The following is a 57199-nucleotide window of genomic DNA, read 5'->3' on the forward strand; positions in this document are numbered from 1 at the left end:
ACCGACGCCAACCGCCTCACCTCATGGGGCAAGGCCATCTATAAACGACGAAAAGAGACGGTCGAGCGGTCCTTCGCCGATGCCAAGCAACTCCTCGGACACCGCTACGCACGCTTCCGAGGCTTAACCGGCGTCACCTGCCAATGCCTGCTCGCCGCCACCGCACAAAATATCAAAAAAATCGCCATGGCACTCACCAAAGCACCAACGCCAAGCCCGGCCTGAAAGGGAAACCCCCTCACAAACAGAACAATTACAAGCCAAACAATAAATAAAACAAAACCCCGCCAAAAATGACGGGGTTTGTCAGCGGTCTGGAAGGGCGCTTGGGCGCCCTTTTTTATTACTCGGCCATCATCTCGCCAGAGCCGCCAAGCTCGGCGGGGAAGTCTTTGAGCTTCGGCAGGCCATCCTTTATTGGCAGGACCGTTTCAGCGTAATTCACATGTACACCGGGCTTGAACTCCAATTCCGGCAGAGTGGCGGCATATACATCCATCAAGCCGAAGCCGGGATGCATGGTCATCAAATGTCCGCCGCACTGACGGCAATATTTACGCGCGCTGGCCGGGGTTTTGGCGTACGTGGCAATCTCTCCCTCGCCTTGCGTCACTTTCACCGCCTCCGGCTTCCAGAGCGTGAAGGCATTCACTGGCCCCGCCGACCAAGACCGGCAGGAACGGCAATGGCAATACCCCATGCCATCGGGTTCGCCGGTTGCTTCCAGCGTCACCGCCCCGCAGAAACAAGCACCTTTATAGGTCTTTGACATTCGTTTCCTCACTTATTTGAGCTTGAAGAACTCAGGATGGTAACGTGCGGCGAGGCAAGTCAAACACTGTCCCGGAATGGATCAGGGCAGCCAGCAAAAGCTTTCACAAAAACTTCGAATAAACTAATGCGAACGGGGAATTTTGCGGCCAAAGAACAAAAATCGAACAATTTATTAACAAGAATGTTGCCTTTTTGTTCTTGTCGTGTCAGGTTGAATTTCAAGGATTCTCACTGACATCTGAAAGAAAACACGCTATGGTTGCATCTACCGCAAGCAAGAAGACGCGTTTGACAGAAATCGAGTCGATGTTGGACGCTCAGGAAGCACCTTTAATGGCAACAGTGACACAGATGGCGAAACCAGACCTCGAAAAAAACAAAGCCCTAGACGCCGCGATGGCGCAGATTGAGCGCGCTTTCGGCAAGGGCTCTATTATGCGCATGGGCGCCAAAGGCGGTAATGAGGCGATTGAGGTTATTCCCTCGGGCTCGTTGGGACTGGATCTGGCGCTGGGTATTGGCGGCCTGCCGCGCGGGCGTGTGGTCGAAGTTTACGGCCCTGAAAGCTCCGGCAAAACTACCCTCGCCCTGCATGCCGTGGCCGAGGCGCAGAAGCGCGGCGGTGTGTGCGCCTTTATCGACGCCGAACATGCGCTGGACCCGGTTTATGCCCGCAAGCTGGGCGTAGATGTTGATAACCTCTTGATTTCTCAGCCAGACACAGGCGAACAAGGGCTAGAGATCGCGGATACGCTGGTGCGGTCCGGCTCCATTGACGTACTGGTGATTGACTCCGTGGCGGCCCTAGTACCCCGCGCAGAGTTGGAAGGCGAGATGGGAGACTCCCATGTCGGCCTGCATGCCCGTTTGATGAGCCAAGCGCTGCGTAAGATCACCGGCTCCGTCGCACGCTCCAACACCATGCTAATCTTCCTGAATCAGATCCGTTTGAAGATCGGCGTGATGTTCGGCAACCCGGAAACCACAACCGGTGGCAACGCCCTGAAGTTCTACTCCTCCATCCGCATGGAGATTCGCCGCACTGGCTCCATCAAGGAGCGTGATGAGGTCACCGGCAACCACGTTCGCGTTAAGGTTGTCAAAAACAAACTGGCCCCGCCCTTTCGGCAGGTTGAGTTTGACATCATGTTCGGTGAGGGCATTTCCAAGGCGGGTGAATTGATCGACCTTGGCGTGAAAGCCGGCGTAGTTGAAAAATCTGGCGCTTGGTTCTCTTATGACAGCCAGCGGATTGGCCAGGGGCGCGAGAATGCCAAGCAGTTCCTGCGCGACAACCCGAAGGCGGCAGAATCGATCGAAAAAAGGATCCGTGAAGAAGCCGGTGCTATCGCGGACGTGCTGATGGCTGAAGATAACGGCGAAGACAGCGACGATTAAATAAAGCCGCTTCTGGCGCTACCTTTACGCGTCTAGAGATATGTTCAGGGGCCTCACAGCCGCTAAAGCTTGTATTTACAAAAGCCGTTAAACCAGAAAAGATATTTCCTGGTTTAACGGCTTTTGTTTTTAGCCGTCCTGGCGGTAGTTTGGCGCCTCGCGCGTGATCGCGACATCATGCACATGGCTCTCGCGCAGCCCCGCCCCGGTAATGCGACGGAACTTGGTATTCGTCTGGAGAGACTGGATATCTGCGCTGCCGGTATAGCCCATGCCAGCACGCAACCCGCCGACCAGTTGATGCACTACAGCGGCCATCGGCCCCTTATAGCCAACCCGACCCTCGATACCTTCCGGCACCAGCTTCAGGCTGTCTTTGATCTCCTGCTGGAAATAGCGGTCGGCTGACCCCCGCGCCATGGCGCCAAGCGAGCCCATGCCGCGATAAGATTTATAAGAGCGGCCCTGATACAGAAACACTTCACCAGGCGCCTCATCAGTTCCCGCCAGCATCGACCCAACCATTACGGCATCCGCCCCTGCGGCCAGCGCCTTTACCATGTCACCAGATGCGCGAATGCCACCATCAGCAATAGCAGGCACACCAGCCGCACGGCAGGCCGCGGCAGTTTCCATCACAGCGGTGAATTGCGGTACACCGACTCCCGCCACCACACGGGTGGTGCAAATCGAGCCCGGGCCAATGCCGATCTTTACCGCGTCCGCACCGGCATCCACCAGTGCCTGTGCGCCCTCGGGCGTTGCCACATTGCCCGCAATAATCTGCACCGCGTTGGAGAGGTGCTTAATCTTGGTAACAGCTTTTAGCACGCCGTCCGAGTGGCCGTGGGCGGTGTCCACCACCACCACATCAACTCCGGCCTCGATCAGCGCTTCCGCGCGTTCAAAACCGTCTTTGCCAACCCCCGTAGCGGCGGCAACGCGCAGACGGCCCATCTCGTCTTTATTGGCTAACGGGTAGGCCTCGGCCTTATCCATGTCCTTCACGGTCATCAGCCCGACACAGTGGAACCTCTCGTCCACCACCAGAAGCTTTTCCAGGCGCCGTTTATGTAGCAAGGCTCGCGCCTCCTCAGACGACACACCCGCCGTCACCACGGCAAGATTCTCGCGCGTCATCAACTCAGAGACCTTGATATTCGGGTCCGTGGCAAAGCGCATGTCACGATGGGTGAGAATGCCCAACAGCTTGCCGCCACGTTCAACAACCGGGAAGCCGGAAATATTATTCTGCGCCATCAACGCCCGGGCATCGGCCAGCGTCTGATCCGGGAAGATAGTCAGCGGGTCCACCACCATGCCGCTTTCAAACTTTTTAACGCGGCGAACCTGGGCAGCCTGTTCCTCGATTATGAAATTCTTATGAATCACGCCAATCCCGCCCTGCTGCGCCATGGCAATGGCCATTTGCGCCTCGGTCACGGTATCCATAGCCGCTGAAACCAGGGGGATGTTCAAAGAGATGGTTTTGGTCAGCCGTGTCGTGGTTTTCACGCTTCCCGGTAGAACCTGGGAATAACCAGGCACCATTAACACATCGTCAAAAGCCAATGCTTCTGAGATGCGGCTTGATACATCAGGTTTGTTTGAAACATCGAATGCCATGGCCGTACCCATCTTTTAAGACCTTGGCGGCTCCCAATAACCGCCATACCCACACGGCGCAAGTCAGGGGGGCCATGCGTTTTAGACGGGGCTAGCATTGGTACTCAAAAGCTCGACGACAGAGCTTTCACAGCATCATGGGATCTGGAAAAGCTACCGCGCAACCCATCCGCCAAGGCTACCATGGCGACACGCCAAAACAAAGCAGGCTTATCGTAAAGCCAGATTGGCCACAGAAATTTAATGATCAGCAAAGGCAGTATGAAATAGAAATACCCGCCCGCAAAAGCCCGGAAAAAAGGCAGGTCGTTACGAATGATGTAATAGGCTTTCCAAAGCGGAACATACACTCGGCGGCCGGAGGAAGGCATCGAACAATCATGCACAAACCGCACGCTTGGCGCGAACAGCAATTTATGGCCACTTTGCGTCAGGGCCAGGGTATAAAGCGAATCGTCCCTGTAAACGAACAGTTCAGCTTTTGGCAGACCCAACTGGTGGCGCACAAGGTCACAGCGCACGAAAAATCCGACAAAGGAGGAAAAGCAAACCTCCACAGGCGCTTGGCTGTTATATACCTCATCATTAAGTCCGACGGAACCGAAACGCTGCAACACAGCGCGCAAAAAAACTGCAGGAGATTTAAAAATATCCATTCCTGGTCGGTTCATGGGGCAAATTCGGCCATCGGGGAAATAAACCGCCGCGGCAACGCCACCAACCTCTGGCCCTGGCACGAGGTCAGCGAATTCCGTGAGCGTGTCGGCGGCTGGGTAAGCGTCATCGTCGAAGCATGCCAGCCACTCCACGCCTGTATCACGCACGGCGATCTCAAACCCGCGCGCAAACCCCCCGGCGCCTCCCAGATTTTCTGGCTCGTGCACGATACATAAACGAGGGTCGTCAATACCGCGCAGATACGCGTCTGTTCCGTCTGTAGAGGCGTTGTCGATCACAACAACCCGAGAGAAAGGTTGCGCCAGCGTTTTTTCTAAGGTCAGGCGCAGTTTCTCAAGGCGATTATACGTTACAATCACCGCAGCTACACAGGGTAGATTATGCGGTGCTGCATTCATGCCAAAGGATCGACGCAAAAAGCCGGCACCGCTTCATCCAGCTCACGCGCATTCACGAAACGTTCTGCGGCCTCAAGCGCTTCTCCAATGGTTATGTGCATATCGAGATATCGATAGGTTCCAAGACGGCCGACAAACGTAACGTGCGGTTCCGTTATTGCCATAGTTACGTAACGCTCCAGCCTCGCCTTATCATTTACAAGTCGAATCGGATAGTAAGGCGTATCCGCCTCTCCGCACAAGCGGCTATGTTCACGATAAAGCACTGTTTTTTCGTGTTCTTCCCACGGAGTAAAGTGTTTATGCTCGGCAACGCGCGTCCAGGGCACATTCTCATCGCAATAATTAATCACGGGGTTGCCCTGATAATCCCCGTCGCCACGCAACACCTCAAAATCCAGCGTGCGGTAGCCTAGCCGCCCTTCGGAAAACCCGAACCAGGCATCAATCGGCCCACTATAAAAGACATGCGCATAGTCTTTTGCCTGCGCCCGTGTAAAGCTGGTGGAAAGATGCAGCTCGATGTTTGCATGGTCGAGAATGCGTTCAACGATATAGCTGTAGCCATGCTCCGGAATGCCCTGGAATTTACTGGCATAATAATTATCGTCATAATTGAAGCGCACGGGCAAACGCTTCAGAATACTGGCTGGCAGATCAGACGGTTCCATGCCCCATTGCTTTCGCGTGTAGCCACGGAAGAATGTTTCATAAATCTCCCGCCCCACAAAGCGTAGTGCCTGTTCCTCGAAACTGCGCGGCTCGACAATGCGCTGATCGGCTTGTTCGGCAAGAAAGGAGCGCGCCTGCTCTGGAGAAAACTGCTTCCCGAATAGCTGATTGATAGTCATCAGATTGATCGGCAAGGAGAAAACCTTGCCCCGCGCATGAGCTTTCACTCGGTTGATAAAAGGCATGAACCTGTCAAACCGGCGCACATAATCCCACACGCGCTCATTGCTTGTATGGAATATATGCGGACCATAAACATGCAGCATCACGCCGCTTTTGGCATCCCGGTCCGTATGACAATTTCCGGCAACATGGGGACGCGTATCGAAGATATCGACCTGATAACCGCGCTCAGCCAGTTCCCGCGCAATGACACTGCCCGAGAAGCCCGCGCCGACGATACCGATTTTTTCCATCTTATTCGCTCTTCTCTTGGTAAAGTTTCTGCCAGAACTGTCCGCTAGTCATTTCCGGCAGAGCCACTTGATAGGAACGCCCGATATCGGACGACTTGGACAAAAAGTCCTTCATGATCAATGAAAACTGGAGCAATATCGCTGAAAACCGTCCACGATCATACTTAGCTACATAGCCAGGCGCCAGCGCTTCATAGAAGTAAAGAACCTGTTTATATCGAAATATATTGCGGTAAGAAGCGCGAAACGATTTGATTTCATATACCGTTGAATCACGCATGAGAAAGCCTGGCAACAAAAAGCCATTCAACGTGATCAGACGGATGCAGCGGTGCAACAACCTTTCTTGATCCCCCCGATACCGCAGCTTGAAATCTGCAAGGCACACGGATTGCATTTTCTCTTCGGCATTCAGCGGTGCTAATTTCGCGCGAACATTTGCCGTGTCGAGGTTGTCTTTCCTAAACACAGGCCCTCCAGACACACCCCGTATGGTTTTTAAAATTGCGCCTGCACTGACGTAATTATGCGAAAATAAGCTCGTGACTAACCATCCTAAAACAATACGTAATGTGTAAAAGCTTCCAGCTTGCGCGGTTTGCAATAATATTGCCAAAGTACCACGCATTCCGAGACAACGTGTGGCGGGATTTTCCTTCAGTTGAAAGTCTTCTCCCCAACAGGAGACTCCGCTTACCGTTTCCACATCAAAATTGTTTACTATGCTAATGAGCGCATCGTCTCCGCGGCCAAAGAATGGAATAGGAAACAGCGTGGCGCCGATGGCCTCATCCTCGGTCATATTCCGCGAGTTATTAACAACAATAGGCTCAATTTTGCCATTAACGCTCGGCGGCGTCAGCAGCCCTTCACGCATGCGGGCGATGGCGGGCACAACAAATGCCTTGCGGTTAAAGCGTGCGCGCCCCCCCCCCAGCTTCACTTCCTGCGCCGGAACGGTGGCGGTCAAAAAACGCCCGCCTGTTAGTTCGCCTTGTTCCAGAGCCTCAGCGAGGACATCTAGCATGCCGCCCTCAAGCTCAGCCCATGGCACGGCTAACGACGCAGTCAGAAGCAATGTTACCTCTTGTTCGCACAGGCAACTCTGGAAGTTCCCCAAACGACGCAAGCCTACCCGCAAAGTAAAGCGGCCTTCTCCTTCAAGGGTCAGATACAGCGTATCTATAGTATCTATAATTGTAACGTGCTTGAGCGTCTCAACCGAAACAGCATTGAAATTAGTGTCAAAAGAAGATGCGCCCCCAATTTTGTATCGCATCGAGCGGGCCATAAAATTAGCTGATGCAAGGTCGTTCAACCTCACATACATGCTCTCCGGTGCGGAAAACTCTAGCCCAGGCAGGAGTAGTCCCTGCGACATAAAAAAGTTCTGTTCCATGAGGCCTAAAGATCAACCGCCTAAATGAGATATAAATAAGTTTATACACAGCGGTTATCTCGATTTTTCAAGCCCGCATGAAACTCAGCCTTAACGATTTGGACATATTTTAAATTTCCGTCAAAAAGCCATCAACAATACACGTTTCAGAGCAATCTTCTTCTGAAAAAATTCTATAATTCCAGCACATTAACAACTGAATGTTATAAAGTTTTTAACATACAAATTCCGTTTTGATTTCTTAAAATCGACAAAATTCAGTCTGGTCTGAATCCTGTCGCCACCACATACATCTCCTTCGATTCTTTCCGGCTGGCCGGGGGCTTGGCGTGTTTTACATTGCTAAAACGCCGCTTCAGCGTCATCAGCATTTCTTTCTCAGCTCCGCCCTGGAACAACTTGGCCACAAACCCGCCGCCAGGCGCGAGAACATCGCAAGCAAAAGCCAGCGCAGCTTCCGCCAGAGCCATAATCCGCAGATGATCGGTCGCCACGTGGCCGGACGTATTCGGTGCCATATCGGACAACACAAGGTCGGCCTTGCCCCCTAGCATCTCCGTCAGCCTGGCTTCCATACCTTCCTCCAGAAAATCGCCCTTAATGAAATCCGCCCCTGAAACAGGTTGAATCTCAAGCAGGTCAATCCCCACCAGCTTGGAGGCGCCACGGGCCAAAGCCACTTGGCTCCACCCCCCCGGCGCCGCGCCCAGATCCAACACCCTCGGGTTTTTGCCGATGAGTTTATATTTCTCGTCCAACTCAATGAGCTTGAAGGCCGCGCGTGAGCGCCATCCGTGGACCTTGGCGGCGGTCACATAAGGATCGTTAAGCTGCCTTTGCAGCCAACGCTGCGATGAGGTTGAAAGCTTGCGCGCGTTTTTAAGCCGCACCGCCTCGCGGCGCGGTGGCAGTTTGGAGCTGTTGTCGGTCATGCGTTGTAACGGTGCTTATGGGTCGGCATGTCGCGCATCAGCCTCATTAACATACCTTCGCGCAAGCCCCTATCGGCCACCATCAGCCGCGGAGCCTGCCATAATTCATGGATCGCCGCAAAAATGGCACAGCCCGGCAGCACGAATTCCACCCGATCCATCCCGATGCACGGATGGCGGGACAGGCCATCCCGACCCAGCGCGCAGGCTTCCGCCAGAGCATCATCTACCGCCCGGCGGGTGAGGGAAACCCCATCCACCAGCCCACGGCGGTAACGATCCAGCTTCAACGAGACGCCGGCTAGGGTGGTGACTGTACCAGATGTACCAACCATGACCACGCCCCCCCGGCGGATTTCCTCACCAATCCTGTGGACTGACTCAAACGGGCGCAGCATGGTGATGATATCTTCCACCAAGCTGAAAAATCCCTCGCTCTGATAACAGGCCCCCGCGCAGCGTTCAGATAGTGTTACTACGCCCACCGGCAGGGAAAGATACCCGATCAGTTCCGGCCGGATCCCGCTATCCAGCCTCACCCAGGCAATTTCGGTAGAACCGCCGCCGATATCGAACAACAACGCCCGCCGCCCGGCCTTGCGCAGCAGCGGCGCACAGCTTTCCACGGCCAGTTCGGCTTCCTCGCGCGGGTTGATGATCTCCAGTGGCAGGCCTGTTGCCTCACGCGCGCGGTGCACAAATTCAACGCCGTTCTCCGCCTGGCGGCAGGCTTCCGTGGCGATGGCCCGCAGCCTGATCGGTCCCGTAAACTCATCCCCGGTCCAGCGCCGGGCGCGGTCCGCGCAGATGGCCAAGGAGCTAATGGCCCGGTCCATCGCCAAGGCGGAGAGCTTGCCGGTTTCATAAAGCCCCTCCCCTAGCCGAACGACTCGGGAAAAGCTGTCGAGTATCTGGAAACCATGCGCCGCGGGGGTACCAACGAGCATCCGGCAGTTATTAGTGCCCAGATCAATTCCCCCGAACACAGCGCGCCGCCGCCCCCGCCGGTTTGAAACCGGCTGCGTCGGCTGCACGAGGGAGAACTGACTGACCATTTGCTTATATATTCGCGGATTGGCCCGGCTGGGCAAGAACCAAAAGCTATAAGAACCGATTACGGGCATATATTTTCTGAAAGCATGATGTCATGGATGGGCTTGCCTGTGCCGCGCAGCAATGCTAGACGCCCGCCACCGACATCGTTTGGGGGATAGTTTAGCGGTAGAACTCCCGGCTCTGACCCGGGCAGCCTTGGTTCGAATCCAGGTCCCCCAGCCAAAAGATTGCACTTAGTTATATATTGTCGGATTTAAGATTATATCTTTATGTCCTCTTGGATCTGATGGGTTTGTCAAAGCCCGTGGCGCTGATATTCGTGCCTCCGTGTGGAAGGAGCGGACATGCTAAGAGCCTATGGCTGGCGCGATGGACGGCTGCAAACCTTCAGCCAGGACGACGCATCCGAGGCGATCTGGTTTGACCTGGAGAAGCCCTCGGCTGAGGAATATGCGTTCGTCACCCGTGTTACTGGCTTCTCCCTGCCGCATTATGCCGACCTGTCAGAGATCGAAAGCTCCTCCCGTCTGTCCGTCGATGCCGGGGTGCTGACCCTGTCCTTGCCCGTGGTTACCCGAATCGCCGGGGTACTTGAGAACGGGGTTTGCGGCTTTGTGCTTTCACCTGAGCGTCTGGTAACGCTCCGTTTTGCCCCTAGCGTGCTGTTCAACCAATTCACTGCCCGTGCCCCGGCTGAGGGCGTGCCAGGCAGCGTCCATATCTTCGTGGCGCTGCTGGAGGGTATTGTGGACAGGCTAGCCGACGCACTGGAAAAGCTGCGGGAGGAACTGGATAAGCTCAGCCACAAAATTTTCCACCACCGTCTCGGCAGCCGCACCCCCGCCCGCAATGCCGAGCGGGAGCTGCAACGCATCCTGGTCACGCTGGGACAGGATTATGACTCGATCTCTTATCTGCGTGATTCTCAACTCGGCGTGGCGCGAATCGCACCCTATGTGCTCACGGCGGTGGAGTGGATTCCGAAAACACTGCGAGAACGGCTGAAATCCGTACAGAAAGACGTTTCCTCTCTCAACGAGTTCTCAACGCATCTAACTGATAAAGTTCAGTTTTTGCTGGATTCGACTTTGGGCTTCATCAATATCGCCCAGAACAGCCTCATTAAGGTGTTAACCATCGTCTCCATCATGGGCATTCCGCCCACCCTCATCGCCGGAATTTACGGCATGAACTTCCACGATATCCCAGAATTAACCTGGAAGTACGGCTATGGCTTTGCCTGGGCCCTGATGATTATATCAGCGGTTGCACCGCTGGTCTGGTTCCGCAAGAAAGGCTGGATATGACCAAATTTTATGAGCCGGAAGAAGCCAACGCCGCCGAAGCCATTGAAGCCATCGGCGCTGAGCTTGAGATGTTTGATGACTGGATGGAGCGTTACGAGTTCATTATTGAACTCGGCCGCAAGCTGCCCCCATACCCCGCCGAGTGGCAGGATGAGGCACACCGCGTACAGGGGTGCCAATCCAAGGTCTGGCTGGCCGCTAAAGAGGAAGGCGGCAAGCTTTGGCTTACTGGCGCCTCTGACGCCGCCATCGTTTCAGGGCTGGTAGCGCTAGTGCTGCGCGTCTATTCTGGGCGGGAACGGGCGGACATTCTCGCCACTCCCGGAAAATTCCTGCATGATCTCGGGCTGATCGGCGCGCTTTCCTCTAATCGCGGTAATGGCGTGGCAGCGATGGTGGAACGGATTCAAAGCATGGCAAAAATCGCCTGACCACCCCGACAAGGTTAGGCATCAGACCCAATGGCCTGGAACCCAGCGCCACACGCCGCCAACAATAGCCCAATGCCCATTAATCCAACGGTGCCAACCTGGAGCACGGCGGACATAGCCGCCCCCAACCCAGCGGTAACGGTAGCCATTCCAGACCCAATGTCCCGGCCGCCAGATATAGTACCCTCCAGCGGGCGGCGGAGGCGGCCGGGGCTCATAACGGGGCGGCGGAACAGGCCGGTAATGCGGCGGATATGACGGCCTTGGCCCAGGCGGTGGTGGTGGCGGCGGTTGCGCTACTGCTGGCGCAGCCAGCACGCAAGCCGATGGTACAGCCAGAACAACGCCCAGCACGAATTTAGAGAGTGAACGGCGTGTTGGCATAACAGTCTCCACTTCTTATTCCAACACGGAGATTAAGCGCCAAACATGGCGAAGCCAGGGCACGTTTTGTAATAAAAATTAAAGCGCAGGCACACCGCTCAAACGGCGCTGGTTGGCTCTGACCTTCTTACGGTAAAGCTGCAAAATTTCCGGTGCGTTAAGGTACTTCTGGCCCTCCAGGGGAGCATTCAGCAGCAGAGCCGCGCTCTCCTGAAGAGCCTGCATCTTCTCCATGATCATCAATAGTGTTTCGCTTGCCACATCTGGCCCGCCCTGGGCCAGCTTGGCTAACCGCAAGGCCACAACCTGTTGCGCCTCAAGCGCCAACATGGCCCCTTGAGCGGTCAAATTGGCCAATGTCAGATCAGGCCGCGCGAAGAAAGACTCTTTATTCATTCCGGATATCCTTACTTCAGACAGGCAGATATGGGGATTTTTGCAGCGCAGCAAAAGTAAAAAAAGCGCAACCCCGGCCTGTCACCCCGCCATTAGCTCCACTTGCCGGGCCAGGCGCTGCAAATCCTCCGCGCCGGGGCCGGAGGGAAGCGATGGGCGGTGGCCAACCACGCCGGCCTCCAACCCCTCCCGCAGCCATGCGGCCCAACTTTTCCAAATCTCGCTTTCCTCGGCGGGCAGGTGCGGGCGCTCAACCGCCAGCAAAGACAAACGCCCGGCCATGCGCCGCAACGCCGCATCCACCGCCGCCGCTTTCACCAATGCCTGCTGGTGCCCTGCATGCGGCTCCGCCAAGGCGCGAGAAAGAGCGGCCTCCAGATTATTACTGGCTAGGCCCGCGGCGCGGCGAGCCACTTCCGACGTGCCCCAGCTGCCCTGCCCCAGCAGCGCCGTGAACACGGCCTCAGCATAAGCCAGATGGGCGCGTTTGGCGGCGCTGATGCTCGTTTCCAGCTTTGGCGCTTCAAAACTCGGCCACAGTATGGCGCTGCCAAACACCGCCAGCGCCCCGCCCAGCAGCGACCACAGCACACGCGACAAAGCGACATACAGCTCGCCCTTGCCGCTTGGATGCAACTGTTCAACCAGCAGCACGATCATTGGCGTCAGCACCGCGATATAAAGGCTGAAATTCACCGACCTGAGCGCGAAGGCACACAGGCTGAGCGGAAGCATCGCCAACGCAAGCTGAAGCTCGGTATGGATGAACAGGCCGATAATCCCCGCCAGCACCCCACCCAGCACCGTACCCGCGGAACGTTCAGCCGTCCGCGCCCAAGTGGCTGCGAAATAAGGCTGCAGACAGAAAAGCAGCGTGATGGTCGCCCAATGCGAGTAGATGCCGCCAAACCGTGTGGTTACCGCCAGCACTGGCAGCGAGATGGTAGCCACCCGCAACGCGTGCCGGAAGGCAGCCGAGGACGGCGTGAGATTCTGACGGATGGGCGAAAGCAGACGTATCCGCAAGCTGGCCGTGCTGGGGGCGGGTTGCGGCCCGCCGGAGGGCGGCGCCACGGCAACCAGCACCGCGAACTGCTCGGCAATCGCGGCCAGCACATGACGCTCCGCCGCGTCTGGCAACTCACGAAGAGAATTACGCAGCCGTTTCAGGCTAGCGCGTTTGCGCGGCGTATCCAGCGGTCTGTCCGCCTCAATCTCCACCGCCATCACCGCCAGCCACCCGGCGATCAACCGCAAGGGCTGCACACATTCCTGCCGCGCGGAAGCGTCCAACTCCAGCTGTTCCGCCAAGGCGATCAGCCCGCCGAAAATCTTGTCGAAACTCTCCAGCCGCAGGGAAAGTTGCGCACCGCGCGCTGAAACAGGCCCGCGCCGCCGGAATGTTTCATAGGCCACCACCCGCGCCGTTTCGATCGCCTCGCGCACTTGGCCACGATATTCCAGCGCCGAGGCGGAAAAAGCCGCGTCCCCCTGCGCTTCTCGGGCAAATGTTATTATTTCCTGGGACAGCCGGGACAAACGCCGCGTCACCTCCGCCAGCGCCCGGCGGGAGGCCGCATGAGGATGCGTTTCCCATATCACCAGCGTCAAAATCACCGCCCAGATCGCTCCGGCCCAGAAATTCAGGCCATGCAGAGCGTCATGGAGCATTTCAGGGTCCGGCGCCCCAAGAGCTAACACCGTCGCCACGCTGACCAAATTGCCCACCTGCATCGCGCTCTGGCCGAAAATACGCGCGAAGCTGGTACAAAAAATCACGAACGCCGCAAGCGGCGCCGCAATGTAAGGGCTTTGCCCCGCAAGCCAGCAAAACAGCCCGTAAAGCGTGCCACCGAGCACCGCGAAGGTGATAACAGCGGGGGCGCGTTTCTGCGTCGGCCCGCCGGGGTCCGCGTAACAAGTCAGCAGCGCGCCAAGGGCGGCCAGCCCCATCTGCGGCACGTTGAACAGCTCGCCCAACAACAAAGGCAGCGCCACGGCACAGAAGGCACGCATCCCCTCAGATAGCGACAACGCCCGGAAATTCGGTTTGAAATTGGGCGCTGTGCGTTTCATCTCCCGGGATCAGCCAAATTTATTGGATTTGGGAAAACCACTCGGCGGCAAACGCCCCGCAGCGGCCCGCGCGCCAAGCCATTCGGTCAGTTTCTGCTCGATCCGCACACGCTCCCCGATCGTCCAGCTCAACCCATCCGCCAACGTGAACACCTTAGCGTCAGAGAGGCCGCCATCCTTGTATTTCTGCAACTGCACGCCCGCACCACGCGGCATTTCCGGCAGCTGTTCAAGCGGAAACACCAGCAGCTTCCGGTTCTGACCGACCACGGCCACATGGTCGCCATTGGCGGGCACGCAGAGCGCCCATTCCTCGTCCGGCTTCAGCGTTAGGATAATCTTGCCCGCCCGCCGTTCAGAAACCAGTTCGCTTCCCGCCAGCACAAAGCCCCGTCCAGAAGAAGAGGCCACCAGATATTTCTGCGCCGGATCCGGCACGAACAGCGTCAGCACCCCATCCTCATTGGCCAGTTCCACGATCAGCCGGATCGCCTGGCCATCTCCGCGCCCGCGCGGCACATCCGCCGCCTTGATGGAATAGACGCGGCCATTGGTCCCCAACAACGCGATCTTGTCCGTGGATTGGCAGGGCAGCAGGGTATGCAGCCTGTCGCCTTCCTTGAATTTCAAATCCGCACCGTCCGAGAGATGCCCTTTCTGCGCGCGGATCCAGCCTTTTTCGGAGAGAATTACCGTAATCGGCTCACGCTCGACCAGCGCCTCGGCAACAATTTCCACTACCGGCGCGGCCTCGGAAATCTTAGTTCGCCGCGCGCCCAAGGCGCCAGAGCCAAATTTCTCCTTCACCTCGGCTATTTCCGCTCCGATTTTCGCCCAGCGCTTGCTTTCATCCTTCAGCAGCGCCTGCAAGCCCTTCTGCTCTGCCGCGAGCTTCTTGTGCTCGTTGCGGATCTCCATTTCCTCCAGCTTGCGCAAGGCGCGCAGCCGCATGTTCAGGATCGCCTCGGCCTGCACCTCGGTCAGCTCAAAGGTGGCGATCAGTTGTTCCTTCGGCTTGTCCTCGAAGCGGATAATCCGGATCACCTCATCAAGATTCAAAAAGACCTTGATATAGCCGTCGAGAATCTCAAGCCGCCGGCCAATCGCCTCCAGCCTGTGATTTGTCCGGCGCACCAGCACCTCGTGCCGGTGGTCCAGCCAAGCGCGCAGCAACGCCTTTAGCCCCATCACTCTCGGCGTGCGCCCACTATCCAGAACATTCATGTTCAGCGAGAAGCGGGATTCCAGCTGCGTGGCTCGGAACAAGGCGGCCATCAGCATGTCCGCATCCACAGTGCGGTTCTTGGGCTCTAGCACAAGACGGATGTTTTCGGCACTCTCATCGCGGATATCGCCCAGCAGTGGCAGCTTCTTATCCGTAAGCAGCAGCGCGATCTGTTCCACTAGGCGAGACTTCTGCACCTGATACGGGATTTCCGTTACCACGATCACCCAGGTTCCGTGCTTGCCATCCTCTTTATGCCATTTCGCACGGGTGCGCAGGCTGCCGCGTCCGGTTTCATAGGCATTGAGAATGACCGCCTCATCCTCCACCAGTTCGCCTCCGGTGGGAAAATCCGGGCCTTTCAGATAGTTCAGCAAGTCCGCGGTGCTGGCTTCTGGTTTTTCAATCAGATGCAGGGCCGCCGCACATACCTCGCCCGCATTATGCGGCGGAATGGAGGTCGCCATGCCTACCGCGATGCCGCTGGCGCCATTGGCCAGCAGATTCGGAAAAGCACCGGGCAGCACCACCGGCTCCTGCTCCTCGCCATCATAGGTCGGGCGGAAATCAACCGCGTTCTCGTCGATCCCGCGCAGCAGATATTCCGCGATCTCGGTCAGGCGCGATTCAGTGTAACGCATCGCCGCGGCATTATCGCCGTCGATATTGCCAAAATTCCCCTGCCCTTCGATCAGCGGGTAACGCGCCGCGAAATCCTGGGCCAGACGCACCAGCGCCTCATAAACCGCTGAATCTCCGTGCGGGTGGAATTTACCGATCACATCACCCACCACTCGGGCGCATTTCTTGAAGCCTGAACGCGGGTCCAACTTCAACTGGTGCATAGCGTAGATCAGCCGCCGATGCACCGGCTTCAGCCCATCGCGCACATCCGGCAGCGAGCGGGACATGATGGTGGACAGCGCATAGGCCAGATAACGCTCAGACAGCGCACTCCCCAGCGCCAGATCTTCAACTTGTCCGAAATCATCAGGCATCGCCCCCATCCTTCTCCTCAAGCCTCAAGGAAAGACGCTCATAAAGAGCCTGCCGCGCTGGCGAAAGGGGGCGATGGCGGACGCCGAACACGTCGCGAGTCAGAAAATGCCCGGTCAGGCGCAAAGCGGCGAGGCAACCTCTCGGATCTGGCTTACCCTCACCAAGCAAAAATTCAGGAAGCGGCAACAGCCTGTCCACCCATTCCCCGGCCTCGGAGAGCGTCACCGCCCGCCCGGTGCGCGGTGACACATAGGCCAGCCGGTCATTACCACCAGCGGAGGAGGAAAAATCCAGCCCAAACCCTAGCTCACGCAGCAAAACTAGCTCCCAGCGGCAGAGTTCCGCCAGCGCGAATCCGGAAATATCAATCCCCGCCAGCAACCGCAGTAGGCCTTTAAAGCTCTCCGGCGCGTGCTCGCGCTCCGGCAGGGCCTGGGCGGCCAATTGGCAGGCGGCGCGTAGCACAGCCAAACTCTCCGGCTGCTGCATCGCCAAAGCCGCCGCCGGGCGCACCAACTCCGCGCTATAAGCCCCTAACTGCTCAGGTAGACGTGCCGTCCAGCGCGCGGCCAGGATATTGCCAACTTGCCAGATAGCCTCCTGCCGCCGCGACGCCCCACCTTTGGCCAGCCCTCGCCGCAGCCCCTCCAGCGTCAGCAGCGTGACGACAAGATCCCCCTCGCCATGAAAGGCGTGGTCAACGACAATGCCCGGCCCTTCAAACTCCACGCGCCTTCACCGCAGCGCGGCCTTGGCGCAAGCGGCCAGAAACCGCGCCGCCACGGGTAGAATCTCGTCGTTATAATCATAAGCGGGGTTGTGCAGCCCAGCGCTTGGGCCATTGCCAATCCAGGCATAGGCGCCGGGAATATCCGCCAGAAACCGCCCGAAATCCTCGGCCCCCATGGTAGGTTCCATATCCCGCCGCAGGTTCAGCCCCGCCGCCATGGCTGCCTCGGCCGCCAGATATGCCTCCTCCGGGGCGTTACCGGTCGGCGTCAACTCCCCACCCAGCCAGATTTCTGCTTCCAGCCCAAAAGCCGCGGCCACGCCATGCGCCGTCTCACCCAGGCGGCGCTTCAGTAACGCCATGGTCTCGGCGGAAAACGCCCGGATGGTTCCACCCATTGAGGCGCTCTCCGGCACCTGATTATGCGCTTCGCCCGCGTTCAGCATGCAAGTGGAAATCACCCCGGCCTCAAGCGGTGAGAGGTTGCGCGCTACAATAGCATTCACCGCCACGATCAGATGCGCGATGCCCTGCACCGGGTCCACACAGACATGCGGCATACCCGCATGTCCGGCCATGCCTTTCACGGTGATCTTGAACCCCGTGGCCCCGGCCATCACCGAGCCAGAATGCACCATCACCGTCCCGGCCTCCAGCCCCGGCCAGTTATGGTAGCCAAAAATGCGCTCCATCGGAAACCTCGTGAACAGTCCGTCCGCCACCATGGCGTCGGCACCGCCGAAGCCTTCCTCGGCGGGCTGGAACACCAGATGCACTTGGCCGAACCAGTCTGGATCGTCCCGCAGCAGCATCGCCGCGCCTAATAGAGAGGCTGTATGCCCGTCATGCCCACAGGCATGCATCACGCCCTGGTTCAGGGAGGCATAAGACTTTCCCGTGGCTTCTGGAATCGGCAGTGCGTCCATATCCGCCCGTAAGCCCACCGCGCGGCTCGACCCGCCGCGCTTCAGGCTGGCCACCACGCCATGCCCGCCAATCCCGGCTTCAAAGGGAATCCCCAGCTCCTGCAGTCGGGTACAGACGAAGGACGCCGTCTCTTTCTCCTGCCGGGACAGTTCCGGGTGCCTGTGCAGATGGTGCCGCCAGGCCGTCAGCGTCGTCGCGAAATCATCCGGCATGACATACTCCTTCCGGCTGAACCCCTTAATCCGCCACCGCCATGGCGATGTAATTCACGGACAAATCCCGGCTGACCTTGAACCCACCCGCCAAGGGCGAATAGCTGAGCCCTGCCGTATCCGCGAGGCGCAGCCCCGCCTCTCGGCACAACCTCGCCAGTTCCTCGGGCTTGATGAATCTCGTCCAATCATGCGTGCCAACCGGCAATAGACGCAATACATATTCTGCCCCCAGCTTCGCCACGGCATAAGAACGCGGTGTGCGGTTGAGCGTGGAGAGGAACAACAACCCCCCAGGCTCCAGCAAAGTCCGCAGGCTGGCCAGGAACGCAGCCGGGTTGGCCACATGCTCAATAATTTCCAGCGCCGTGACAACAGGAAACCTCGCCCCCTCAGCCGCCAGCGCCTCGGCAGTGCCTTGGATGTAGGTCAGATTCAGCCCCTGCCCTTCCGAATGACCCCGCGCCACGCCGATCACCTCCGCCCCGGCATCCAGCCCGGTCATCGCGAATCCGTTCTTGGCCAGCGCTTCTGCCAATAGCCCAGCGCCGCAGCCAACATCCAGAATCGGCACACCAGCCCCCCGAAAACGGCTCACCCGCGCCGCAACCCAGGCAGCGCGTACCGGATTCATCATGTGCAGAGGCCGCATTGGCCCGTTCGCGTCCCACCAATGGGCGGCAAGCGCGTTGAAACGGGCGATTTCTTCGTCAATGACTGACCCTTGGCTCATTGCTCTATCCTAGCTCCGCCGCTATGTGACGCCCCTGCCCGTTTTCCACAAGGTTTACAGTACTCAGGGTTTATCCATGGCGCGCATCGTGATGAAATTTGGCGGCACCTCCGTCGCCGACCTCGACCGGATCAGAAATGTGGCGAGGCGGGTTAAGGCCGAGGCCGATAAAGGCAATGAGGTCGCCGTCGTCGTCTCCGCCATGGCCGGGGTCACCAACCAGCTTGTCGGCTATTGCCAGTCTCTCTCGCCTCTGTTCGACGCGCGTGAGTATGACGCCGTGGTGGCCACCGGCGAGAATGTCACGGCCGGGCTCACCGCCATTGCCCTGCAGGAGCTGGGGCAGGACGCGCGCTCCTGGCAGGGCTGGCAGATCGCGGTGGACACGGATGGCGAGCACGGCAAGGCCCGTATTGAGAGCATCGACGGTGAAGAGCTGATCGAGCGCATGAAGCTGGGCCAGATCCCGATTGTGGCGGGTTTCCAGGGCATTGGCCCGGACAACCGCATCACCACGCTGGGGCGCGGCGGGTCAGATACCTCTGCCGTGGCACTAGCTGCGGCACTGAAGGCCGACCTATGCGATATTTATACGGACGTGGACGGGGTTTACACTACCGACCCGCGAATCGTTCCCAACGCGAAGAAACTGAGTAAGATTACTTACGAGGAAATGCTTGAACTCGCCTCCGTTGGGGCAAAAGTGCTGCAAACACGCTCCGTGGAGCTGGCAATGAAGGAGCGCGTGCGCGTGCAGGTGCTCTCTAGCTTTGCTGAGATCCCGGGTACCATGGTTGTTGATGAGGAAGAGGTCGTGGAAAAGGAAATTGTCGCCGGCATCGCCTACTCGCGGGACGAAGCTAAAATCACCGTCCGCCGCGTGCCGGACCGCCCCGGTATCGCCGCCGCTGTGTTCGTGCCGCTGTCCGACGCCAATATCAACGTGGACATGATCGTGCAGAACGTCTCCGCAGACGGCACAACCGACATGACCTTCACCGTCGGCAAGACCGATATGGCGCGCGCCCTGCAAACGCTGGAGCAGGCCAAGGCGGAGATTGGCTTCGCTGAGATCACCTCCGACCAGAACGTCGCGAAAATCTCCGTGGTGGGTGTTGGCATGCGCTCCCATGCGGGTGTGGCGGGAACAATGTTCAAGACCCTGGCGGCGCGCGGCATCAATATCCAGGCCATCACCACCTCCGAGATCAAGGTCTCGGTACTGGTCGCGGCTGAGTATACAGAGCTCGCGGTGCGCGCCCTGCACACCGCCTACGGTCTCGACGGCTGATCATGCCCGACGCCATGAACCAGACCGCCATCGCCACCCAGCAATTCGACGCCTTGCAAAAACGCGGAGCGGACTTCCTCGGCACGCGCCTTGCCTTTCTTGGCGGCGCGATGAGCTGGGTCTCCGAAAGGAATCTGGTCTCCGCCATTTCCAATGCGGGCGGATTCGGCGTGATTGCCTGCGGCGCGATGCCGCCCGCCCTGCTGGAAAAAGAAATTGAGGCCACCAAAGTCCTGACCGACAAGCCTTTTGGCGTGAATCTCATCACCATGCACCCGGACCTGACTGAACTGGTCGACGTGTGCGTTCGCCAGAAGGTCGGGCATGTGGTGTTTGCGGGCGGTATTCCTTCCTCCGCGCATATCAATGGGGCGAAGAAAGGCGGCGCCAAGGTTATCGCCTTCGCTCCGGCTCTGGTTCTGGCCAAGCGGCTGGTGAAATCCGGCGCGGACGCGCTGGTGATTGAAGGCTCCGAGGCGGGCGGGCATATCGGCCCGGTTTCGCTCACAGTGCTGGCGCAGGAAATCCTGCCCAACATCACCGAGGTGCCGGTGTTTGTCGCGGGCGGGATCGGCCGAGGCGAAGCGATTCTGGCTTATCTGGAAATGGGTGCCGCCGGAGTGCAACTCGGCACGATGTTCGCGGCCTCCGCCGAAAGCATCGCGCATGAGAATTTCAAGAAAGCTTTCCTGCGCGCGGCTGCACGCGATGCAATGCCCAGCGTGCAGCTTGACGACCGGTTCCCCGTTATCCCTGTGCGCGGGCTGGTGAATGAGGGCACCAAGCGCTTCATGCGGCATCAGGCTGAGGTGGTGCAGAAATTCCAGTCCGGCGAACTGGACAAACCCGCCGCACAGCTTGAGATCGAGCATTTCTGGGCAGGTGCTCTGCGCCGCGCAGTGATTGAGGGCGATGTGGAAAGCGGCTCCGTGATGGCGGGCCAGTCTGTCGGCATGGTGACGTCGGTGCAGCCGGTGGCCGACATCATTGCCGCATTGCGGGCGCAAGGGATTGCCGCATTGGCGGCGCGGAACACAGGAGGCTGACATTTCTTCACCGCCGACCCGCCGGCGCAAAAAACCCAAATTCGGTGATACGCGCCAGCTTTTTGCCGCGTTACGGGAGAACCTTGCCACTGGCACGGCCTCCTTGGCGGATTTTGCCAAGCTAATTGCCGAGGGGCTGGTGGCGAACGGCGCCGTTATCTACATCACCCGACCGGGTGAGATCCTGGAATTGGCGGCCACTTATGGCCTGAACGTATCCGCCGTGGGCCGCACCAAGCTGCGGGTTGGTGAAGGCATTGTCGGTCTCGCCGCAGCCTCGGGCGATATACAAAACCTGCCAGACGTGCAGAACCACCCGCGCTATGTTTACCGCGCCGAAACCGGCGAGGAAAACATGGCCTCCATGCTCGCTGTGCCGGTGAAGCGGGCCGGACGCACTCTGGGCGTGATCGCGGTCATGTCCCGGGAGGTCCGCACCTATGCCCCAGTGGAGGTAGAATCCCTCGCCACCGTGGCGATGCTGCTGGCCGAGATTTTGTCCCGCGCCGGCGCCTCTGATGTTGGTGAAGAAGGCTTCTCAGAAACCCTGCCCCGCCGTTATGCTGGGCATGTGCTGTCCTCCGGCATCGCGCGCGGTCAGGTTCTGGCCTATGGCGCCGCCGCGCCCATCGCAAATCTGCTGACCGAGGACACCGAAGCCGAGCTGAAACGGCTGGAAGACGCGGTCGAGGAAGCCAACAAAACCCTGGACGGGCTAATCACCGCGAATATTCCCGGCGGGAATGCCTCGCGCGATGTGCTGGACGCTTACCGCATGGTGGCGCAAAGCTCCGGCTGGCTGACCCAGGTGCGCGCCGCCATCAGTGACGGCCTAACCGCCGAAACCGCCGTGGACAAAATCGCTCGCCAGCTGCGTGAGCGTATGCGCCGCGTGGCCGATCCTTATCTACGAGAGCGCCTAGCTGACATTGAGGACATGGTTAACCGGCTGATGGTGGCGCTGGGCGGCATGGCCCCCAAGCCTGAGCGTGCGGACGGCATGGTCTTGATCGTGCGCCGCCTTGGCCCTGCTGATCTGCTGGACTGGCATACGCGCGGCATCGCGGGCATCGCCATTGAGGAAGCCAGCGCCTCCGGCCATGCCGCGATTCTGGCGCGCGCCCTTTCCATCCCCGCCTTGCAGGTGGAGCGAGGGGCGGTTGAAGCCGCGGTGGAGGGCGAACTTGCACTGCTGGATGCCGAGGAGGGCACGCTGGTGCTGCGGCCGGAGCCCGAGGTTATCCAGGTCTATGATCACGCTTTGGCCGCCCGCAATGAGCGTGCCGCTGCGCTGGCCAATTACCGGGATGTGCCCGCCATCACGAAGGATGGCACCGAGATGACCTTGATGTTGAATGTCGGGCTGGCGCTGGAACTGGATCAACTCGATCGCACCGGCGCGGATGGTATCGGACTTTACCGCACGGAAATCGCAGCGCTGGCGGCTGGTGGCATTCCGGATGTGGCGGGCCAGGCCGCTGAATATGGTAAGGTAATGGACCGCGCCAATGGCCGCCCGGTGCAGTTCCGCACGCTGGACCTGGGGGCCGACAAGCTGCTGCCTGGTGAAACCGCCCAAACCGAGGAAAACCCAGCTATGGGCTGGCGCTCCTTGCGCATTGGGCTGGACCGCCCAGCAATTCTACGCCGTCAGCTTCGTGCCTTGCTGCTGGGCGCCCAAGGGCGGCCGCTGAAGGTTATGTTTCCGATGGTCGCCACGGTTGAGGAATTCCGCGCCGCCCGCGACCTGCTGGAAGCCGAGGCTGGACGAATCCGTCCCACGCCGGAACGGCTGGAAGCCGGCACCATGCTGGAAGTGCCTTCTCTATTGTTCCAGCTTCCCGGCTTGCTGGCAGAGGCTGACTTCATTTCGGTTGGCACCAACGACCTGATGCAGTTCCTGTTCGCGGCGGATCGCGGTACGCCGGAGTTGGCGGACCGGTACGACACACTCTCCGCCCCCGTGCTTGAAATGCTGGAGAAGCTGGTTACCTATTGCCAGGAAGCCGGGATTCCGCTTTCCGTTTGTGGCGAAGCTGCGGGGAGGCCACTGGACGCGTTGGCTTTCGCTGCGTTGGGCGTCACCACATTATCTATGTCAGGAGGCGCCATCCTGCCGGTGAAAGCCATGCTGGTGGAAGCTGATCTTAATGCCTTGCGCCCAGTATTACGTGAATTACGCCGTGCGGGCGCAGCAGGCGGTAGCATCCGCGAACCCCTGGCGGTGTGGGCACGTGAACATAATCTCGCAATTTGAGGAATGCGCCGTTCCGGCGTAAAAGCAGGGTGGCATGGCAGATCATTTGACCGGAACCGGGACTATACAACCTGAATACACGCACCCCGCGGCGCAAGTTGGCGCTGGCTTGCGGGAGGTTCGAGAGCGGCTTGGGCTAAAATTGCCTGAGATCGCGCAAAGGCTGCGTATCCGTACGGAGTTCTTGTCCGCCATTGAGGCGGGCGATCTTTCCTCTTTGCCCGGCACGGCCTACCGTGCTGGATTCGTGCGCTCTTACGCCCAAGCGCTAGGGTTGAATGGCGAGGAGATCCTGGACCGCTTCCGCAACGCAGGGCAAATGGGCGAAGCGCCAAAGACAGAGGTACAATTTCTGGCGCCGGTCCCAGACCGGGGAGTCCCTAAAGGGGCACTTATCCTGATCGGCTTCGTGATCGTACTGGCAGGTTATGGCCTTTGGTATCGCCATACCGAGCACGAGCGCCGCCTCGCACAATCCGTAACGCAGGTACCTGCCGCGTTGCAGCCTTTGACCACCCCACCGAAAGTCACGCCTCCCGCCGACACAGCTCCGGCCCCCGCAAAACCTCCGGCAACACCATCAACGGCAACCACCACCCTCTCGGCGCAACCGCAAGCCCCAGCCCAACCTGCTTCTGCCACTAGCACACCCACGGCAATTGTACCGCAATCCGCTGCCAGCCAACCGGCCACAGCGCCAGCCGCGCCCCCAGCGCTGCAAACCAGTGCGACCGCTGTGGCTCCGGCGGCTCCCGCAGCCACGGTCCCAACGGCCGCGGCAAGCACGCAAGCAACGCCGCCCGGTGCTGGCATGATGATCACCGCGACACAGAATTCGTGGATTCAAGTCACGGCCTCCAATGGCAACATCTTGTTCAGCAAAGTGCTGAATGCTGGCGATAGCTGGCCTGTACCGCAGATGGCCGGGCTGAAAATGACCACCGGCAATGCTGGCGGCACCATCATCACCACCAACGGCAAGCCGGGCCAACCACTCGGCGCTGAAGGTGTGGTTTTGCGGGGCTATCAGCTTACCCCGCCTGCCAGCAACGGCACCGCCGCGTCATCCACACCTGCCCCTTCCACCGGAACCGCCCCGTAAAGGACCACTATGAACTACCGTGAATATCAACAGATCGACCGCCGCAAATCCCGGCAGATCAGCGTCGGCAATGTGAAGGTAGGTGGCGATGCGCCGATTTCAGTGCAGACCATGACCAACACTCTCACCACGGATGTGGAAGCCACCGTCGCGCAGATTTTGCGCGCCGAGAAAGCGGGCGTGGACATTGTGCGCGTCTCCTGCCCGGATGAGGAAAGCACCGCCGCGCTGAAGGAGATCGTGAAGCGCGTGAATGTGCCCATTGTGGCCGATATCCATTTCCATTACCGGCGCGGGATCGAGGCCGCGGAGGCTGGCGCCGCCTGCCTGCGTATCAATCCTGGCAATATTGGCAGCGCGGAGCGCGTAAAGGAGGTCATTAAGGCCGCGCGCGATCATAATTGCTCCATGCGCATCGGCGTAAATGCTGGTTCGCTTGAGAAGCACTTGCTGGAAAAATACGGCGAGCCCAATCCGGATGCGCTGGTGGAATCCGCCCTGGAACACGCCAAGATCCTCCAAGATCACGACTTCCACGAATTTAAGATCTCGGTGAAGGCCTCTGACGTGTTCATGGCCGTGGCGGCTTATCAGCAGCTTGCCGAGCAATGCGACCACCCCCTGCATATCGGCATCACCGAGGCGGGTGGCAAGCGTGCGGGCACCGTCAAATCTTCCATCGGCCTTGGCTCACTACTCTGGGCCGGCATTGGCGATACCATGCGGGTCTCCCTCTCCGCCGAACCGGAAGAAGAGGTGCTGGTGGGCTGGGACATTCTGAAATCGCTAGGTATCCGCCATCGTGGCGTGCGCGTGATCTCCTGCCCCTCCTGCGCGCGCCAGGGGTTCAACGTCATCAAGACGGTGGAAACGCTGGAAGAACGCCTCGCCCATATCGAGGCGCCGATCACGCTGTCCATCATCGGCTGCGTGGTGAACGGTCCTGGTGAGGCGCTGATGACCGATCTCGGCCTCACCGGCGGCGGTAGCGGGCGCCACATGGTCTATGCCTCCGGTAAGACCGACCACACCATCTCTGACGATCAGATGGTGGACCATCTAGTCGAGTTGGTGGAAAAGAAGGCCGAGCAGATCGAGGCCGACAGGAAAGCCGCACAGCTCGCGGCTGAATAGCTTCGCATTTTTGAAACGCAGGGCCTCCGGGGCGGGCTACCGTCCTGGCTTTTTTGTTTTGATGGTGGGACGGATATGGCAAACCAGTTGCAACCTGTACGCGGCACGAAGGATCTGATCGGCGAGGACGTGGCCCGGCATTTCCACGTGATCGAAACTGCGCGCCGCGTCACCAGGCTGTATGGTTTCTCCGAATGGCAGACACCGATCTTTGAGGATACGCGCGTCTTTTCCCGCACACTCGGCGAAACCTCCGACGTGGTGACCAAGGAGATGTACACGTTCGAGGATCGCGGGGGTGATTCCCTAACGCTGCGGCCGGAAGGCACAGCTGGTGTATGCCGCGCGCTCATCACCGGCGGCCTCACCCAGACCCTTCCGCAGAAAGTCTTTTATGCCGGGCCGATGTTCCGGTACGAGCGGCCGCAGAAAGGCCGCTACCGGCAGTTCCATCAGATTGGCGTTGAGCTTCTGGGCGCCGCTTCCCCGCTGGCCGACGCAGAAGTGATTTCCGCTGGCTGGCGCATTCTTAACGAGCTCGGCATCGCCAAGGATGTCGTGCTCAATATCAATACGTTGGGCGACGCGCAGAGCCGCGCCAATTATCGCGACGCGCTGGTGGCCTATTTCTCCGCCCATGCGGACCAGCTTTCTGAGGACAGCCAACTGCGGCTGGAGAAAAACCCGCTGCGTATTCTGGATTCCAAGGATGAGAACGACAGGAAGCTAGTGGAAAACGCACCGCTTATCTACGCGCATCTGACCGATGAAGCCGCAACCTTCTATGAGGGCCTGAAATCCGCCCTCACCGCCTTTGGCGTGCCGTTCGAGGAAAATCCCCGCATCGTACGCGGGCTGGATTATTATAACCACACCGCCTTTGAATTCGTGACCAATGCGCTGGGCTCGCAAGGCACGGTGATGGCAGGTGGGCGTTATAATGGTCTTGTGGAACAGATGGGCGGCCCCAACGTGCCCGGCATTGGCTGGGGGGCGGGCATTGAAAGACTGTCCATGCTTATCCCCCCCCCGCCTGCGACCGCCTTGCCGGTGGCAGTGATCCCCATGGGGGGCGATGCCGAACCTCAGGCTCTGAGCATCCTGAATCTGCTGCGGGCCAACAATATCGCGGCTGAAACCGGCTATTCCGGTAACGCCAAGAAGCGGCTGGAACGCGCCAACAAATCAGGTGCAGCCTTTGCCGTGCTGGTGGGCAGCGACCTCAAGTTGAAAAACCTCACTGACGGCTCTCAGGAAGACGTTACGCCCGAAGCGATTCTGGAACGGCTTGGCGCATGAGTTCCTCGCTGGAGCATAAACTCGACCGCATCATGGCCCGTGCTGAGGAGCTGCGTTTCATGCTCTCTGGCACTCTCTCTGGCGATGAATTCGTTAAAGCGTCCAAGGAGCTGTCTGAACTCACGCCCGTGGAGGAGAAAATCTCCGCCCTGCGCGATGCCGTAAAACAGACTAAAGAGGCCGAGGCGTTGCTGGCCGACCCGGGCATGAAAGAACTCGCGGAAGCCGAGTTGAACGAGCTGAAACAGCAACTTCCAGATCTGGAAATGGCCGTGCGGCTAGCCCTGCTGCCGAAAGACGAAGCCGACGACCGCTCCGGCATTCTGGAAATCCGCCCCGCTGCGGGCGGAGATGAGGCCGGGCTATTCGCGGCTGAATTATTCAGCGCTTATCAAAAATACGCTGCCCTCCAGGGCTGGCGCTTCGAGGTGCTGAATTATGACGAGAACGAGCTGGGCGGCATTAAAGGCGCCATGGCAGAGATCACCGGCAAATCCGTCTTCGCCAGGCTGAAATTCGAGTCCGGGGTACACCGCGTTCAGCGCGTGCCCGCGACGGAAACGCAAGGGCGCATCCATACGTCCACCATAACCGTCGCCGTATTGCCGGAAGCGGAGGAGGTTGATGTGGATATTAACGAAAACGATCTGCGCATCGATGTCTATCGTGCCTCGGGCGCTGGCGGACAGCATGTGAACAAGACCGAATCTGCCGTGCGCATCACCCACATTCCCTCGGGCATAGTGGTGGCGATGCAGGAGGAGCGCAGCCAGCACAAAAATCGCGCCAAAGCCATGAAGATCCTGCGTTCACGCCTTTATGAGCAGCAACGCCACGCGGCGGACAGCTCCCGCGCCGCCGACCGTAAGTCCCAGGTTGGCACCGGAGACCGCTCCGAGCGCATCCGCACCTATAACTTCCCGCAAGGGCGGGTAACGGACCACCGGATTAACCTCACCCTCCACAAAATCGACCGGGTGATGTTGGGTGAGTTCGACGATATTATCGACGCGCTGATCGCCGAGGATCAAGCGGCCCGGCTGGCGGAACAGACTTGATCCCCACCGCCCAGGCGCTCTCTGAAATAACCGAGCGGCTGAAACAAGCCGGAGTTGAGGAGCCGCGCCGCGAAGCCCGGCTGCTGCTGGCCTTTGCCCTGGGCACAAACGCCGCCGGGCTACTGGCGCGGGATATGGTGGACCCGCACTGCTATGCAGTCCCCCTCGCCCGCCGCGCCGCGCGCGAGCCACTGGCTTATATCACGGGCCATAAAGAGTTCTGGGGGCTGGATTTTCTGACCTCACCCGCCACGCTCATCCCCCGGCCAGATACAGAAACGCTGGTGGAAGCCGTACTGGATTCCGGCCAGACACCACGTGCGATCCTTGATCTGGGCACCGGCACGGGCTGCCTGTTGCTGGCCTGCCTGCATGAATTCCCCACCGCTTTCGGCGTGGGGGTTGATTTGAATCCAGACGCTGCGCGCCTTGCCCACAATAACGCGAAGCATCTGGGTCTGGCCCGCCGGGCCGCCTTTCTGGCCGGAAGCTGGGCCAGCGCGCTCAATCATCAGTTCGATTTTGTTCTTTCCAACCCGCCTTATATCGAAAGTGCCGACATTCCCGGGCTGATGCCCGAGGTAACAGCGCATGAGCCTGCCCTGGCGCTGGATGGCGGGGCCAGCGGCCTCATGGCTTATCGACAAATTATCGCGGATTTGCCTAGAATTTTGACCCCAAACGGTCAGGCTGTCCTTGAACTTGGCGCCAGACAGGCTAAATCTGTTTCTATGTTGGCGCATGAAGCGGGGTTTGAAACCTCACTACGCTGTGACCTAGCGGGCATAGAGCGCGCCATAATCGTCAAATTCTGCAAATAAGCGATTGGCAGAATGAAATTTTGTCGCTAATCACAAGCTGCACGGGCCGATTCGCCTACGAGTCTCTAGCTAGGGCTGGAGCCAACAAAGGCGAAGCATAGAAATGCCGCACCGTGCAAGCCAGCAGACGAGGATAGACACGAGCCGATGAACATGAAGCGCATGCGTGGACGCAACCACCGCTCCGGTGGCGGCGGAGGTGGGTTTCGCAACCAGCAAAACGGCATTCCGCTCAACCGCAACCACGTTTTTGACAGCTCCGGCCCGGAGATGCGCGTACGCGGCACGGCGCAGCAGCTATTCGACAAATACACGCAGTTAGCGCGTGACGCCGCCTCCTCAGCTGACCGGGTGCTGAGCGAAGCCTATTACCAGCATGCCGAACATTATTTCCGTGTTCTGAGCGCCATTAATGCTGCGCAGGGGCTGCCTCCGCCGGGCCAGAGCCAGAATAGTGAGGCACGCTATAATAATCCGCATCAGGGTGGCGACGCACAGCGCCGTGAATCGGCTGAAGGCGAGGCCCAAGAAGGCCGTGAGCCACGGCAAGAACGGCAAGACAACCGCGAAAGCCGTCAGGAGCGCCGCTTCGAACCGCGCCAGCGTCAGGATTTTCAGCCGCGAGAACGCCAGGAGCGTCAGGAGCGCCAATACCGGCCTGCCGCCCCCATTGCCGACACCCCCATCGATATCAGCTCCGCGCTGGAAGCTGAGCTGCGCGCCGCTTCCCAGGAAGAACCAGTTGGACTGGGCGAGCAACCCGAGGTGAAGCCGGAAGCCAAGCAGGACACCGCTGAACCGCGCGCCATTCCCATTGTGGCAGACGCTCCGCCGGCAAACGCCCCTGAGCTCACCCTGACCGAACCTGCCGCGCCCGCGCCCAAACGCCGTGGCCGTCCGCCGCGCGGCAAAACCACCCCCAAGACCACAAAGGCCACTGCGGCAGAAAAAGAGAAAGCTGAATAATCCGGGCCGTACGGCCCAACCAAATAAAAAGCCCGGTAAAATACCGGGCTTTTTGGTTTAGAACGGCCTACGCTTATTTCGGCGCCAATACCATAACCATCTGGCGCATTTCCAGTTTTGGCATCTGCTCAACCTTGGTGTCAGCCTCCATGTCGCCACGGATACGCTCCAGTACCTTCACGCCCAACTCCTGATGCGCCATTTCGCGGCCACGGAAACGCAAAGTGACCTTCACCTTGTCGCCCTCGCCAATAAAGCTCTTCATCGCGCGCAGCTTCACTTGGTAGTCATTCTCGTCGATATTGGGGCGAACTTTCACCTCCTTGATTTCGACGACTTTCTGCTTCTTGCGGGCCTCGTTACGCTTCTTTTGCTGTTCGTATTTGAACTTGCCGTAATCGAGAATTTTGGCAACCGGTGGTTCGGCATTCGGGCTGATCTCAACCAGGTCGAGCCCAACGCCATAGGCACGCGCGATCGCGTCCCTGGTGCTAAGCACCCCGATCATTTCACCATCTTGGTCGATCAGACGAACCTGCGGGATTCTGATTTCTTCGTTGACCCGGGGGCCCTCACGGGAGGGAGGAACGGGTGGCGCTGGCGGTCTGGCTATCGGAAAGTCTCCTGTTTCGGTTGGTGGCCTCCGGCTTAAGCCGAAATGGTGACGAAATGCAATGCGCCATCCACTGACACCGTAAAAGCTAACTGCTAATTAGCGCTTCCAAGCCATTTTTCAATGTCCAAGCGATTAAAACAAAAGCTGCCGGCGGGCATTCAAGTTATCCACAAGTGTCTTGGCCTCGCCCGAGTCATCCAGCAACGGCCTCGCCCCTTAAAGCCGTGAGAATCTCAACCGTGCGGTCAGAGCTGCCATCATCCAGAAACAGCATCTCATCTACATGCGTTGCGTGGTGACGCACGAAAGCCTCGGTAATATCGTCTTCGTTAAAGATACGCGTGAAGCACACAATCTTCGGCATAGCCTGCTTTCTCTGTGAACAATACGGGTTATGCGCGGTGGTGCGAAGCGCGTCCAGCACTTGGCAAGAGGGGCGAGACATATGAAAATCCCATCATGATCATTCGCCAAGTGCAGCCAGGGGATGAAGAGGCTATCTGGCAAATTCTGTCGCCCATGCTCAAGGCCGGGGACACCTACGCTCTGCCGCGAGACTGGACCCGTGAACAGGCCCTCACCTACTGGCTGGCTCCTGAAAAACAAAGTTTCGTTGCGATAAAAGACGGCCGCGTCACCGGGACTTATTACCTGCGCGCCAACCAAGCGGGCGGCGGCGCGCATGTTGCAAATTGCGGCTATGTCACCGCCTCCTGGGCGGCGGGTCAGGGTATTGCGAAAGCCATGTGCGCGCATTCCCTGGAAGCAGCGCGGGAAGCCGGCTTCCGGGCCATGCAGTTCAATCTCGTGGTCAGCACCAACCTCCGCGCCATTGGGCTCTGGCAACATATGGGGTTTGTTACCATCGGGCGGTTGCCCGGCGCATTCCAGCATCATGAACAAGGTGATGTTGATGCGCTGGTGATGTTCCGGCACCTTTAACCCTCTTCATATAACTCTTCTTTTTATAGCGTTCCTATTGCGATTAGCTGCGTACGCTATACTATATCATTACTGAGCACCTTTATTGCAATTTATTCTCATTTGCATATAAGTCGCCTGGCTGACCTGCCTCCTCAAAGCAGATCAGCCGAACAGACGAGGAGTAGTTATGAGAGTCTCGAAGAGCTGGAGCGGTACTAGCCTCTGCGCACTGCTGACCATGCTGGCGGCGCCGGCCATGGCGCAGCAAGATGATAATGATGGGCTGTTGGGTGATTGGGGCGGGCTACGCCCTGCCCTGGCAGCCGATGGCGTCACCATCGGGATCAATGATTCCGAAAATCTGCTGGCAAATGCCTCGGGCGGCACAAAAACAGGCGCTACCATGCAAGGCGTCACCACCATGACCATGGATGTGGATACTGGCAAAGCGTTCGGTATTCAGGGGGGAACATTTCATGCCTCGGCCCTTCAGATTCACGGGCGGGCGCTCAGCCAGTATTATCTGGACAACCTTCAGGCCGCTAATGGCAATGAGGGCGACAATTCTACCCGCCTCTGGGAGCTTTGGTACGACCAGGCCACGCCGGACGGGAAATTCGACATCAAACTCGGCCAGCAAAGCATCGATAACGAGTTCATGGTCAGCGATTATTCCAGCCTGTTCGTGAACACCATGGCCGGCTGGCCGATCATCCCCTCAGTTGACCTTTATGGCGGGGGGCCGGCTTACCCGCTGAGTTCCTTGGGCATAAGCGCGCATTTCAAACCGAATGACCATATCGCCATCCTGGCCGGTGTATTCGACGACAATCCCGGTGGCGGTGCGTTTGATGACAACCAGCAAGCGCTGGACCCGCGCGGCGGGCGTTTCAATTTGAATAACGGCGCTCTCTGGATCGCAGAACTCCAATACAGCACCAAACTATTCTCCTTGCCTGGCACTTATAAGTTTGGCGGCTGGTATGATTCAGCAAATTTCCCTGACCAGCTTTACAGCTACAACCATCGCGGTAATTACAGCCTCTATGGCGTTGTGGATCAGACGGTCTGGCAATCCCCCACCAATAGCAACCAAACACTGAATGTGTTCGGGCGGATCATGGGGGCGCCGGGGGATCAGAATCTCGTGGATTTCGGCTTTAATGGCGGTTTCAACCTGACTGCCCCGCTGCCGGGCCGTGACAAGGACCACGCCGGGATGGATTTTGGCCTCGCTCATGTTTCCTCCCGCGCGGCCGATGCCATCGCGGTCACCAGCGGCCGCAGGCCCGGCACCGAAGCGCTGATCGATGCCACTTATCAGGCGCAGGCAACCCCCTGGCTCGTGCTGCAGCCGGACCTGCAATATATCATCAACCCCGGTGGCGGCATTGTTGACCCGAACAATACCAACAAGAAGCTGGGGAATGAGCTGGTGGTCGGGATGCGCGGGATCGTGACTTTTTAAATAGCAGGACGGGGAAGCTGGAAGCGGCTTCTCCGTATCTTTCACCCCTGCATCAATGAGAGATGTTCATGCACCGCCATCCACTTTCCATCCCGGCGAGTGAAGATGATGGTTTCACGTTCCTGAAAAGCGCTTTCCCCCGCCTTTGTCCGGATTCGGGTAAAGGTCTGATGGGTGAAAACGGCGCTGTCACCATAAATATCTGCCTGTTGATGCGTGCTGTCGCATTGCAGCACCTCAAACCCATCCTCGCGCACCCAGCGGTCATATTCCGCCTCATAAATGGCCCGGCTTTGCATCACGAATGGCACTGTCTGAAAAATGAACCGCGCCTCCGGTGCAAAGAAGCTGAAATATTCATCCCGGTCATTCGCCTCAAACGCGGCGATCAACGCCGTTGCCACCGCACAAACTTCATTCCGCATCCCTCTCTCCTGTCTCTGCCAAACCCTGTAATAGGGTTGATTTTACACAAGTGAGATTTCGCGCCTATGGTTCCTCCATGGGCAAGGAACATGGTTACGACAAACAGCTCCTTCATCTGCAAATCGAGCTGGTAAAGCTACAACGCCACATCATCACTGAGGGGCGCAAGTTATTGATCATCCTGGAAGGCCGCGATGGCGCCGGTAAGGATGGCACAATCAAACGCATCATCGAGCATCTCTCTCCGCGCGATATCCGGGTCGTAGCCCTGCCGAAGCCCTCGGATGTCGAAACAACCCAATGGTATTTCCAACGTTATGTAGAGCACCTGCCCGCAGCGGGAGAAATAGTGCTGTTCAACCGCTCCTGGTACAACCGCGCCGGGGTGGAGAAGGTGATGGGCTTCTGCTCCGACGCTGAGTATCGTGAATTTATGCGCACGGTGCCGCTCTTTGAGTCTATGCTGGGCGAAGCGGGTATCACCATCGTAAAATATTACCTCGATATCGACCGCAAAGAGCAGAAGAAGCGCCTAGAAGCCCGGCGCGAAGACCCGTTGAAACAATGGAAAATCAGCCCGATCGATGAAAAGGCGCTGAAGCATTTCGACGATTATACGGAGGCCCGTGACGCCATGCTGATGGGCTCGGACAGCGCCTCCTCACCCTGGATCGTAGTGCGCGCCAACGACAAAAAAGCCGCCCGGCTGGCAGTTATTGGCGACCTTATCACCCGAATCGAATATAAGAACGCCACCAAACAAGAGGTGGACGGAAAAATCATCTGCCGGTTCGATGAAACCTGCCTGACCAACGGCATGTTGGCGCGTTGACTTCGCCCATCCCCATCCCTCATCTGGCCGCATGAACAAAATTCTCTCCGCCTTGAAGTTCGACTCCAACGGTCTTGTCGCCGCCATTGCTCAGCAGCATGATACCGGCGAGGTGCTGATGCTGGCCTGGATGAACCAAGAGGCCGTGGAGGAAACGCTGCGTACCGGGCAGGTTTGCTACTACTCCCGCTCACGCGGCAAGCTCTGGCGTAAAGGGGAGACCTCCGGCCAAGTTCAGAAGCTGGTGGAAATGCGCCTGGATTGCGATGGCGATGCGCTGCTGCTGCTGGTGAACCAACATGGAGTCGCTTGTCACACAGGGCGCAGAAGCTGTTTTTACACCGCTATTCGCGACGGCGACCTGATTAAGATTGCAGCGCCAATAATCCATCCTGACACACTTTACCGCCAGACTTGATTACAGGTCGCTGTTTCGGCGAAATGGCCCCAGAACGAAAGAGTTTCAGGGAATAGTCTCATGCCTGCCAGAAAGCCGCGTTTGCACGCTTTACGCCCGCTTCTTGCCGCCGCCGTCCTGGCTCTGGGACTAGGCGCGATTGTCACCTGCCGGATGGCGTCAGCCAATGACACTCAGGACTACCCTGCGGCGTCGCTCTCTGCTCCCACGGACCAAGCCGCGCTGATCGCACGCGGCAAATATCTCACCACGGCGGCGGATTGCATGCCCTGTCATACCGGGCCAGGGAACGCACCTTTCTCGGGCGGGCTAATGATGCACACCCCCTTTGGCGGGCTCTCCACCCCCAATATCACGCCAGACAAGGCAACCGGCATCGGCCGCTGGACAGACAAGCAGTTCTATAACGCGCTGCATTACGGTATTTCCCCGGGCCGCAACTTTCTGGTGTTCCCGAAATATCTTTACCCAGCAATGCCTTACACATCCTACACGAAGCTGTCTTACGCGGATGTGATGGCCATTAAGGCGTATCTGGACTCCCTGCCGCCGGTTCACGCCCCGCGCGAGCCAAGCACGATGAGCTTCCCCTTCAACCAGCGTCCGGTTCTACTGGGATGGCGCCTCCTCTTCTTCAACCCCGGGCCGATGCACATGAACCCGAGCTGGGATGAGCACATGAAGAACGGGGCCTACCTCACGGTGGCCTTGGGCCATTGTGGTGAATGCCATACGCCGCGCAACATGATGGAAGCGACTATCGCCAGCAAAGCCTTCGCAGGCGCGCCGATCGACAATCTCTTTGCCCCGAATATCTCATCAGACAAAACCTATGGTGTCGGCGGTTGGAGCAAAGCGGATCTCATTGCGTATTTGCATAATGACGGCAACCTCGTGAAAGGTTCGCCCTATGGCGCCATGGGCGACATGACAGACCATTCCACCAGCAAGCTCCCTGTTTCTGATATCGAAGACATTGCTGACTATCTGCAACACGGCACCAAACCGCAGGTGACCCCGCCCGCCCCTGCGGTCGCGGACGCCGATGCCTCCATCGCGCGCGGCAAAGTGCTCTACATGGCGAATTGCGATGGTTGCCATGGCAAGACCGGTGGTGGCATGCCTCCGCATTTCGTGCCTGACCTCGCAGGCAATGATTCCGTGACGGCTGAACAGCCCTTCAATGTGATCGGAGCTGTGCTGAACGGGCTGGGTAGCTGGGCCAATCCTGGGCCGAGAATGCCCGCCTTCGGCGCGGAGATGAATGACCAGGAAATTGCCGACATCACCAACTATGTCCGCACTGCCTGGGGCAATAAGGGTGCGGCGGACGCCACGCCAGCCCTGGTGATGAAGCTGCGCGGCGTTGGTGACCTGCCGCCAATCGCCAACGAAGCTTCGGACAAGCTGGGTTGCCCGCGTGTTTCCCCGGCCGGCGGGCATGGCACCGTCGCCAACCCTGGCAACAAGCTGCTCGGAATTTACCAGGGCGTCACCCAAGCCACGCTGGCCAACCGCACCCGCCAGCTCATTACTGCGGTGCGGGCCAATAACAGCTCCATCAGCGACGAGAATCTCACCAACACACTGGTCGCAGCCTATTGCCCAGTGCTGGCCAACACCCCGGACATGAGCCTCTCGGACAAGAAGAGCGCGTTGAAGGATTTCATCGCCTCCGCACAACCTTTGATCAAAGCTCACTAACAGGGCTTGGCAGGCGGGCGGCGGGCAGACATTCTGCCCGTCATGAGCCCGCCAGCCCTGACCATAGAAACACTTTCCGGCTCCGCGGCCAAATCCGCCCTGCCTGCCCTGGCGAAGTTAAGGACAGTGGTTTTCCGCGCCTTTCCTTATCTGTATGAGGGCGATGAAGCTTATGAGCGGACTTATCTCCGTACTTATCTAGAGGTCCCCGGCGCGGCGATCGTTTTGGCGAAAGATGAAGGGCAAATTGTTGGGGCCTCCACATGCCTGCCCCTCGCGGCCGAAACCCCGAATGTGCAGCAGCCTTTTCTCAATGCCCGGCTGGATATTTCCCGTATCTTATATTTCGGCGAAAGCGTGCTGCTGCCTGCCTATCGTGGGCGCGGCGTGGGTGTTGCCTTTTTTAAGGCCCGCGAAGCCCAGGCCGCCGGGTATGAGACCACCTGTTTCTGCGCCGTGCAGCGCCCCTCCAACCACAAGCTGCGCCCCAAAGATTACGTCCCTCTGGATGAATTTTGGCGCCGCCGTGGGTATCAACGGCACGATAACCTCGTCTGCTCAATGTCCTGGCGTGATATCGGTGAAGCCAGTGACACAACAAAGCATCTGACCTTCTGGACCAAAACGCTATGAAACTCGCCCTCGCCCCCTTCGGTGTTTCACCACCTTCCAGCTTTAAGGCTTTTCTGCTGCGGATCGAACGCTTGGCCGCCGAAGCCGCCTTGGCTGGCGCCGACCTGCTGGCCTTGCCGGAATATGCCGCAATGGTGTGCGCGGGCGCTGAGATCAAAGCCCCAGATATTGAGGCAGAACTGATTTATGCCGTTGATAAATCATCCGAGATTCTGACCGCCCTGGTGGAGATTGCCAAGCGCCACAAGCTCTACATACTGGGCGGTTCGCTGCCGATGCGGGATTCTGACGGCAAAATCCGCAACCGCGCGCCTTTTATCGCCCCTTCCGGTCAGCTTGAATTCCAGGACAAGCAGGCCATGACGCGCTTTGAGGAAGAGGAGTGGGGCATCGCAGGCGGGGCTGTGCCAAAAGTATTCGAGACGAAATTTGGGAGGATTGGCATTTCCATCTGCTATGATTCCGAGTTTCCCCTGCATGTCCGTCCGCAAGTGGCGGCGGGGGCGAAGCTGATTTTGGTGCCGTGCTGCACCGCGTCTCCTGCCGGGTTCAACCGCGTCCGATTTTCGGCCAGAGCCCGGGCTGTCGAGAATCAATGCTATACCGCCGTCATCCCGCTCATCGGCGAAGCGGACTGGTCAGGCTCCATCGATGTGAATGTCGGCCACGCCGCCTTGTTCACCCCTTGCGATGTCGGATTCCCGGATGACGGCGTGGCTGTTGCGGGTGCACTAAACGAGCCAAAACTTGTCTTTGCCAAGGTGGATTTCGAGTCTATCGACGGGGTCAGGCAGAATGGCGCGGTTCTGAATCATCGGGACTGGTCAACTGTTCCCCCTTCCCCCATCGTGCCCTTGGCATGACCAAAATCTTTATCATTGCCGGTGAAGCCAGCGGCGACGTGCTGGGCTTCCGGCTGATGCAAGCGCTACGCGCCAAGGCACCGGAGATCAGTTTCTCCGGTATTGGAGGCGCCCGCATGGCGGAGGCAGGGCTGACCTCATTATTTCCCATGCAGGAGCTTGCATTGATGGGGCTGGCGGAAATCCTTCCCAAAGTTCTGCATCTGAAACAACGACTTGCCCAGACCATCGAAGCCATCCGCACCGAGAAACCAGATATATTGCTCACCATTGACAGTCCCGGCTTCTGTCTGCGGGTGTTAAGGGCCATCGGTTCCAGCGGCCCAAAGCGTGTGCATTATGTTGCCCCACAAGTCTGGGCTTGGCGGCAAGAGCGAGTGAAGCATTTTCCCGGTTTGTGGGACAGGCTGCTCTGCCTGCTTCCCTTCGAACCGGATTTTTTTGCCCCGCATGGGCTGAACCCGGTTTTCACGGGCCACCCGGTGCTGGAATCCGGTGCCAATAAAGGCGACGCCGCGCGCTTTCGCGCCACCCATAATCTCGCACCGAACGCCATACCGCTGGTGCTGATGCCCGGTTCCCGCGTAACTGAAACCAAGCGTTTGCTGCCCGTGTTCAAGGAGACGCTGGCCAGGCTGCAACCGCAAATCCCGTCTTTGGTACCTGTTGTTGCGGCGGCGGCCGGCATTGCCGAGGCCGTTATCGCCCATACCGCGGACTGGCCGATGCAGCCTATTATCGTACGCGACGTGGCCGAGCGTTATGACGCCTTCTCCGCCGCTCATGCCGGGCTTACCAAATCCGGGACTTCAACGCTTGAACTGGCGATGGCGGGCGTGCCCATGGCCGTGACCTACAAGGTGAATCCCATCTCCGCCTTTCTGGGCCGGCGGCTGATTAAGGTGCCTTATGTGGCTATGATCAACCTGCTTGGCGGGCAAGCCCTGGTGCCGGAACTCCTTCAGGAAGACTGCCGGTCGGACAGGCTATCCGAAACACTTTTCGACCTGTTGAACGACCCGCCCATGGCTAACACCCAGCGCGCGGGCTTCGCCACCGCGTTGGCCAGCTTGCGCGCGCCCGAAGGGATGCCATCAGACGCGGCGGCACAGGCCATTCTTGAGCTTCTCTGACCATTTGAGATGGCAAACAAAACTTAAGGATTGTCTGGTTGATTCATAGCCAACTCGTAAATTCAAAGGGAATTGGTCCTGAGCCTTAACGCCATCAACTCCCCATCCTCCGCCGTCAAACAGGTACAGGGGCCTGCCCTCATACCATGGTTGGATGTGGCCTTTTGGTGAGCACCATGGCGATTTTCTTGATATTTTGTGCGGCGGCGGTGAGGAAGCATTGCCGATCAAGCCTCTGAACCTGACGTAGCAGTGGCCGAGAAGCTGCTTGGCATCGGCGAAGGATCGCTCGACTGTCTCTTTTCGCCGCTTATAGACTGCCTTGCCCCATGCGGTGAGGCGGTTGGCGTCGGTACGCTCGCGGGCGCCGCGCCAGACATAGCGGTTGATGCTGCGCTCGCACTTGGCGCTGGCCGTGCAGGAGCAGCTTCGGCAAATGGTGGGGTCTGATTTATAGTGGCGGTAGCCGTCACGATCCGTCGTGGCATAGGTCAGCACTTGGCCTTGCGGGCAAATATAGCCCTCCGGGTTGTCGTGATAGACAAAAACCTTGGGCCCCAGCATCCCCGGCTTGGGCGGGGTGGGACGGTGATAGCCGGTAACGCCTGGAATATTGCGGTCTTCCAGCCCCTTGGCGATGCCCGCGGTGGCATAGCCTGCATCCAGTCCCACGGCCTTCACATCAAAGTCAAAACGTTGACGCTGGCGATCAAGCCGGCCGAGATAGGCGATGCTGTCATGCACATTTGCCAGCGTGGTGTAGGTGTCGGTGATGATGGCGTGGCGCCCATCCTCCGTGCGATGATCGAGGTAGAAGAAGCCCGTGGGCTTGCCGTTGCGCATCATGTAGCCACTCTGCGGATCGGTGCGGGAGATTTTGGTCTCCTTCTCTTCGTGCTTGTGCTCCTTCGGTTTCAGCGGCGACTTGCCGTGTGCGGCGCGGTCAGCGTCAATCGCCGCGTCCAGATCATCCCAGTAACCGGTGCGGGATTTGGCAATCACCGCTTTGTCGTACCGGTTCTTGTTGGCGTTAGCCTTCAGATGCATGCTGTCGACAGCACCGTGCCATCCACCAGACCATGCGCGATGGCCTGCTCCACGATCCGGTCAAATACCGCATGCGCCACGGTGCTGTCCTGGTAGCGCCGCCGCCGGTTCTGGCTCAGCGTCGAGGCGTCAAATACCGCATCCGTCAGCCGCAGCCCCCCAGGCTTACGCCAGCGGCTTGTCAGCAGTCTGAGGGGGGGCTGAGCCCCCCTGCTGGAATTACTTATTAATGGCCAACGCCGCCTGCATGGCCGCAACAGCCGAGAGATTGATAAGGCCGCGCGCCGTGGTGCTGGGCACGGCGATATGCAGCGGCTTCTCCAACCCCATCAACATCGGCCCAACCGTCACCGCTTCACCCGTGGCTTTCACCAGGTTGTATGCGATATTGGCGGAATCGATATTGGGGAAAATCAGTAGATTGGCTTTGCCTCTGAGCGTGGAGTCCGGCAATGCGTGCTGGCGGATCTGCTCGGCCAACGCAGCATCCGCGTGCATTTCCCCATCCACCTCAAGCTCCGGGTTCTGTGCGCGAATCAGATTCAACGCCCCGCGCATCTTCTTCGCCGATGGCGAGTTGGATGCGCCGAAATTCGAGTGTGATAACAGCGCCACCTTCGGCGTCATGCCGAAATGCTTCACCGTCTCCGCCGCCATCAGCGTCATTTCGGCGATTTCCTCGCAAGTCGGGTCCACATTCACATGCGTATCGCAGAAAAACAGCGGCCCGGCCTGCAAAATCAGCGCCGTCATCGCATAAACGCGCCCGGAGGTGGATTTACGTGGCACAATCGGCAGCGCGTACTGAAACTGCTTCCACCAATCTCCGGTACCGCCGCACACGGCGGCGTCCGCTTCGCCCTGCTCCATGAGCATCGCCGCAGTCACGGTAGGACGGCGGCGCAACTGGCGGGAGGCCGCATCTGGCGGCACGCCGCGCCGCCCCACACGCTTAGAATAAGCCGAAATCAGCCGCTCATAGAGTGCCTTGTCACGCTCCAAATCCGCGATCTGCACATCCACCCCTGGCCGCAGCCGCAAGCCTAGAGCCTGGATCTTGGCCGTCACCGCCTCAGTGTCACCTACGAGAATCGGCTTCGCCATACCGTCATCAACAACGCTCTGCACCGCGCGTAACGTCCGCTCATCCTCACCCTCGGAATAAACAATGCGTGGCTTGGCCTTGCGCGCAACCTCGATAACAGGCCGCAGCAACTGACCGGACTGGAACACAAAACGTTCCAGCTCGTGCATATAGGCTTCGAAATCCGCGATCGGCTTACGGGCAACGCCTTCATCCATCGCCGCCTGCGCCACGGCGGGCGCCACATGCAGAATCAAACGCGGGTCAAAGGGCTTGGGGATGATATATTCAGGCCCGAAAGTTGGCGCCTGCCCGCCATAGGCGGCGGCCACCACGTCCGAGGCCTCAACATGCGCCAGCTCGGCAATGGCCCGCACGGCGGCCAGTTTCATCCCCTCGGTAATCGCCGTGGCTCGCACATCCAGCGCGCCACGGAAAATAAAGGGGAAGCAGAGGACGTTATTCACCTGATTCGGAAAGTCCGATCGGCCGGTGGCCATAATCGCATCTGGGCGCTCGCGCTTGACAACGTCGGGCATGATTTCGGGCTCAGGATTTGCCAGTGCCAGAATCAACGGATTCTGGGCGAACAGGGGCAGCCATTCCTCTTTTAGCACGCGCGGCGCGGAGAGGCCTAGGAAGATATCTGCCCCCGGCAGCACATCCCGCAGGGTGCGGGCATTGGTCTCGCGGGCCACGTCCACCAGGGTTGAATCGAGATTCGGACGGCCTTTATAAACAACACCTTCCTTATCGGTCATGGTGATGTTTTCCGGGTTGGCCCCGAGCGCCTTCAGAATATTCACGCAGGACAAGGCCGCCGCACCGGCGCCGGAGGTGACAATCTTCACCTCCTCGATCTTCTTGTTCAGCACGACCAACGTGTTCAGCACTGCGGCGCCCACAATAATGGCGGTACCGTGCTGGTCGTCATGGAAAACGGGGATGTTCATCTTCTCGCGCAGAATCTTCTCGATCTTGAAGCATTCCGGCGCCTTGATGTCCTCTAGATTGATGCCGCCGAAGCTCGGCTCCAGCCGGGCCACGGTTTCGATGAATTTATCCGGGTCCTGCTCGTTCACCTCGATATCAAAGGAATCGATCCCAGCGAACTTCTTGAACAGGACCGACTTGCCTTCCATTACCGGCTTGCCTGCCAGCGCGCCGATATTGCCCAGCCCCAGCACCGCCGTGCCGTTGGTGATAACCGCGACGAGATTGGCGCGGGAGGTCAGGTCAAACGACGCATCAGGGTCGTTCTTAATCGCCTCACAGGCAGCGGCAACACCTGGGGAATAAGCCAGCGCCAGATCGCGCGAGGTTTCCATGCGCTTGGTCGCGACAATCGCCAATTTTCCTGGTCGGGGTGAGCGGTGATATTCCAGCGCCGCTTTGCGTAAACCCTCATCCATGGCTCAAACACCCTTCAGAAATCAAAGACCTGCAGGTTCAATGGCGCATGGCGCACGGAGAGGCAACATGCCCCGCCATGTGATTTTAGAAAATCAGTTTTTCAGAGAAAGTTTGGTGCGGTCGAGAAGACTCGAACTTCCACGAGGTTTCCCCCACAAGCACCTCAAGCTTGCGCGTCTACCATTCCGCCACGACCGCATCGAGGCGGAGCAGCCTATAGACTATGAACCCGGAGCCTGCAACAGGGGGAGGCATGATGAAAAACGCTTTAACCTGGGAAATTTCGCATGGCCTGACAGATTATGAGGCCGCCCTGACCCGGATGCAGGCCCAAGTGGCCGCAATCCGGGCTGAATACGCCCAGGAGATAGTCTGGCTCGTCGAGCATCCGCCTCTTTATACAGAAGGCACCTCCGCCAAACTGGAGGACCTTCAGGACCCGATGCGCTTTCCCACTTTCAAAGCTGGGCGCGGCGGGCAATGGACCTATCACGGCCCCGGCCAGCGCGTGGCCTATGTGATGCTGAACCTCTCCCATTCGCATGGCAGCGTCCCCGCTCGGGATGTGCGCTGCTATGTGGCCGGGCTCGAACGATGGGTCATCGAGACATTGCGGGACTTCGACATCAAGGGTGAGATCCGCGAGGGGCGGGTTGGCATCTGGGTCGTCCGGCCGGATGGGCGGGAGGAAAAAATCGGCGCCATTGGCGTCCGGGTCTCGCACTGGGTCACCTGGCACGGCCTGTCTTTGAACGTGGCGCCGGATCTGTCCCACTTCACCGGTATCGTGCCCTGCGGCATTGCCGAGCATGGCGTGACCAGCCTGCACGCGCTTGGCGTTAAAGTCAGCATGGCAGACGTGGACGCCGCCCTGCAGCGCAACTGGGGCAAGGTTTTTGGATGACGCCTCCCGCTATTTCCGGTCCGTCACCAGACTGGAAACAAGCGGACAGACGCCAATATGAACAGCATGAAACTTTCCGTGCTCGACCAATCACCGATCCGCAACAACGCCTCGCCGGACCAGTCAATCCGCGAGAGCATCGCCCTGGCGCAGGCTTGCGAGGGGTTTGGATATCACCGTTACTGGCTCTCTGAGCACCATAATTCCGGCTCTGTCGCGGGGTCCGCACCGGAAGTGCTGGCCGCCGCCATCGCCGCCAGCACGAGCCGCATCCGCGTGGGAGCGGCGGGGATCATGCTGCCACATTATGCCTCGCTGAAGATAGCGGAGCAGTTCCGGGTTCTGGAAGCCATCGCCCCGGGGCGGATTGATCTTGGACTGGGGCGAGCGCCTGGGTCAGATGGTCGCACAGCTTTGGCGCTGAACCCCAACGCTCGCACGGCAGCGGATATGTTCCCCTCCCAGGTTCGGGATGTCATGGCGTGGGTCTCGGGCTCACCTTTGCCGGTAGACCATCCATTCCGCACCCTCATCGCTGAGCCGCGGGGCCCTCATGCGCCGGAAATCTGGATTCTTGGCAGCTCCAATTACGGCGCGCAACTCGCCGCCTGGTTTGGCCTGCCTTATGCCTTTGCTTATTTCTTCTCAGACGGCGCGGGCGCTGCCGAGGCCCTGCATGCCTACCACTCGCAATTCCGCCAGCCCGCGCCCGAAGAAGTCCAGAAACGCGCCGCCGTCACCGTGTTTGCCCTGGCCTGCGAAACAGAGGGCGAGGCAAAATATTGGGCCAAATCACGCGGCGCCTTCTGGGCCATGCGCAATCGCGGTCAATATATCCCACTCCCCTCACCGGACGAAGCCGAGCAGTTCGACTTCACGGAAGTTGAAAAAGCGCAGATGATGCTTTCCCTGCAACGCAACTTTATTGGTACGGCGCCGCAGGTCGCGGACAGGCTACGCGCACTGGCGCAAGAGCTGCAACTCGACGAAATCGCCATCACCACCGCGACATACGATCCTGCCGTGCGCACAAAATCATACGAACTGCTGGCAAAAGAGTTGGACCTCGGCTGACGATTTATTACAGAAAGAAACGTTTTCTAAAAATGACGTTGTCTTGTTAGTTTTGCAACAATTACTAGAACATCTGACTGCATCAAACGCGACAGATATCAGAATTTTGAATTAAACTTGCCTTACCTAAACCAGAACTTAATGTTCATACTAAATTCAATAACATCAAGATCAAGCTTCATGATTTCATGAATACAGACGGATCAAAAAATCCTTTTTCTTAATAATTCTTTGCTCCTTTCAGATAAGGGATGTTGATAAGGATAAAGACCATATTGAAGGCGTTATTAAAAATCCCTTAGGCGACATGAAAGACTCTTAAAAGAAAGACTAATCTTGCTCAAGCAAAAAATTGGCGGCGCTTTGTTTACGCCGCCAATTTCCATTAAGGCATCAGTACTTTATTGATCACCTGAATTACGCCATTAGACTGAATAACATCCGCGATGGTGATATGCGCGATATCTCCCTTGCCGTCCGTCACATTCAACCCGCCGGACGGATCGTTTGTAAAAGTCAGCATTTTCCCTTCAATCGTCTTGAGCTGGGCTTTGCCGCCATCCTGTTCAATCATGTTCTCAATATCTGCTTCCGTATACCGCCCGGCCACGACATGATAGGTGAGAATCTTCACCAACTCGGCCTTATTTTCGGGCTTCAGCAACGTCTGCACCGTGCCCGCAGGCAACGCGGCGAACGCCTCGTTGGTCGGCGCGAACACCGTGAACGGTCCTGGTCCTTCTAACGTTTTCACCAAACCCGCCGCCTTGACCGCCTCCACCAGAGTGGTGTGATCCTTCGAGTTCAAAGCATTTTGAATAATATTCCGGTTTGGATACATCGCCGCCCCGCCAACCATCGGGTCCGAGGACATGGACATGTTTTGCGCCATCGCCATCGCCGGCAACGCGACGAGACTGGACAGCAACAACGCCACTCTGATTTTCTTTGGAAACATCTGCTCACTCCCTAACTTCCAGGACCTTGTGAGACCTTGGATATTAAAGAGTACGCAAACCGCATCACCTCGGATTTTTAAAAGATACGGTTTTTCTAAAATTTTTTGTTACACGCAGGAAAGACGCGCCTTAGCCCGCTAATTTATCAAGTGCGCGCTGCAATATTTCCGCCGCCGCCAGCTTGTCCACAATCTCGGCACGGCGCGCCCGGCTCACCCCAGCTGAGATCAGCCGCTCATGCGTCTCGGCCGTGGAGTAACTTTCATCCACCATCGCCACCGGCAGGCCCGTGGCATCGCTGATGCCGTGCGCCCAGTCCCGCGTCGCCTGGGCACGCGGCCCAAGCTTTTGCCTGTCATCCAAAGGCAGGCCAACAATCAGCCCCCCAACCCCTTCCCGCTTGATAATGGCCGCCAACTCGGCGGCGTTCTGTTTCATCTTGGCGCGGGCGAGCGTGGTGTAAGGGCTGGCCACGCTCCGGTTCACATCAGAGAGCGCCACCCCGATCCGCTTAGAACCAGGGTCCACCCCTAATAGCCGTGTGCCGGGGGCCAGGAGGGGCAAAAATTCTAGCAGGTTGTAGAGCGCCATGCCCGCCTGTATGGTCCGGCCGGATTTTTTAGCCAAGGGATTTTGGTATGTCGCTGGACGCCGCAACGGTACGCCGGATTGCGAAACTGGCCCGTATAAGGGTGAATGAGGAGGAGGTTTCAACCCTCCAGAACGAGCTGAACGCCATTTTGGGCTATGTGGAACAGCTTGGCGAGGTTAACGTGGAGGGTGTGGAACCGCTCTCCGGTGGCGCGCAAATGGCGCTACGCCAACGTGAGGACAAGCTCACCGACGGAGATATGGCGGAAAAAATTCTGGCCAACGCGCCTGACCGCATCGAGAACTTCTTTGCCGTACCGAAAGTGGTGGAATGAGCATTTTTGACTACACAATCGCCAGTGCCGCCAAGGCGCTGAAAGCGAAAGAGATTTCGGCTGTGGAACTGACCACGGCCTATAACAAGGCGGTGGCTGAGCTGAATCCACGCCTGAACGCCTTTATCACCACCACGCCGGATCTGGCGCTGGAGCAAGCCAAGGCGGCGGATGCTCGTATTGCAGATGGCAGCGCCACCCCGCTCACCGGCATTCCCATCGCCATGAAGGATCTGTTCTGCACCGAGGGGGTGCGCACCACGGCGGCCAGCAAAATTCTGGAGCCCTTCATCCCGCCTTATGAGAGCACGGTCTCAGGCAAGCTGAAGGCAGCGGGCGCGGTGATGCTGGGCAAGGCCAATCTGGACGAGTTCGCCATGGGCTCAGCCAACATCACCTCCGGCTATGGTTCGGTTGAGAATCCCTGGAAGCGCCAGGGGGAGGTCGCCAAGCTGGTGCCGGGCGGATCCTCCGGCGGATCCGCCGCCGCCGTGGCCGCCCGCATGGCCCTGGCTGCCACGGGCACGGACACTGGCGGTTCCATCCGCCAGCCGGCCGCCTTCACCGGTCTCGCGGGCATCAAACCCACCTATGGGCGCTGCTCGCGCTGGGGCGTGGTGGCCTTCGCCTCCTCGCTGGACCAGCCCGGGCCGATGGCCCGCAATGTGGAAGACAACGCCCTGCTGCTGAACGCCATGGCGGGGTTTGATGAGAAAGACTCCACCTCCGCCGAACGCGCCGTACCGGACTTCACCACCGCCCTGAACCGTGGCGTGAAGGGTCTGAAAATCGGCATTCCCGCCGAGTACCGGCTGGAAGGCACCAACCCTGAAATCCTGGCACTGTGGGACAAGGGCATTGAATGGCTGAAAGCCCAGGGCGCCGAGATTGTCGACATCTCCCTCCCCCACACCAAATACGGCCTGCCGGTATACTATATCGTCGCCCCGGCGGAGGCGTCCTCCAACCTCGCCCGCTATGATGGCGTGCGCTTCGGTAAGCGTGTCGATGGCGAGGACCTCATCGACCTTTATGAGCGCACCCGCGCCGAAGGGTTCGGAGCCGAAGTGAAACGCCGCATTATGATCGGCACCTATGTGCTGAGCCATGGCTACTACGACGCCTATTACCTCAAGGCCCAGAAGGTGCGGAACCTGATCCTGAAGGATTTCACCAACGCCTTTGGGCAGGTGGACGCCATACTCACCCCCACCGCCCCCTCCGCCGCCTTCGGACTTGACGAAAAGATGAACGATCCGGTGACGATGTACCTGAACGACGTGTTCACCGTGCCCGCCTCGCTGGCCGGTGTACCCGCGATGAGCGTTCCCGCCGGGCTTTCCGCCGAAGGGTTGCCGCTTGGCCTGCAGATCATCGGGAAGCATTTTGACGAAGAAACGGTGTTCGCGGTCTCCGCCGCCATCGAAAGCGCGGCGGGCTTCTCAGCCCTGCCTGAAGTGCGAGCGAAATAATGGCTTATTCTCTGGAAGGGCGCACCGGCGCCTGGGAAGTCGTGGTCGGGCTGGAAGTTCATGCCCAGGTGATTTCTGAATCCAAACTCTTCTCCGGCGCCTCCGCCACTTATGGCGGCGCGCCCAACGCGCATGTGTCGTTCATCGATGCCGGTTTCCCAGGTATGTTGCCCGTCATCAACAAAGAATGCGTGGCCCAGGCCGTACGCACCGGCCTTGGCCTGCGCGCGCAGATCAATCTGTTTTCCCGCTTCGACCGTAAGAATTATTTCTACGCGGATCTACCGCAGGGTTATCAGATTAGCCAGTTCGCGCACCCAATCGTCGGCAAAGGCAATGTCGAGATCGAACTGCAAGACGGCACGATCAAGCATATCGGCATCACCCGCCTGCATCTGGAGCAGGATGCCGGCAAGTCGATGCACGACCAGCACCCGAGCAAATCTGTCATCGATCTCAACCGCGCGGGGGTGGGACTGATGGAAATTGTCTCAGAGCCGGATATCCGCTCGCCCGAGGAAGCCGGGGCGTATTTGCGCAAAATCCGCCAGATCGTGCGCTATCTCGGCACCTGCGACGGTAACATGGAGGAAGGCTCCATGCGCGCGGACGTGAATGTCTCGGTCCGCAAGCCGGGCGAGGAATTCCGTACGCGCTGCGAGATCAAGAACGTCAACTCCATCCGCTTCGTCATGCACGCGGTGGAGGCCGAAGCGCTGCGCCAGATCGAGGTGTGGGAATCTGGCGGCGAGGTTGTGCAGGAAACCCGCCTCTACGACCCCTCCAAGGGCGAAACGCGCTCCATGCGCTCCAAGGAGGACGCACATGATTACCGCTACTTCCCTGAGCCGGATCTGCTGCCGCTGCTTCTGGAGCAGTCATGGGTGGACGAGCTGAAAGCCAAGCTGCCCGAACTGCCGGACGAAAAGCGCGCCCGCTTCTGCCGGGAATACGGCATTCCCTTCTACGATGCTGGCGTGCTGGTTGCGGAGCAGGCCACGGCAGATTTCTACGAAACACTGGCCAAGGGCCGGGACGGCAAGCTCGCCGCCAACTGGGTCACTGGCGATTTCTTTGCCGCCATGAACCGCACAGGTAAGAACATCGAGAACCCGCCCGTCACGGTTGAGGCGCTGGGCCAGCTTCTGGATCTCCTAGCCGACAAGACCATCAATGGCCGCATCGCCAAGGATGTGTTCGAGGAAATGGTGGAAACCGGCAAGATGCCCGCCGCCATCGTCGAGGAAAAGGGCCTAAAGCAGGTGACCGATACCGGCGCCATCGATGCTGCGGTCGCCAAGGTGCTGGCTGATAACGCCGATAAGGTGGCTGAATACAAGTCTGGCAAGGACAAGCTGTTCGGCTTCTTCGTCGGTCAGGTGATGAAGGCCATGCAAGGCAAGGGCAACCCGGCCTTGGTGAACGAGGCCGTGAAGACACAGCTCGGCTAATTCCCACATACCAGCCCCGCGCCGTTACAAAGCGGGGGTTGATAAGGATCAAACCCCGCCCTTAAGGCGGGGTTTATTTGTTCGCCATGATGAAAGAGTTGCCCCTCTCCAAGGTCTATCAATTCATTGAACCCGGACCGGTGGTGTTGCTCACCACGCAGGTGCCAGGGACAAAACCGAATGTCATGACAATGTCATGGCTTATGATGCTGGAGTTTGAACCACCGCTCATCGCCTGCGTTGTGGCTGAGGGCAATTACAGCTTCGCGGCGCTGCAGAAACAGCATAAATGCGTCATCGCCGTGCCGCCCGCGAATCTAGCCAAGATCGTCACCGATATCGGCAACTGCACGGGCGGGGATACGGATAAGTTCGGCAGTTTCGACCTCACCCCCCTGCCCGCCTCGCAGGTTGAAGCTCCGCTGATTGGCGAGGCGATCGTCAATCTGGAGTGCAGGGTCAAAGACTCGCAAATGGTGAAAGCGTACAATCTCTTCGTGCTGGAATGTGTGAAGGCCTGGGAGACCCCGAAGCTCAAGGACGCCCCCATGCTTCACCATCACGGCTATGGGCATTTCTCAGTGGATGGCGAGCGCATACACATTAAATCCAAGATGCGCTAACCAGCCCGCTCCGGCTTCCAAAAAGCCTGAGCCGTTCTACGCAACGCCGGGGAATTGCGGAATCAACCCGCTCGCCTCGGCCATCGCCCGGCTCTCGGCAATCGACTTGCTTACCATCAGCGCCGCTGCCAATGCCTGCTTACCGGCCAGCCCATCCACTGCCACCTTCGCGCCATCCAGGCAGGAGGCAAAAAACGCGTAATGCTCGGCAGAGAGCGCATCATGGTCCTGCCAGCCAGCCTGCTCGATCCCGAATTCCGGAAAGCCCGGCACCTTGGTACCAATGCCCCGCCCCACCAGCGTCAGCTTCCGGGCTGAGAAATCCACTGTCAGATAGCCGGTCTGCGAGAAAATCCTCATTTTCCGCTCGGTTTTAAGCGAGATCCGGCTGGCGGTGATCGTCGCCACCGCACCGGAGGCAAAGCGGATTCGCGCATTGGCGATGTCATCAAAGGTGCTCGCCACGGGCGCACCCACCGCGTCCACGCTCACCACCTCCGAGTCGGCCAGCGTCAGGATCAAATCGAGGTCATGGATCATCAAATCCAGAATCACTGAAACATCCGTTCCGCGCGGCTTGAACGGGGCGATTCTCAGCGCCTCGATATAAAGCGCGCGCCCCATGCGCTGGCTCACCGCCCCATGCGCGGCGGAAAAACGCTCCAAATGCCCAACTTGCAACACAACCCCGGCCGCTTGCGCCAAGGTAATCAGCTCATCCGCCTGGTCCAGCGTCGCGGCAATGGGTTTTTCCACCAGCACATGCTTGCCCGCCTTCAGGGCACGGGCAGCGTGTTCATAATGGAACTCAGCCGGGGCCGCGATAATGACCGCCTCCGCTTCCATCAAAATTTCGTCAACGGTCTTTACCGGACAGCCTGCTTCCCAGGCGACTTCCTTGGCGCGGGCAGGGTTTGGGTCCGCCAGCCCTATGAACTTCGCGCGGGTTGCCCCCGCCAGTTTCAAAGCATGGTAACGGCCAAAATGGCCCGCCCCAATCAGCCCAACCTGCAAACGCTTGCTCATGTCTTTGGTGCTCTATTCCGCTCCGGGGTTGCACGCAACGCTCCGCCCCTTCATACGGCAAGCGGTTTGGCATTTTTCGGAGCCCGCGTTGCTTTATTTCAGCCGTGCGAAGACATTCGGTATCCTGCTCGTCTGCGCGTTGGGGGTGCTGCTCAGTCTGCCCAATCTTTGGGCCAGACCGGGCTGGCTGCCCGGCTTTGTTCCCTGGAACCAGGTGCATCTGGGCCTTGACCTGAAAGGCGGCTCCTACCTGCTGCTGCAGATCGACACCAAGGCGATCGAGAAACAGGACCTCAACTCGCTGGTCGGCCAGGCCCGGCAGACACTGATCAAGGCGGGGCTGGGCTATAAGGACCTGCATGCGGACCTCGCCAAGAGGCAGGTGCTGCTCACCCCGCTGGACGGTCAGACCGCGCAGGCACTGAAAACGCTGAAGGACCTCATCACCTATCTGCCGAACTCGCCCACCCCCAGCCTCGCCGTGATACGGCAGCCGGATGGCAGCATCGCGCTTTCCATCCCCGCCCAGGCCCAAACCGCGCGCGATACCCAGGCGGTGCAGCAGGCCATCACCATCATTCAGCGCCGTATTGACGGCTCAGGTGTGCTCAACCCCATCATCCAGCGCCAGGGCAGCAACCAAATCGTGGTCCAACTGCCCGGTATCTCAGACCCTGGGCGGGTGAAGAAACTGATTGGCACCACCGCGCACATGACCTTCCAGATGGTCGATAGTCACGCTGTGCCCGGCCAGCCAGCCCCGCTGGGCGATGAATGGCTGCCTATGTCCAACAACCCCCAGCAGAAGCTCGCAGTGCAGACTGAAGTAGCCGTTGATGGCGCCAGCCTGACCAACGCCCAGGCCAGCACAGACCCGCAAACCGGGCAATGGGTGGTGAATTTCACCCTCAACGCCGTCGGCGCGCGGGAATTCGCCGACACCACCGCCGCGAATGTCGGCAAGCTGTTCGCGATTGTGCTGGACGGTAAGATCATCGAGGCGCCGGTGATCCGCGAGCCGATTACCGGCGGTTCCGGTCAGATTTCGGGCAATTTCACGGCCCAGTCCGCGACCGACCTCGCGCTGCTGCTTCGTGCCGGCGCCCTGCCCGCGCCCTTGAACATCGAGGAAGAGCAGAGCGTCGGTCCCCAGCTGGGTGCGGATGCCATCCGCGCGGGCGCTATCTCGCTCGCTGTCGGCTTCGTGCTGGTGCTGTTCTTTATGGCGCTGTTTTATGGGCTATTTGGCTGGTTCGCGAATATCGCGCTAGTTGCCAACCTGATCATCATGCTCGCCATTCTGTCAGTCATGGGGGCCACGCTCACCCTGCCGGGTATGGCGGGTATTCTACTGACCCTCGGCATGGCAGTAGATGCGAACATCCTGATCAATGAGCGCGTGCGAGAGGAGGTAAAGAACGGCCGCAAGCCGCTCGCCGCCCTGGAGGCCGGTTATAAACGGGCTTACGGCACCATCATCGACTCCAACGTGACCACGCTGCTGGCCCATATCACGCTGTTTATCTTCGGCTCGCCGCCGGTGCGCGGCTTTGCTGTGACCATCTGCGCCGGCATCATTACCACCATGTTCACCGCTACGGTGGTTGTGCGTCTCATCACTTCGCGCTGGTACGCCGCGCGCCGTCCCGCTGCTCTGCCCGTCTAGGACCCGCCCCATGTTCACCAAACCGGCTTTCCGCTTTGTCCCGGACGGGACCAGAATTCGCTTCATGAATGGCCGCTTCGCCGGGCTTATCACCTCGGCAGTGCTGTCTTTCGCGTCTGTCGTGCTGTTCTTCCATCCGGGCCTGAATATGGGGCTGGATTTCAAAGGCGGCGTGGTGTTGCAAGTTCAGACCCCGCAAAAGGCCGATTTCCCGGCCCTGCGCGGCGCGTTGGCCAGCGCCGGGTTGAGCGACGCCGCACTCCAATCCGTCGGCAAGAAAGGCGATCAGGTACTGATCAGCCTGGAAAGCCGCGACAATGCTAGCGCCACCCAAACCGCCATTGATGAGGTGCAAACGGCCCTCAACAAAGCCGCGCCAGGGTCGAAGATCCTCTCCACCCAAGCGGTCGGCGCGTCGGTCTCCAACCAGCTTTTCTTGCAAGGGCTGGAGGCGTTGGGCCTCTCCTTCGTGATGATCCTGATCTATATCTGGTTCCGGTTTGAGTGGCAGTTCGCCGTCGGCGCCGTGGCGACGCTGGTTCTGGACACCACCAAAACCATCGGCTTCATGGTCATCACACGCATCCCGTTCGACCTGGTGACCATCGCGGCGATTCTAACTATCATCGGCTATTCCACCAACGACAAGGTAGTGGTCTATGACCGGGTCCGCGAAAATCTCCGCAAATATAAAACCATGAAACTCCGCGAGCTGATCGACATTTCAATCAACGAAACGCTGAACCGTACTCTTGGCACCAGCGGCACGGTGTTCCTGGCGGCTCTGCCTCTGGCCTTGTTTGGCGGTTCGGCACTTTCAGGCTTCGCCTGGATCATGCTGTTTGGCATCGTGGTGGGAACTTCCTCCTCTATCTTCATCGCCGCTCCAATTTTGCTATTTCTGGGCGAACACCGGCTGCGTCGCTCCGCGTCCTTGCCTAAAAAAAATGTTAACTAACTGATAAAAAACTTTTTTAGTCGCGCCTTCAGAAAAAAACTGTTACACGAGGCTGTGATAATTTTACACAAGCCTCGGTAATTTAGACGATGCTCATAAAGGCGCCTGCTTCCCAGTCTGCCGATACGCTTCGCCTGCACTACCAGCCCGTTATCCGTTTGCGGGATGGCGCCTTGAGTCATGCCGAGGTTTTGGCCCGAGGCATCGCGCCAGATGGCGCTTTGCGAGGCCAGCAATGGCTCATTGAGGCCATGGATAAGCCTGACCTCGCCCTCAGCATGACCAGAACGATCATGGAGCAGGCGTTGAGTGAGTATCAGGCACTCAACCTATCCGTGTTTGGCGTGCCAGTCGCCTTCAACCTGCCGCTCAGTGTGCTGGTCCACCCTGAAACATGGGGCCTGATCGAAAAACTCCGCGCTCAATATTGTCTCGCAGCGTGTTTACTGCGGTTTGAATTAACCGAGACCCAACCAGTGCATGACCTTCATTTGACCACCGCGCGCATCCAAGATCTGCGTGAGGCGGGCTATCTTCTGGCTTTAGATGATGTGATACCCGACACGCCGTTTCTGGACGCGCTCATGGCGGGACCGATCAGCGCCGTTAAGCTGGACCGTTCAGTTGTCATTGATGAACACCCAGAGGCGCAGGTCTTTATCGGCCAAGTCAGCAGAAACGCGGCTCTCAATGGGCTAGACGTTGTGGCTGAAGGTATAGAAACAAACGCGCAACTCCAGCGAATGCAAGGTCAGGGTGTCACTCATGGACAAGGATTTCTGCTATCCCGCCCCATGACGGCGCCAGCGCTTGCCGCCCACCTCGCAGCGCGCTGATCAGACTGACGCTTCACCCGCGCTAAGCCCAAAACGGCGTTTTGCGTCCTCCTGCATACGGCTCACACGTTCGCGCCAGCTTTCATGCTTCACCGCCAGAGCGGTCAACGCAATATTGTCCGGGTGATCCTGGTTTTCCGGTGAAAGCTCCCGCACCGTGCCTTCGGCCTTTAGCTTCAGCAAATGCGCCAGCACATTGCGTTGCGCCGCCGCCTTCAAAAACAAATCTGCTTTGGCATATAAATCCGCCGCTAGAGCCGCCACGCTCCACTCCCGCCCCGCCAGCGCCATCAGCACCGCACGCTCACGTTTTTGCCGGTGAGCCAGCAACGCCGCCGTCAGAATTCGCGGCTCTGACAACATCGGACCGTGTCCCGGCAAAAAAAGATCATCCTCCCGTTCCAGCAAAAGCGACAATGAGCGGTAATAATCCCCCATATCCCCATCAGGCGGGCTGACAATTGAGGATGACCAAGACATCACATGGTCGCCACTAAACAGAAGTCGTTCGCCCGCCTGCCCCTTGAAGGCAAAGCAAAGATGATCCGTCGCGTGGCCTGGCGTATGAACAGCCGTGAACCCGCTCACCTTACCCCCATCAGAGAGCTTGATATCCGGCACAAATCCCAGATTGACGGATACTTCATAAACAGCCACCGGCGCCCTGGTGGCCTTGGCCAAGGCGGGGACTGCACCGCAATGGTCGGTATGCGTATGCGTCAACAAAATCACACTCAACTCCCTGCCGGCGATGGCGACAAGCAGATCAGCCACATGCGCCGTATCATCCGGCCCTGGATCAATAACAGCCAAACCGTCCGCTGTTTCCACAAGATAGCTGTTGGTGCCGTGATAGGTCATTACCCCTGGATTGGCCGCAACAACGCGTTGAATGCCCGGCAACACATCCAGGCAAATATGGCGCGGCGGCTCAGGCTCGGTCAAAAATCCCATGTTTACATTATGCCGTTAAGCAGGCGCAAAGAGCAAATGCGCCCAGCCTCACCCGTAAGTGTACGCCACCCACAGTACGCCAAACACCACCACCATGCACACAATTCCCAAAATCACCGGCACGGCCACGGTATGCGGCGGCTCGCGGCTCAACCCATGGGGCGCATGCGGACCAGAATCGCCATTTTTTTCTGAAAAATTCTTTATATTCATTCTGTTGGACCTCCATCTTAAGATGGCATGCGAGCGCTTTTAGCCAGCGCCAAGATCACTCCTCCTTTGCCTAAATTATGCGCTTCAAGCCCCTTTCAAGGCAACAAAAACCGCGCGTGCTTCAGGGGGCTGGGTGTACTTGCACGCACGACTGGGCCATCTATCCGGCATGGCACCGCCGCAAGACCCTGATTCCACCCTGCGCGCCACGCTGCGCCGCCATAAGCTTTTTGCCTCGTCACTGCTGGTACTCATGGCCGGGTTGACGGTTGGCAGCTATTGGCTTTCGCCCTCTGGCTGGGCGTCTCTGCTGCATGATGCCGCCAAGGCTGGCTTTATTGGCGGCGTGGCCGACTGGTTCGCCGTAACCGCCTTGTTCCGCCACCCGCTCGGCCTGCCAATTCCGCACACCGCCATTCTGCCCGCGCAGAAGCAACGTTTGGGGGACGCGCTGGGCCGGTTTGTCGCCAATCATGTGTTCACAGAGGCGGATATTAAGCGCCTACTCGGCAATCTGGACACCGCCGCCATTTTGCGCCGCTTCCTGTCTGACCCAGCCGCCGCCCGCCCGCTGGCCGAAGCCCTGGCCGGTATGTTGCCCAAACTGCTCTCCACCATTGAGGACGGCCGCGCCCGGCGGCTACTCAACCGGCTGCTGCCAAAACTCATCGGCGGGCGCGCCGCTGGGGTAGTGGTGGCCCGCGCCTTGGCCGGGCTGGTGGAAGGTGGCAAGCACCAGGAAATGTTCTCCTTCATCCTCACGCAGATCAAGGAGACACTGGCCGCGCGGGAAGAAAGCCTGCGCGATGCAATAAAAGAGCGCGTGACCGAGCACGGCGGCAAACTGGTGGGGTGGGCCGTGGGGGCAACCATCGCCAAGCGCGTATTGTCCGCCGTGAACAACGAACTGGATAAAATCAGCCCAGATTCTTCTGAAATCCGCGATGCCTTCGATGAATGGATCCGCGTCGAGATCGCCAAGCTGGAAACCGACTCTGAACGCGCGGCGGAGCTCGGCCAAGCGCTGAAGGGCGTGATGGCGCATGAAACCGTACAAGCTTGGATCTGGGATGTTTGGGCCCGTATGCGCCGCGCGCTGGAGATGGACGCCGCCAACCCGCATGGCCGCTCAGTCGCGGTGATTGAGGCCGCACTCGGCAACCTGTCCGAGGTTCTGGCGCGGGATGAGGTCGCGCAGGCGCGGCTTAACGGTGCTGTGCAGGGCATGGTGCTGCGCGTTCTACCTAGCGCACAGGCGGAAGGGGCTAAGTTTATCGGCCGAGTCATCGGCTCCTGGGAAGCCCAGACCCTAACCGAAAAACTCGAACTGCGTGTGGGCAAGGACCTACAATATATCCGCGTCAACGGCACGCTGGTCGGGTTTTTGCTCGGAGCGGTTTTGAACCTCATTTTCCGTTTCGCGCCCCTGCACCATTAAACCTTGTCTGACCTTCACGCCCGCGTCACGATCTGAAACAGCAAATTAACCATCCCGCCTTGGATGCGCCGTACGGGTGGTTTATGGTGCCAAACATGAAATCTCTGCTTGCATCCTCTCTTCTTGCCCTTGTTCCCGCTGCTGCCATGGCCGCCGGCCCTGTCGCGCTTGGCCCAAATGGCGGCAAATACGGAGACTGGACCGCCGCCACCTATGGCGGCGGCAATGCTAAGGTCTGTTATGCGTTTACCACCGTGCAAAGCTCTAAGCCCGCCATTCAATCCCGCGGCAAGGTGATGCTCACGGTGAGCGAGCGCAAAGGCTCGCAGAACGAA

The 57199-nt window shown here is 58.9% G+C and carries 54 protein-coding genes, 2 tRNA genes and 2 pseudogenes (1 of these 58 cut by a window edge); 33 read left to right on the forward strand and 25 right to left on the reverse strand.

All coding sequences use genetic code 11. From position 1 onward, the window contains the following. A partial coding sequence (locus tag BUB54_RS03030) for a transposase (RefSeq protein ID WP_139284769.1) occupies positions 1-225 on the forward strand: 225 nt, incomplete at its 5' end. A gap of 118 nt (positions 226-343) precedes the next feature. Here BUB54_RS03030 and BUB54_RS03035 read toward each other — a convergent pair. After that, complete coding sequence (locus BUB54_RS03035; protein WP_048877289.1) at positions 344-772, reverse strand: GFA family protein; 429 nt, start codon at positions 770-772, stop codon at positions 344-346. Between the two features lie 353 nt (positions 773-1125). Here BUB54_RS03035 and recA point away from each other — a divergent pair, with 353 nt between their 5' ends. Then, positions 1126-2172 carry a recombinase RecA gene (gene recA / locus BUB54_RS03040; protein WP_048877293.1) on the forward strand — a complete coding sequence of 349 codons (1047 nt, stop codon included), beginning with the start codon at positions 1126-1128 and terminating at the stop codon, positions 2170-2172. A 129-nt stretch (positions 2173-2301) separates the two neighbouring features. On the opposite strand, the gene guaB is transcribed toward recA, so the two are convergent. From guaB to BUB54_RS03070, 6 genes are all read right to left on the reverse strand, one after another. Beyond that, positions 2302-3810: an IMP dehydrogenase gene (gene guaB / locus BUB54_RS03045; protein ID WP_408735446.1), complete on the reverse strand. Its 1509-nt coding sequence runs from the start codon at positions 3808-3810 to the stop codon at positions 2302-2304. Positions 3811-3902: 92 nt separating this feature from the next. Continuing rightward, complete coding sequence (locus tag BUB54_RS03050; protein WP_048877290.1) at positions 3903-4874, reverse strand: glycosyltransferase; 972 nt, start codon at positions 4872-4874, stop codon at positions 3903-3905. After that, entirely contained in the window at positions 4871-6022 is a 1152-nt protein-coding gene (locus BUB54_RS03055; protein ID WP_048877291.1) for a UDP-galactopyranose/dTDP-fucopyranose mutase family protein, read from the reverse strand. The genes BUB54_RS03050 and BUB54_RS03055 overlap by 4 nt, the downstream gene beginning before the upstream one ends. Before the next feature lies 1 nt (position 6023). Next, positions 6024-7421 carry a hypothetical protein gene (locus tag BUB54_RS03060; protein ID WP_139284770.1) on the reverse strand — a complete coding sequence of 466 codons (1398 nt, stop codon included), beginning with the start codon at positions 7419-7421 and terminating at the stop codon, positions 6024-6026. Positions 7422-7678: 257 nt separating this feature from the next. Beyond that, positions 7679-8353 (reverse strand): RlmE family RNA methyltransferase, encoded by a 675-nt coding sequence (locus BUB54_RS03065; protein ID WP_048880070.1) that lies wholly within the window; start codon positions 8351-8353, stop codon positions 7679-7681. Continuing rightward, on the reverse strand, positions 8350-9408 hold the full coding sequence (locus BUB54_RS03070) for a Ppx/GppA phosphatase family protein (protein WP_082075761.1): 1059 nt from the start codon (positions 9406-9408) through the stop codon (positions 8350-8352). The genes BUB54_RS03065 and BUB54_RS03070 overlap by 4 nt, the downstream gene beginning before the upstream one ends. Before the next feature lie 149 nt (positions 9409-9557). Here BUB54_RS03070 and BUB54_RS03075 point away from each other — a divergent pair. The 3 genes from BUB54_RS03075 to BUB54_RS03085 all read left to right on the forward strand — a co-directional run bounded on the left by BUB54_RS03075 (position 9558) and on the right by BUB54_RS03085 (position 11147). After that, positions 9558-9631, forward strand: a tRNA-Gln gene (locus BUB54_RS03075). A 122-nt stretch (positions 9632-9753) separates the two neighbouring features. Beyond that, the gene (locus tag BUB54_RS03080) at positions 9754-10716 is read left to right on the forward strand and encodes a magnesium transporter CorA family protein (protein ID WP_048880071.1); all 963 of its coding nucleotides are present in this window, start codon (positions 9754-9756) and stop codon (positions 10714-10716) included. Further along, positions 10713-11147: a SufE family protein gene (locus BUB54_RS03085; protein WP_048880072.1), complete on the forward strand. Its 435-nt coding sequence runs from the start codon at positions 10713-10715 to the stop codon at positions 11145-11147. The genes BUB54_RS03080 and BUB54_RS03085 overlap by 4 nt, the downstream gene beginning before the upstream one ends. A 21-nt stretch (positions 11148-11168) precedes the next feature. Here the strand turns inward: BUB54_RS03085 and BUB54_RS21760 are convergent, their stop codons facing one another. The 7 genes from BUB54_RS21760 to ubiG form a co-directional block, all read right to left on the reverse strand. Next, a complete protein-coding gene (locus BUB54_RS21760; RefSeq protein WP_373318302.1) occupies positions 11169-11324 on the reverse strand; it encodes a hypothetical protein in 156 nt (51 codons plus the stop codon). A gap of 285 nt (positions 11325-11609) precedes the next feature. Beyond that, positions 11610-11927 (reverse strand): hypothetical protein, encoded by a 318-nt coding sequence (locus BUB54_RS03095; RefSeq protein ID WP_048880073.1) that lies wholly within the window; start codon positions 11925-11927, stop codon positions 11610-11612. Positions 11928-12008: 81 nt separating this feature from the next. Further along, positions 12009-14003, reverse strand: a complete 1995-nt coding sequence (locus tag BUB54_RS03100) for an FUSC family protein (protein WP_048880074.1) — start codon at positions 14001-14003, stop codon at positions 12009-12011. A gap of 9 nt (positions 14004-14012) precedes the next feature. Beyond that, entirely contained in the window at positions 14013-16226 is a 2214-nt protein-coding gene (gene parC, locus BUB54_RS03105; RefSeq protein ID WP_048880095.1) for a DNA topoisomerase IV subunit A, read from the reverse strand. Further along, a complete protein-coding gene (recO, locus tag BUB54_RS03110; RefSeq protein ID WP_048880075.1) occupies positions 16219-16956 on the reverse strand; it encodes a DNA repair protein RecO in 738 nt (245 codons plus the stop codon). The genes parC and recO overlap by 8 nt, the downstream gene beginning before the upstream one ends. 6 nt (positions 16957-16962) lie before the next feature. Beyond that, positions 16963-18096, reverse strand: a complete 1134-nt coding sequence (locus BUB54_RS03115) for an amidohydrolase (RefSeq protein ID WP_048880076.1) — start codon at positions 18094-18096, stop codon at positions 16963-16965. A 25-nt stretch (positions 18097-18121) separates the two neighbouring features. Beyond that, on the reverse strand, positions 18122-18829 hold the full coding sequence (gene ubiG, locus BUB54_RS03120) for a bifunctional 2-polyprenyl-6-hydroxyphenol methylase/3-demethylubiquinol 3-O-methyltransferase UbiG (protein WP_048880077.1): 708 nt from the start codon (positions 18827-18829) through the stop codon (positions 18122-18124). A gap of 76 nt (positions 18830-18905) precedes the next feature. Between ubiG and BUB54_RS03125 the strand changes: the two genes are divergently transcribed. The 9 genes and pseudogenes from BUB54_RS03125 to BUB54_RS21380 form a co-directional block, all read left to right on the forward strand. After that, positions 18906-20120: an aspartate kinase gene (locus BUB54_RS03125; RefSeq protein WP_048880078.1), complete on the forward strand. Its 1215-nt coding sequence runs from the start codon at positions 18906-18908 to the stop codon at positions 20118-20120. 2 nt (positions 20121-20122) lie between these two features. Beyond that, a complete protein-coding gene (locus tag BUB54_RS03130) occupies positions 20123-21166 on the forward strand; it encodes an NAD(P)H-dependent flavin oxidoreductase (RefSeq protein ID WP_048880079.1) in 1044 nt (347 codons plus the stop codon). Further along, entirely contained in the window at positions 21132-23423 is a 2292-nt protein-coding gene (locus BUB54_RS03135; RefSeq protein WP_241869452.1) for a putative PEP-binding protein, read from the forward strand. Before BUB54_RS03130 ends, BUB54_RS03135 begins: the two co-directional genes overlap by 35 nt. Positions 23424-23457: 34 nt before the next feature. Then, entirely contained in the window at positions 23458-24525 is a 1068-nt protein-coding gene (locus tag BUB54_RS03140; protein WP_048880080.1) for a helix-turn-helix domain-containing protein, read from the forward strand. Positions 24526-24534: 9 nt separating this feature from the next. Next, positions 24535-25659, forward strand: a complete 1125-nt coding sequence (gene ispG, locus BUB54_RS03145; protein WP_048880081.1) for a flavodoxin-dependent (E)-4-hydroxy-3-methylbut-2-enyl-diphosphate synthase — start codon at positions 24535-24537, stop codon at positions 25657-25659. A 75-nt stretch (positions 25660-25734) separates the two neighbouring features. Next, positions 25735-26958, forward strand: a complete 1224-nt coding sequence (hisS, locus tag BUB54_RS03150) for a histidine--tRNA ligase (protein WP_048880082.1) — start codon at positions 25735-25737, stop codon at positions 26956-26958. Continuing rightward, entirely contained in the window at positions 26955-28016 is a 1062-nt protein-coding gene (gene prfA / locus BUB54_RS03155; RefSeq protein WP_048880083.1) for a peptide chain release factor 1, read from the forward strand. Before hisS ends, prfA begins: the two co-directional genes overlap by 4 nt. Next, the gene (gene prmC, locus BUB54_RS03160) at positions 28013-28837 is read left to right on the forward strand and encodes a peptide chain release factor N(5)-glutamine methyltransferase (protein WP_048880084.1); all 825 of its coding nucleotides are present in this window, start codon (positions 28013-28015) and stop codon (positions 28835-28837) included. Before prfA ends, prmC begins: the two co-directional genes overlap by 4 nt. 147 nt (positions 28838-28984) lie before the next feature. Then, positions 28985-29258 (forward strand): annotated as a pseudogene (locus tag BUB54_RS21380) (DUF4167 domain-containing protein); the annotation flags it as partial. 618 nt (positions 29259-29876) lie between these two features. On the opposite strand, the gene infC reads toward BUB54_RS21380, so the two are convergent. Next, a complete protein-coding gene (gene infC / locus BUB54_RS03170; protein ID WP_048880085.1) occupies positions 29877-30416 on the reverse strand; it encodes a translation initiation factor IF-3 in 540 nt (179 codons plus the stop codon). Positions 30417-30612: 196 nt separating this feature from the next. Then, the gene (locus tag BUB54_RS03175; RefSeq protein WP_073211242.1) at positions 30613-30864 is read right to left on the reverse strand and encodes a glycosyltransferase family protein; all 252 of its coding nucleotides are present in this window, start codon (positions 30862-30864) and stop codon (positions 30613-30615) included. A 14-nt stretch (positions 30865-30878) separates the two neighbouring features. Between BUB54_RS03175 and BUB54_RS03180 the strand changes: the two genes are divergently transcribed. Next, positions 30879-31361 (forward strand): GNAT family N-acetyltransferase, encoded by a 483-nt coding sequence (locus tag BUB54_RS03180; RefSeq protein WP_048880086.1) that lies wholly within the window; start codon positions 30879-30881, stop codon positions 31359-31361. Between the two features lie 169 nt (positions 31362-31530). Further along, entirely contained in the window at positions 31531-32811 is a 1281-nt protein-coding gene (locus tag BUB54_RS03185; protein ID WP_082075760.1) for a carbohydrate porin, read from the forward strand. A 41-nt stretch (positions 32812-32852) separates the two neighbouring features. On the opposite strand, the gene BUB54_RS03190 is transcribed toward BUB54_RS03185, so the two are convergent. Next, positions 32853-33236: a nuclear transport factor 2 family protein gene (locus BUB54_RS03190; RefSeq protein ID WP_048880088.1), complete on the reverse strand. Its 384-nt coding sequence runs from the start codon at positions 33234-33236 to the stop codon at positions 32853-32855. A 77-nt stretch (positions 33237-33313) separates the two neighbouring features. Here BUB54_RS03190 and ppk2 point away from each other — a divergent pair, with 77 nt between their 5' ends. The 6 genes from ppk2 to lpxB are packed head-to-tail and all read left to right on the forward strand — an operon-like array spanning position 33314 to position 38820. Beyond that, on the forward strand, positions 33314-34069 hold the full coding sequence (gene ppk2, locus BUB54_RS03195; protein ID WP_048880089.1) for a polyphosphate kinase 2: 756 nt from the start codon (positions 33314-33316) through the stop codon (positions 34067-34069). Positions 34070-34100: 31 nt separating this feature from the next. Beyond that, on the forward strand, positions 34101-34487 hold the full coding sequence (gene hisI / locus BUB54_RS03200; protein WP_048880090.1) for a phosphoribosyl-AMP cyclohydrolase: 387 nt from the start codon (positions 34101-34103) through the stop codon (positions 34485-34487). Between the two features lie 60 nt (positions 34488-34547). Beyond that, complete coding sequence (locus BUB54_RS03205) at positions 34548-36191, forward strand: cytochrome c (RefSeq protein ID WP_052948431.1); 1644 nt, start codon at positions 34548-34550, stop codon at positions 36189-36191. Positions 36192-36233: 42 nt separating this feature from the next. Beyond that, positions 36234-36824 (forward strand): GNAT family N-acetyltransferase, encoded by a 591-nt coding sequence (locus tag BUB54_RS03210; RefSeq protein WP_048880091.1) that lies wholly within the window; start codon positions 36234-36236, stop codon positions 36822-36824. Then, positions 36821-37687: a carbon-nitrogen hydrolase family protein gene (locus BUB54_RS03215; RefSeq protein WP_048880092.1), complete on the forward strand. Its 867-nt coding sequence runs from the start codon at positions 36821-36823 to the stop codon at positions 37685-37687. Before BUB54_RS03210 ends, BUB54_RS03215 begins: the two co-directional genes overlap by 4 nt. Continuing rightward, entirely contained in the window at positions 37684-38820 is a 1137-nt protein-coding gene (lpxB, locus tag BUB54_RS03220) for a lipid-A-disaccharide synthase (protein ID WP_048880093.1), read from the forward strand. Before BUB54_RS03215 ends, lpxB begins: the two co-directional genes overlap by 4 nt. A gap of 139 nt (positions 38821-38959) precedes the next feature. Here lpxB and BUB54_RS19875 read toward each other — a convergent pair. From BUB54_RS19875 to BUB54_RS03240, 3 genes and pseudogenes are all read right to left on the reverse strand, one after another. After that, positions 38960-40022 (reverse strand): annotated as a pseudogene (locus BUB54_RS19875) (IS1182 family transposase); the annotation flags it as partial. Positions 40023-40086: 64 nt separating this feature from the next. After that, complete coding sequence (locus BUB54_RS03235) at positions 40087-42363, reverse strand: NADP-dependent malic enzyme (RefSeq protein WP_048880169.1); 2277 nt, start codon at positions 42361-42363, stop codon at positions 40087-40089. A gap of 113 nt (positions 42364-42476) precedes the next feature. Continuing rightward, positions 42477-42562: transfer RNA gene (locus tag BUB54_RS03240), tRNA-Leu, on the reverse strand. A 55-nt stretch (positions 42563-42617) separates the two neighbouring features. Here BUB54_RS03240 and lipB point away from each other — a divergent pair. Together lipB and BUB54_RS03250 are read left to right on the forward strand one after the other, a co-directional pair. Then, positions 42618-43268, forward strand: a complete 651-nt coding sequence (gene lipB / locus BUB54_RS03245) for a lipoyl(octanoyl) transferase LipB (RefSeq protein WP_139284771.1) — start codon at positions 42618-42620, stop codon at positions 43266-43268. Between the two features lie 66 nt (positions 43269-43334). Beyond that, positions 43335-44342, forward strand: coding sequence for an LLM class flavin-dependent oxidoreductase (locus tag BUB54_RS03250; RefSeq protein ID WP_048880172.1), 1008 nt, complete (start codon positions 43335-43337; stop codon positions 44340-44342). Positions 44343-44727: 385 nt separating this feature from the next. Here BUB54_RS03250 and BUB54_RS03255 read toward each other — a convergent pair whose 3' ends face one another. Together BUB54_RS03255 and ruvX are read right to left on the reverse strand one after the other, a co-directional pair. Then, a complete protein-coding gene (locus BUB54_RS03255; protein ID WP_048880167.1) occupies positions 44728-45300 on the reverse strand; it encodes a fasciclin domain-containing protein in 573 nt (190 codons plus the stop codon). Positions 45301-45430: 130 nt separating this feature from the next. Beyond that, positions 45431-45892, reverse strand: a complete 462-nt coding sequence (gene ruvX / locus BUB54_RS03260) for a Holliday junction resolvase RuvX (RefSeq protein WP_048880166.1) — start codon at positions 45890-45892, stop codon at positions 45431-45433. A gap of 47 nt (positions 45893-45939) precedes the next feature. On the opposite strand from ruvX, the gene gatC reads away from it, so the two are divergent. The 4 genes from gatC to BUB54_RS03280 all read left to right on the forward strand — a co-directional run bounded on the left by gatC (position 45940) and on the right by BUB54_RS03280 (position 49773). After that, positions 45940-46227 (forward strand): Asp-tRNA(Asn)/Glu-tRNA(Gln) amidotransferase subunit GatC, encoded by a 288-nt coding sequence (gene gatC, locus BUB54_RS03265; RefSeq protein ID WP_048880165.1) that lies wholly within the window; start codon positions 45940-45942, stop codon positions 46225-46227. Continuing rightward, positions 46224-47699: an Asp-tRNA(Asn)/Glu-tRNA(Gln) amidotransferase subunit GatA gene (gene gatA / locus BUB54_RS03270; RefSeq protein ID WP_048880164.1), complete on the forward strand. Its 1476-nt coding sequence runs from the start codon at positions 46224-46226 to the stop codon at positions 47697-47699. The genes gatC and gatA overlap by 4 nt, the downstream gene beginning before the upstream one ends. Further along, entirely contained in the window at positions 47699-49150 is a 1452-nt protein-coding gene (gatB, locus tag BUB54_RS03275; protein WP_048880163.1) for an Asp-tRNA(Asn)/Glu-tRNA(Gln) amidotransferase subunit GatB, read from the forward strand. Before gatA ends, gatB begins: the two co-directional genes overlap by 1 nt. Positions 49151-49236: 86 nt before the next feature. Further along, a complete protein-coding gene (locus BUB54_RS03280; RefSeq protein ID WP_199444743.1) occupies positions 49237-49773 on the forward strand; it encodes a flavin reductase family protein in 537 nt (178 codons plus the stop codon). Between the two features lie 36 nt (positions 49774-49809). Here the strand turns inward: BUB54_RS03280 and BUB54_RS03285 are convergent, their stop codons facing one another. Continuing rightward, positions 49810-50799, reverse strand: a complete 990-nt coding sequence (locus BUB54_RS03285) for a Gfo/Idh/MocA family protein (protein ID WP_048880162.1) — start codon at positions 50797-50799, stop codon at positions 49810-49812. An 88-nt stretch (positions 50800-50887) separates the two neighbouring features. On the opposite strand from BUB54_RS03285, the gene secD reads away from it, so the two are divergent. The 3 genes from secD to BUB54_RS03300 all read left to right on the forward strand — a co-directional run bounded on the left by secD (position 50888) and on the right by BUB54_RS03300 (position 54259). Further along, positions 50888-52465, forward strand: a complete 1578-nt coding sequence (gene secD, locus BUB54_RS03290) for a protein translocase subunit SecD (protein ID WP_048880170.1) — start codon at positions 50888-50890, stop codon at positions 52463-52465. 10 nt (positions 52466-52475) lie between these two features. After that, positions 52476-53423 carry a protein translocase subunit SecF gene (secF, locus tag BUB54_RS03295; protein ID WP_048880161.1) on the forward strand — a complete coding sequence of 316 codons (948 nt, stop codon included), beginning with the start codon at positions 52476-52478 and terminating at the stop codon, positions 53421-53423. A gap of 89 nt (positions 53424-53512) precedes the next feature. After that, a complete protein-coding gene (locus tag BUB54_RS03300) occupies positions 53513-54259 on the forward strand; it encodes an EAL domain-containing protein (protein WP_048880160.1) in 747 nt (248 codons plus the stop codon). Here BUB54_RS03300 and BUB54_RS03305 read toward each other — a convergent pair whose 3' ends face one another. Together BUB54_RS03305 and BUB54_RS20665 are read right to left on the reverse strand one after the other, a co-directional pair. Next, positions 54260-55213, reverse strand: coding sequence for an MBL fold metallo-hydrolase (locus tag BUB54_RS03305; RefSeq protein ID WP_048880159.1), 954 nt, complete (start codon positions 55211-55213; stop codon positions 54260-54262). Between the two features lie 48 nt (positions 55214-55261). Then, positions 55262-55426: a hypothetical protein gene (locus tag BUB54_RS20665; RefSeq protein ID WP_158320154.1), complete on the reverse strand. Its 165-nt coding sequence runs from the start codon at positions 55424-55426 to the stop codon at positions 55262-55264. A 139-nt stretch (positions 55427-55565) separates the two neighbouring features. Here BUB54_RS20665 and BUB54_RS03310 point away from each other — a divergent pair, with 139 nt between their 5' ends. Both BUB54_RS03310 and BUB54_RS03315 read left to right on the forward strand, forming a co-directional pair. After that, positions 55566-56864 (forward strand): DUF445 domain-containing protein, encoded by a 1299-nt coding sequence (locus BUB54_RS03310; protein WP_241869457.1) that lies wholly within the window; start codon positions 55566-55568, stop codon positions 56862-56864. A 95-nt stretch (positions 56865-56959) separates the two neighbouring features. Continuing rightward, positions 56960-57199 carry the start of an invasion associated locus B family protein gene (locus tag BUB54_RS03315; RefSeq protein ID WP_139284772.1) on the forward strand. 258 nt of this gene lie beyond the right edge of the window, so only the first 240 of its 498 coding nucleotides appear in the window; it begins with the start codon at positions 56960-56962; its stop codon lies beyond the right edge, outside the window.

Source organism: Acidocella aminolytica 101 = DSM 11237 (genome assembly GCF_900129125.1).
Classification (GTDB): domain Bacteria; phylum Pseudomonadota; class Alphaproteobacteria; order Acetobacterales; family Acetobacteraceae; genus Acidocella; species Acidocella aminolytica.

Coding starts and splice junctions, on each gene's coding strand:
- BUB54_RS03035 (WP_048877289.1), bottom strand. CDS start 772: ATGTCAAAGACCTATAAAGGTGCTTGTTTCTGCGGGGCGGTGACGCTG.
- recA (WP_048877293.1), top strand. CDS start 1,126: ATGGCGAAACCAGACCTCGAAAAAAACAAAGCCCTAGACGCCGCGATG.
- guaB (WP_408735446.1), bottom strand. CDS start 3,810: ATGGGTACGGCCATGGCATTCGATGTTTCAAACAAACCTGATGTATCA.
- BUB54_RS03050 (WP_048877290.1), bottom strand. CDS start 4,874: ATGAATGCAGCACCGCATAATCTACCCTGTGTAGCTGCGGTGATTGTA.
- BUB54_RS03055 (WP_048877291.1), bottom strand. CDS start 6,022: ATGGAAAAAATCGGTATCGTCGGCGCGGGCTTCTCGGGCAGTGTCATT.
- BUB54_RS03060 (WP_139284770.1), bottom strand. CDS start 7,421: ATGGAACAGAACTTTTTTATGTCGCAGGGACTACTCCTGCCTGGGCTA.
- BUB54_RS03065 (WP_048880070.1), bottom strand. CDS start 8,353: ATGACCGACAACAGCTCCAAACTGCCACCGCGCCGCGAGGCGGTGCGG.
- BUB54_RS03070 (WP_082075761.1), bottom strand. CDS start 9,408: ATGGTCAGTCAGTTCTCCCTCGTGCAGCCGACGCAGCCGGTTTCAAAC.
- BUB54_RS03080 (WP_048880071.1), top strand. CDS start 9,754: ATGCTAAGAGCCTATGGCTGGCGCGATGGACGGCTGCAAACCTTCAGC.
- BUB54_RS03085 (WP_048880072.1), top strand. CDS start 10,713: ATGACCAAATTTTATGAGCCGGAAGAAGCCAACGCCGCCGAAGCCATT.
- BUB54_RS03095 (WP_048880073.1), bottom strand. CDS start 11,927: ATGAATAAAGAGTCTTTCTTCGCGCGGCCTGATCTGACATTGGCCAAT.
- BUB54_RS03100 (WP_048880074.1), bottom strand. CDS start 14,003: ATGAAACGCACAGCGCCCAATTTCAAACCGAATTTCCGGGCGTTGTCG.
- parC (WP_048880095.1), bottom strand. CDS start 16,226: ATGCCTGATGATTTCGGACAAGTTGAAGATCTGGCGCTGGGGAGTGCG.
- BUB54_RS03115 (WP_048880076.1), bottom strand. CDS start 18,096: ATGCCGGATGATTTCGCGACGACGCTGACGGCCTGGCGGCACCATCTG.
- ubiG (WP_048880077.1), bottom strand. CDS start 18,829: ATGAGCCAAGGGTCAGTCATTGACGAAGAAATCGCCCGTTTCAACGCG.
- BUB54_RS03125 (WP_048880078.1), top strand. CDS start 18,906: ATGGCGCGCATCGTGATGAAATTTGGCGGCACCTCCGTCGCCGACCTC.
- BUB54_RS03130 (WP_048880079.1), top strand. CDS start 20,123: ATGCCCGACGCCATGAACCAGACCGCCATCGCCACCCAGCAATTCGAC.
- BUB54_RS03140 (WP_048880080.1), top strand. CDS start 23,458: ATGGCAGATCATTTGACCGGAACCGGGACTATACAACCTGAATACACG.
- ispG (WP_048880081.1), top strand. CDS start 24,535: ATGAACTACCGTGAATATCAACAGATCGACCGCCGCAAATCCCGGCAG.
- hisS (WP_048880082.1), top strand. CDS start 25,735: ATGGCAAACCAGTTGCAACCTGTACGCGGCACGAAGGATCTGATCGGC.
- prfA (WP_048880083.1), top strand. CDS start 26,955: ATGAGTTCCTCGCTGGAGCATAAACTCGACCGCATCATGGCCCGTGCT.
- BUB54_RS03175 (WP_073211242.1), bottom strand. CDS start 30,864: ATGTCTCGCCCCTCTTGCCAAGTGCTGGACGCGCTTCGCACCACCGCG.
- BUB54_RS03180 (WP_048880086.1), top strand. CDS start 30,879: ATGATCATTCGCCAAGTGCAGCCAGGGGATGAAGAGGCTATCTGGCAA.
- BUB54_RS03185 (WP_082075760.1), top strand. CDS start 31,531: ATGAGAGTCTCGAAGAGCTGGAGCGGTACTAGCCTCTGCGCACTGCTG.
- BUB54_RS03190 (WP_048880088.1), bottom strand. CDS start 33,236: ATGCGGAATGAAGTTTGTGCGGTGGCAACGGCGTTGATCGCCGCGTTT.
- ppk2 (WP_048880089.1), top strand. CDS start 33,314: ATGGGCAAGGAACATGGTTACGACAAACAGCTCCTTCATCTGCAAATC.
- hisI (WP_048880090.1), top strand. CDS start 34,101: ATGAACAAAATTCTCTCCGCCTTGAAGTTCGACTCCAACGGTCTTGTC.
- BUB54_RS03205 (WP_052948431.1), top strand. CDS start 34,548: ATGCCTGCCAGAAAGCCGCGTTTGCACGCTTTACGCCCGCTTCTTGCC.
- BUB54_RS03210 (WP_048880091.1), top strand. CDS start 36,234: ATGAGCCCGCCAGCCCTGACCATAGAAACACTTTCCGGCTCCGCGGCC.
- BUB54_RS03215 (WP_048880092.1), top strand. CDS start 36,821: ATGAAACTCGCCCTCGCCCCCTTCGGTGTTTCACCACCTTCCAGCTTT.
- lpxB (WP_048880093.1), top strand. CDS start 37,684: ATGACCAAAATCTTTATCATTGCCGGTGAAGCCAGCGGCGACGTGCTG.
- BUB54_RS03235 (WP_048880169.1), bottom strand. CDS start 42,363: ATGGATGAGGGTTTACGCAAAGCGGCGCTGGAATATCACCGCTCACCC.
- lipB (WP_139284771.1), top strand. CDS start 42,618: ATGATGAAAAACGCTTTAACCTGGGAAATTTCGCATGGCCTGACAGAT.
- BUB54_RS03250 (WP_048880172.1), top strand. CDS start 43,335: ATGAAACTTTCCGTGCTCGACCAATCACCGATCCGCAACAACGCCTCG.
- BUB54_RS03255 (WP_048880167.1), bottom strand. CDS start 45,300: ATGTTTCCAAAGAAAATCAGAGTGGCGTTGTTGCTGTCCAGTCTCGTC.
- ruvX (WP_048880166.1), bottom strand. CDS start 45,892: ATGGCGCTCTACAACCTGCTAGAATTTTTGCCCCTCCTGGCCCCCGGC.
- gatC (WP_048880165.1), top strand. CDS start 45,940: ATGTCGCTGGACGCCGCAACGGTACGCCGGATTGCGAAACTGGCCCGT.
- gatA (WP_048880164.1), top strand. CDS start 46,224: ATGAGCATTTTTGACTACACAATCGCCAGTGCCGCCAAGGCGCTGAAA.
- gatB (WP_048880163.1), top strand. CDS start 47,699: ATGGCTTATTCTCTGGAAGGGCGCACCGGCGCCTGGGAAGTCGTGGTC.
- BUB54_RS03280 (WP_199444743.1), top strand. CDS start 49,237: ATGATGAAAGAGTTGCCCCTCTCCAAGGTCTATCAATTCATTGAACCC.
- BUB54_RS03285 (WP_048880162.1), bottom strand. CDS start 50,799: ATGAGCAAGCGTTTGCAGGTTGGGCTGATTGGGGCGGGCCATTTTGGC.
- secF (WP_048880161.1), top strand. CDS start 52,476: ATGTTCACCAAACCGGCTTTCCGCTTTGTCCCGGACGGGACCAGAATT.
- BUB54_RS03300 (WP_048880160.1), top strand. CDS start 53,513: ATGCTCATAAAGGCGCCTGCTTCCCAGTCTGCCGATACGCTTCGCCTG.
- BUB54_RS03305 (WP_048880159.1), bottom strand. CDS start 55,213: ATGGGATTTTTGACCGAGCCTGAGCCGCCGCGCCATATTTGCCTGGAT.
- BUB54_RS20665 (WP_158320154.1), bottom strand. CDS start 55,426: ATGAATATAAAGAATTTTTCAGAAAAAAATGGCGATTCTGGTCCGCAT.